Source organism: Pelagicoccus sp. SDUM812003 (assembly GCF_031127815.1).
GTDB lineage: Bacteria > Verrucomicrobiota > Verrucomicrobiia > Opitutales > Opitutaceae > Pelagicoccus.
On record NZ_JARXHY010000006.1, the window covers coordinates 173,014 to 230,684 of the forward strand.

At 56.8% G+C, this 57,671-nt stretch carries 43 protein-coding genes and 1 tRNA gene (2 of these 44 only partly in view); 12 read left to right on the top strand and 32 right to left on the bottom strand.

Annotation, left to right across the window (positions count from 1 at the left end; all coding sequences use genetic code 11):
* On the bottom strand, nucleotides 1-158 hold the start of the coding sequence (gene coaBC, locus QEH54_RS10515) for a bifunctional phosphopantothenoylcysteine decarboxylase/phosphopantothenate--cysteine ligase CoaBC (RefSeq protein ID WP_309018629.1). 1,033 nt of this gene lie to the left of the window's left edge; the window shows 158 of its 1,191 coding nt (coding positions 1-158); the start codon lies at nucleotides 156-158; its stop codon lies beyond the left edge, outside the window.
* A gap of 75 nt (nucleotides 159-233) precedes the next feature.
* Complete coding sequence (gene dinB, locus QEH54_RS10520; protein ID WP_309018630.1) at nucleotides 234-1,283, bottom strand: DNA polymerase IV; 1,050 nt, start codon at nucleotides 1,281-1,283, stop codon at nucleotides 234-236.
* 95 nt (nucleotides 1,284-1,378) lie between these two features.
* On the opposite strand from dinB, the gene QEH54_RS10525 reads away from it, so the two are divergent.
* Together QEH54_RS10525 and QEH54_RS10530 are read left to right on the top strand one after the other, a co-directional pair.
* Nucleotides 1,379-2,176 carry an RNA methyltransferase gene (locus tag QEH54_RS10525; protein WP_309018631.1) on the top strand — a complete coding sequence of 266 codons (798 nt, stop codon included), beginning with the start codon at nucleotides 1,379-1,381 and terminating at the stop codon, nucleotides 2,174-2,176.
* A 170-nt stretch (nucleotides 2,177-2,346) separates the two neighbouring features.
* Nucleotides 2,347-2,715 (top strand): hypothetical protein, encoded by a 369-nt coding sequence (locus QEH54_RS10530; protein WP_309018632.1) that lies wholly within the window; start codon nucleotides 2,347-2,349, stop codon nucleotides 2,713-2,715.
* 140 nt (nucleotides 2,716-2,855) lie between these two features.
* Here QEH54_RS10530 and QEH54_RS10535 read toward each other — a convergent pair whose 3' ends face one another.
* Entirely contained in the window at nucleotides 2,856-4,835 is a 1,980-nt protein-coding gene (locus tag QEH54_RS10535; RefSeq protein WP_309018633.1) for an HDOD domain-containing protein, read from the bottom strand.
* 196 nt (nucleotides 4,836-5,031) lie between these two features.
* Here QEH54_RS10535 and QEH54_RS10540 point away from each other — a divergent pair, with 196 nt between their 5' ends.
* On the top strand, nucleotides 5,032-5,880 hold the full coding sequence (locus QEH54_RS10540) for a class I SAM-dependent methyltransferase (RefSeq protein ID WP_309018634.1): 849 nt from the start codon (nucleotides 5,032-5,034) through the stop codon (nucleotides 5,878-5,880).
* 22 nt (nucleotides 5,881-5,902) lie between these two features.
* On the opposite strand, the gene QEH54_RS10545 is transcribed toward QEH54_RS10540, so the two are convergent.
* From QEH54_RS10545 to QEH54_RS10560, 4 genes are all read right to left on the bottom strand, one after another.
* Nucleotides 5,903-7,363, bottom strand: a complete 1,461-nt coding sequence (locus QEH54_RS10545; RefSeq protein WP_309018635.1) for a glycosyltransferase — start codon at nucleotides 7,361-7,363, stop codon at nucleotides 5,903-5,905.
* Nucleotides 7,363-8,226 (bottom strand): hypothetical protein, encoded by an 864-nt coding sequence (locus tag QEH54_RS10550; protein WP_309018636.1) that lies wholly within the window; start codon nucleotides 8,224-8,226, stop codon nucleotides 7,363-7,365. The genes QEH54_RS10545 and QEH54_RS10550 overlap by 1 nt, the downstream gene beginning before the upstream one ends.
* Complete coding sequence (locus tag QEH54_RS10555) at nucleotides 8,223-10,052, bottom strand: glycosyltransferase family 39 protein (protein ID WP_309018637.1); 1,830 nt, start codon at nucleotides 10,050-10,052, stop codon at nucleotides 8,223-8,225. The genes QEH54_RS10550 and QEH54_RS10555 overlap by 4 nt, the downstream gene beginning before the upstream one ends.
* Nucleotides 10,053-10,212: 160 nt before the next feature.
* Complete coding sequence (locus QEH54_RS10560; protein WP_309018638.1) at nucleotides 10,213-10,593, bottom strand: prepilin-type N-terminal cleavage/methylation domain-containing protein; 381 nt, start codon at nucleotides 10,591-10,593, stop codon at nucleotides 10,213-10,215.
* 266 nt (nucleotides 10,594-10,859) lie between these two features.
* Here QEH54_RS10560 and QEH54_RS10565 point away from each other — a divergent pair, with 266 nt between their 5' ends.
* Nucleotides 10,860-11,819, top strand: coding sequence for a DUF481 domain-containing protein (locus tag QEH54_RS10565; protein WP_309018639.1), 960 nt, complete (start codon nucleotides 10,860-10,862; stop codon nucleotides 11,817-11,819).
* A 58-nt stretch (nucleotides 11,820-11,877) separates the two neighbouring features.
* Here QEH54_RS10565 and rsfS read toward each other — a convergent pair whose 3' ends face one another.
* Genes rsfS through QEH54_RS10580 form a run of 3 tightly spaced genes read right to left on the bottom strand, consistent with a single transcriptional unit; the run spans nucleotide 11,878 to nucleotide 14,004 of the window.
* The gene (gene rsfS / locus QEH54_RS10570) at nucleotides 11,878-12,267 is read right to left on the bottom strand and encodes a ribosome silencing factor (RefSeq protein WP_309018640.1); all 390 of its coding nucleotides are present in this window, start codon (nucleotides 12,265-12,267) and stop codon (nucleotides 11,878-11,880) included.
* Nucleotides 12,264-12,872 carry a nicotinate-nucleotide adenylyltransferase gene (nadD, locus tag QEH54_RS10575; RefSeq protein WP_309018641.1) on the bottom strand — a complete coding sequence of 203 codons (609 nt, stop codon included), beginning with the start codon at nucleotides 12,870-12,872 and terminating at the stop codon, nucleotides 12,264-12,266. The genes rsfS and nadD overlap by 4 nt, the downstream gene beginning before the upstream one ends.
* A 40-nt stretch (nucleotides 12,873-12,912) precedes the next feature.
* Nucleotides 12,913-14,004 (bottom strand): sigma-70 family RNA polymerase sigma factor, encoded by a 1,092-nt coding sequence (locus QEH54_RS10580; protein ID WP_309018642.1) that lies wholly within the window; start codon nucleotides 14,002-14,004, stop codon nucleotides 12,913-12,915.
* Nucleotides 14,005-14,208: 204 nt separating this feature from the next.
* On the opposite strand from QEH54_RS10580, the gene QEH54_RS10585 reads away from it, so the two are divergent.
* Nucleotides 14,209-14,295: transfer RNA gene (locus QEH54_RS10585), tRNA-Leu, on the top strand.
* Nucleotides 14,296-14,539: 244 nt separating this feature from the next.
* Here the strand turns inward: QEH54_RS10585 and QEH54_RS10590 are convergent.
* The 7 genes from QEH54_RS10590 to QEH54_RS10620 form a co-directional block, all read right to left on the bottom strand.
* The gene (locus tag QEH54_RS10590; RefSeq protein ID WP_309018643.1) at nucleotides 14,540-15,904 is read right to left on the bottom strand and encodes a tetratricopeptide repeat protein; all 1,365 of its coding nucleotides are present in this window, start codon (nucleotides 15,902-15,904) and stop codon (nucleotides 14,540-14,542) included.
* Nucleotides 15,901-16,596, bottom strand: a complete 696-nt coding sequence (locus QEH54_RS10595; RefSeq protein WP_309018644.1) for a hypothetical protein — start codon at nucleotides 16,594-16,596, stop codon at nucleotides 15,901-15,903. The genes QEH54_RS10590 and QEH54_RS10595 overlap by 4 nt, the downstream gene beginning before the upstream one ends.
* Nucleotides 16,597-16,607: 11 nt before the next feature.
* On the bottom strand, nucleotides 16,608-17,009 hold the full coding sequence (locus tag QEH54_RS10600; protein WP_309018645.1) for a biopolymer transporter ExbD: 402 nt from the start codon (nucleotides 17,007-17,009) through the stop codon (nucleotides 16,608-16,610).
* Nucleotides 17,006-17,524 carry a MotA/TolQ/ExbB proton channel family protein gene (locus QEH54_RS10605; protein WP_309018646.1) on the bottom strand — a complete coding sequence of 173 codons (519 nt, stop codon included), beginning with the start codon at nucleotides 17,522-17,524 and terminating at the stop codon, nucleotides 17,006-17,008. Before QEH54_RS10605 ends, QEH54_RS10600 begins: the two co-directional genes overlap by 4 nt.
* Entirely contained in the window at nucleotides 17,502-18,929 is a 1,428-nt protein-coding gene (locus tag QEH54_RS10610) for a MotA/TolQ/ExbB proton channel family protein (RefSeq protein WP_309018647.1), read from the bottom strand. The genes QEH54_RS10605 and QEH54_RS10610 overlap by 23 nt, the downstream gene beginning before the upstream one ends.
* Complete coding sequence (locus QEH54_RS10615) at nucleotides 18,926-19,705, bottom strand: DUF3450 family protein (protein ID WP_309018648.1); 780 nt, start codon at nucleotides 19,703-19,705, stop codon at nucleotides 18,926-18,928. The genes QEH54_RS10610 and QEH54_RS10615 overlap by 4 nt, the downstream gene beginning before the upstream one ends.
* 89 nt (nucleotides 19,706-19,794) lie before the next feature.
* Nucleotides 19,795-21,669, bottom strand: coding sequence for a hypothetical protein (locus tag QEH54_RS10620; protein WP_309018649.1), 1,875 nt, complete (start codon nucleotides 21,667-21,669; stop codon nucleotides 19,795-19,797).
* Nucleotides 21,670-22,092: 423 nt separating this feature from the next.
* Here QEH54_RS10620 and QEH54_RS10625 point away from each other — a divergent pair, with 423 nt between their 5' ends.
* The 5 genes from QEH54_RS10625 (at nucleotide 22,093) to QEH54_RS10645 (ending at nucleotide 32,220) form a co-directional block, all read left to right on the top strand.
* Nucleotides 22,093-24,027: a glycoside hydrolase family 97 catalytic domain-containing protein gene (locus QEH54_RS10625; RefSeq protein ID WP_309018650.1), complete on the top strand. Its 1,935-nt coding sequence runs from the start codon at nucleotides 22,093-22,095 to the stop codon at nucleotides 24,025-24,027.
* Between the two features lie 55 nt (nucleotides 24,028-24,082).
* Nucleotides 24,083-25,654 carry a glycoside hydrolase 43 family protein gene (locus QEH54_RS10630; protein ID WP_309018651.1) on the top strand — a complete coding sequence of 524 codons (1,572 nt, stop codon included), beginning with the start codon at nucleotides 24,083-24,085 and terminating at the stop codon, nucleotides 25,652-25,654.
* Between the two features lie 204 nt (nucleotides 25,655-25,858).
* Nucleotides 25,859-28,453, top strand: coding sequence for a xylan 1,4-beta-xylosidase (gene xyl3A, locus QEH54_RS10635; RefSeq protein ID WP_309018652.1), 2,595 nt, complete (start codon nucleotides 25,859-25,861; stop codon nucleotides 28,451-28,453).
* 167 nt (nucleotides 28,454-28,620) lie between these two features.
* Nucleotides 28,621-30,561: a glycoside hydrolase family 97 catalytic domain-containing protein gene (locus QEH54_RS10640; protein ID WP_309018653.1), complete on the top strand. Its 1,941-nt coding sequence runs from the start codon at nucleotides 28,621-28,623 to the stop codon at nucleotides 30,559-30,561.
* Nucleotides 30,562-30,672: 111 nt separating this feature from the next.
* On the top strand, nucleotides 30,673-32,220 hold the full coding sequence (locus tag QEH54_RS10645; protein WP_309018654.1) for an alpha-L-arabinofuranosidase C-terminal domain-containing protein: 1,548 nt from the start codon (nucleotides 30,673-30,675) through the stop codon (nucleotides 32,218-32,220).
* A 289-nt stretch (nucleotides 32,221-32,509) separates the two neighbouring features.
* On the opposite strand, the gene QEH54_RS10650 is transcribed toward QEH54_RS10645, so the two are convergent.
* The 3 genes from QEH54_RS10650 to QEH54_RS10660 all read right to left on the bottom strand — a co-directional run bounded on the left by QEH54_RS10650 (nucleotide 32,510) and on the right by QEH54_RS10660 (nucleotide 36,814).
* Nucleotides 32,510-33,367: a hypothetical protein gene (locus QEH54_RS10650; protein ID WP_309018655.1), complete on the bottom strand. Its 858-nt coding sequence runs from the start codon at nucleotides 33,365-33,367 to the stop codon at nucleotides 32,510-32,512.
* On the bottom strand, nucleotides 33,364-34,248 hold the full coding sequence (locus QEH54_RS10655; RefSeq protein ID WP_309018656.1) for a hypothetical protein: 885 nt from the start codon (nucleotides 34,246-34,248) through the stop codon (nucleotides 33,364-33,366). The genes QEH54_RS10650 and QEH54_RS10655 overlap by 4 nt, the downstream gene beginning before the upstream one ends.
* Nucleotides 34,249-34,414: 166 nt before the next feature.
* Entirely contained in the window at nucleotides 34,415-36,814 is a 2,400-nt protein-coding gene (locus tag QEH54_RS10660; RefSeq protein ID WP_309018657.1) for a TonB-dependent receptor, read from the bottom strand.
* 182 nt (nucleotides 36,815-36,996) lie between these two features.
* On the opposite strand from QEH54_RS10660, the gene QEH54_RS10665 reads away from it, so the two are divergent.
* On the top strand, nucleotides 36,997-37,710 hold the full coding sequence (locus tag QEH54_RS10665) for a response regulator transcription factor (protein WP_309018658.1): 714 nt from the start codon (nucleotides 36,997-36,999) through the stop codon (nucleotides 37,708-37,710).
* The gene (locus QEH54_RS10670) at nucleotides 37,703-39,076 is read left to right on the top strand and encodes a HAMP domain-containing sensor histidine kinase (protein ID WP_309018659.1); all 1,374 of its coding nucleotides are present in this window, start codon (nucleotides 37,703-37,705) and stop codon (nucleotides 39,074-39,076) included. Before QEH54_RS10665 ends, QEH54_RS10670 begins: the two co-directional genes overlap by 8 nt.
* Nucleotides 39,077-39,282: 206 nt before the next feature.
* On the opposite strand, the gene QEH54_RS10675 is transcribed toward QEH54_RS10670, so the two are convergent.
* From QEH54_RS10675 to QEH54_RS10730, 12 genes are all read right to left on the bottom strand, one after another.
* Complete coding sequence (locus QEH54_RS10675) at nucleotides 39,283-41,292, bottom strand: alpha-L-arabinofuranosidase C-terminal domain-containing protein (protein WP_309018660.1); 2,010 nt, start codon at nucleotides 41,290-41,292, stop codon at nucleotides 39,283-39,285.
* Between the two features lie 373 nt (nucleotides 41,293-41,665).
* On the bottom strand, nucleotides 41,666-42,592 hold the full coding sequence (locus tag QEH54_RS10680) for an MBL fold metallo-hydrolase (protein ID WP_309018661.1): 927 nt from the start codon (nucleotides 42,590-42,592) through the stop codon (nucleotides 41,666-41,668).
* 47 nt (nucleotides 42,593-42,639) lie between these two features.
* Nucleotides 42,640-43,860 carry an alpha/beta hydrolase gene (locus tag QEH54_RS10685; protein ID WP_309018662.1) on the bottom strand — a complete coding sequence of 407 codons (1,221 nt, stop codon included), beginning with the start codon at nucleotides 43,858-43,860 and terminating at the stop codon, nucleotides 42,640-42,642.
* A 22-nt stretch (nucleotides 43,861-43,882) separates the two neighbouring features.
* A complete protein-coding gene (locus QEH54_RS10690) occupies nucleotides 43,883-44,911 on the bottom strand; it encodes an alpha/beta hydrolase-fold protein (RefSeq protein ID WP_309018663.1) in 1,029 nt (342 codons plus the stop codon).
* 14 nt (nucleotides 44,912-44,925) lie between these two features.
* Nucleotides 44,926-47,217 carry a glycoside hydrolase family 3 C-terminal domain-containing protein gene (locus tag QEH54_RS10695; RefSeq protein WP_345785652.1) on the bottom strand — a complete coding sequence of 764 codons (2,292 nt, stop codon included), beginning with the start codon at nucleotides 47,215-47,217 and terminating at the stop codon, nucleotides 44,926-44,928.
* A gap of 156 nt (nucleotides 47,218-47,373) precedes the next feature.
* Nucleotides 47,374-47,829 (bottom strand): MarR family transcriptional regulator, encoded by a 456-nt coding sequence (locus tag QEH54_RS10700; protein WP_309018665.1) that lies wholly within the window; start codon nucleotides 47,827-47,829, stop codon nucleotides 47,374-47,376.
* A 110-nt stretch (nucleotides 47,830-47,939) separates the two neighbouring features.
* Entirely contained in the window at nucleotides 47,940-48,464 is a 525-nt protein-coding gene (locus QEH54_RS10705) for a DUF3237 family protein (RefSeq protein ID WP_309018666.1), read from the bottom strand.
* A gap of 27 nt (nucleotides 48,465-48,491) precedes the next feature.
* Nucleotides 48,492-49,604 (bottom strand): alpha/beta hydrolase-fold protein, encoded by a 1,113-nt coding sequence (locus QEH54_RS10710; protein WP_309018667.1) that lies wholly within the window; start codon nucleotides 49,602-49,604, stop codon nucleotides 48,492-48,494.
* A 156-nt stretch (nucleotides 49,605-49,760) separates the two neighbouring features.
* Nucleotides 49,761-50,912, bottom strand: coding sequence for an alpha/beta hydrolase-fold protein (locus QEH54_RS10715; protein WP_309018668.1), 1,152 nt, complete (start codon nucleotides 50,910-50,912; stop codon nucleotides 49,761-49,763).
* 4 nt (nucleotides 50,913-50,916) lie between these two features.
* Nucleotides 50,917-52,107, bottom strand: a complete 1,191-nt coding sequence (locus QEH54_RS10720; RefSeq protein WP_309018669.1) for an alpha/beta hydrolase-fold protein — start codon at nucleotides 52,105-52,107, stop codon at nucleotides 50,917-50,919.
* Nucleotides 52,108-52,123: 16 nt separating this feature from the next.
* Nucleotides 52,124-52,918 carry an alpha/beta fold hydrolase gene (locus QEH54_RS10725; protein ID WP_309018670.1) on the bottom strand — a complete coding sequence of 265 codons (795 nt, stop codon included), beginning with the start codon at nucleotides 52,916-52,918 and terminating at the stop codon, nucleotides 52,124-52,126.
* Between the two features lie 49 nt (nucleotides 52,919-52,967).
* On the bottom strand, nucleotides 52,968-57,671 hold the 3' portion of the coding sequence (locus tag QEH54_RS10730; RefSeq protein ID WP_309018671.1) for a S8 family serine peptidase. It continues 945 nt past the right edge of the window; only the last 4,704 of its 5,649 coding nucleotides appear in the window; the start codon falls outside the window, past its right edge — the gene reads right to left on this strand; it ends in the stop codon at nucleotides 52,968-52,970.

The window sequence follows — 57,671 nt, forward strand, 5'->3', positions numbered from 1 at the left end:
GCTTCGACCGAGAGAGGAGTGATGAAGGCTTCGCCGCCACGGGTCAGAACCGCCTCGACAGTCGCTCCAGCTTTTGTGAGCAAGCGTATGAGCTCCAGTGACTTGTAGGACGCGATGCTGCCGGTGATGATGAGTAGGATGTTTTTTCCAGTGAGCACGATCGATTGGGTTTAGTCATCCCTAGATGGAGAGAGTTGCTCGGGAGCTCAAGCGTGTAAGCGCCCAGGACCGACTCAGCTGAGCTCGAATTCGAGCTGTCGCGGCAGGCGGGCGTTGCCTTCCGGGTCCACGAATCGCACGCCCAGCCCCAGCAGGCGAATGGGATCGGATCGTTTTCGGAAGGATTCGGCTAGCAGGTCTTGAAAGGCGGCCAAGGCGAAGGGCAAGCCGCTGCGCTCGATGGAGCTGCGGGAGAAGTCGGCGTACTTGCACTTGACGAATAGCTTGGCGATGGGGCGGTCGGTTTTGATTCGGGCCAGGTCCGATGAGAGTTCGCGGAAGATCTCCGCTGCGTATTCCATGCGTTCCTCGAGACTTTGGAGATTGCGGGAAAAGGTGCGCTCGCAGCTCATGGATTTGCGTATCCGGTTTGTGACGACAGGTCGATCGTCGATGCCACGGCAAAGCTCGTAGAGCTCGGAGCCGAACTTGCCGAAACGCTGCTGCAGCTCGTACTTCGCAATCTGCTGGAGTTGGCCGCAGGTTTGGATGCCGGTCCGCGCCAGACGCTGAGCGGCTTTTTTCCCAACTCCCCAAATCTTGGATACGGGCAGCTCCTGCATGAAAGCGGCGATGTCGGCTGGCCTGATTTCGAACTGCCCGTTCGGCTTGTTCCAATCGCTGGCGATTTTCGCTAGCATCTTGTTTGGGGCGATGCCAGCTGAGGCGTTCAGTCCTGTGAGGGAGCGGATGCGGCGGCGGATCTCGCTGGCCAGCTCGCTAGCGGGCTCTGGCCGGTGGCTGAGGTCGAGGTAGGCTTCGTCGAGGGAGAGTGGCTCGATCTTGTCCGTGAACTCCCGAAAAATGCCGCGGATGCGACGGCTTTCGTTTCGATAGACCTCGAAGCGTACCGGAAGCACCACCAGATGCGGGCAGCGTTGCACGGCTTGAAAGGTTGGCATGGCGGAGTGGATACCAAAGGTCCGAGCCTCGTAGTTGCAGGTGGTGAGCACTCCGCGATTGGAGCTGCGCCCGCCTACCGCTACCGGCTCTCCGCGCAGCTCTGGTCGATCGCGGACTTCGATAGCGGCGTAGAAGCAATCCATGTCGATGTGGACGATCATTGTGCGAGGGTTTCGATAAAAGGAGACGGAGACGAGGCGGCGAGAGCGTTTTTTTCTGCTTCTTTCTTGGGCGCTTTTTGATCTTACTCCCGGGTATGTCTCAAGCGCTGTCCAAGGCCAAGCTTAGCTCCTTAAGAAAATTTCACCAGAAGAAGACGCGTCAGGCGGAAGGTCGCTTTCTGATCGAAGGGTGGCACCTGCTGGACGAAGCCCTGAAGGCCAAGCGGCGGATCCATGCCCTGATCTACCAGGAAGACCCGCGGCGCGCGTCGGAAGAGGAGGACATCCTAACCCGAGCCGTGGAGGTGTCGAGCGAGGCGTTTGTAGCGACCTCGGTCCAGCTGAGCCAGCTCTCGGACACGAAGTGCGCCCAAGGCGTGGCGGCCTTGATCGATGCGGTGGGGGTGAGCTTCGACGAGCTGGAGCGCGACCTGCCAGCCAGCGGACCGCTTCGGCTGGTCCTGCTGGACGACGTTTCCGACCCGGGCAACTGCGGCAGCATCGTGAGAGCGAGCGATTGGTTCGGGATGGATGGGATCGTTTTGGGGAACGGCTGCGCCGAGCTCGAAAACGGCAAGACCGCCCGCTCGAGCATGGGTGGAATGTTTCACCTGCCAGTGGCCACCGATGTGGACCTTCCTGCGACCATTGCCCGTCTGCAGGCGCTCGGAGTTTCGCTGGTGACTACCGAACTCGAAGCGGCGACCTCGCTGGAAGGCTTCGTCTTTCCCAATCGCTGCGCTTTGGTGATCGGAAACGAGGCCCGCGGCGTCTCCAAAACGGTATCCGAGCAGGCGGACGCCCGGGTGTTCGCTCCACGCTTCGGGGGCGGGGAATCGCTGAACGCAGCCCTGGCGGCAGCTGTTTTCCTCGCTCGCTGGAGGCTTTCGTAGTGGCTTGCGGGGAGGGGCGTTGACGCGAGAGGCGTGGACTGGCTCGGGCGGCAAGCGTTTTTTGCAACGTGGCGAAAAGGAGTTGTCCGATGGCGCCTGATAAATGGCTGGGCGAGGGCGGAATGTCTTTGATTGTTGGCGGGGGTGGATTAGCAATGGGGCCGCTTAATATGAACTGGTTATCCGATATCGAGGAGGCTTTGACCAAACGTGAGTCAGAGGGGAAGCGCTTGCTGATGATTTTCAAGGGGAACGGCGATTGGTGCCCTTGGTGCAACAAGCTGGAGGCCTTGCTGAACGAGAGCGACGCGTTGGACGTTTATCTGCAACAGGAAGGCATCCTTGGGGCCAAGATCGGCATCCCGCGTCGCGACGACGATGTGGAAGGCATTCGCCAGCGCTTCGGCATCACCGGCATTCCGTTTCTGGTATTCTATTCGGAGGACGGCCGCGTGGAGGGGACGACCGAGTTCATCGACGATGGCAACGCGTCGAGCTACGTGGACTGGATCGAGAGCGTCGATTCGAGCGCCTTTTAGGAGCCTTTCGGGCGGCAGCTCGGCGCAGCGCTATCCGTGTCTGAGAGACGAAAACAGTCGCGAACCCCGCATGGGATTCGCGACGTTTGCTATCGTGCGAGGAGCGCTATGGCTCCGAAAGTGGTGGTGGGCGGGCGCCGCTAGTTGAGCTTCAGGGCGCGGACTTCGTTCTGGTAGCGTACGATGACGCGCAGTTTCTCGATGCGTACGATTTCGACCCCGTCGACGACGTCTCCAGCCCGGCGAATGCGTCCGTTGATGCTGGCGAGCGGGTTGGCGGCGTTGTAGAAGATGCCCGCGAGCTGCACGTTCGGGAAAAACTCGTTCGCCTCCGGCAGCTTGGGTTCTGGGGATGCCGCAGGTTGTTGCTCCACGTTTTCGGCGAATTCCTCGACCGGTTCGGCAGCGGCATCGAGAGTGGTGTCCGAGGCCGGCGTCTCCTCGGCATCTGAGGTATCGCTAGAGGCTATGCTGGTTTCGCTTTGCTCGGCCTGGTCCGGGCTTGCCTTCGCGGCTTCGATCTCGGGATCCTGGGAATCGAAGATTTCCTGCAGGGCGTCTTCGGTTTCAGTCACGCCAGCGATGTCCCTGGCTTTTTCGAGCGAGTCGGCGAAGGTGATGTCCGCTTCGTCGCGCGGCGTTTCGATGGTCTGCTGAGGCGCCGGCTTGAGCAGGAAGAAGAGCCCGGCCGCTACGCCGGCGCAGGCCGCGAGGGCGAAGCCGATCGGGGCGAGGGTGCTGCCTTTGGCTTCCGGCGATTCGGAGTTCGAGTCGACTGAGGAGGCGGAGCTTGCCGACGCGCTCTGGGCCTGGGCCGCGGAGGCGCTTTCGGTTTTGGCCTTCGGCTGAGAGGTCGCGGGGCGCTCGCGGGGCGAGTCGCTGGCCGCTTGCTGCTTCTTTAGGGAGAGGGACTTTTTGGGCTGCTCCACTTCGCGACCGCTGACCACCGCCTTCCATGTCTCCCAGCTGCTGACTTTTCCGATCTCGATGAGAAAGGTTTCGTCGGCTGCGGCGTCGGGTTTGGCTTCGCCCGGATGGCGTTCCCAGACCAAAGCGTTGGCGACGTGAACGGCGGCGAGAGTGGAGAAGCGCTTGCCGAAGGAGTTGATCGGCTCGTGATGGAGGGCGACCGCTTCCACCACCGAGGCCGGCATGCCCCAGCGACCCAGAACGTAGGCTCCGATCTCCGCGTGGTTGCAGCCGAGGATCTCGTTTTCCACTTGCCAGAGCGGCAGGTTCTTTTCCTTGGCTTGCTCGCGAGCGGCGAGGAAGCTCTCCGGCTCGGCGTCGAGCAGGATGAGTTTTCCCAGATCGTGCATGAGCCCTGCGGTGTAGGCCTCTTCGCCTTGCTTTTCCTCTTCGGTTTCGAAGAGGGCGATGCGCTTGGAGGCCACGGCCACTGACATGCTATGGTGCCAGAGCTGGTCGGTGATGGCCTTGTGGTCGGGGGAGCGGCCGAAGCTGCTGAAGACTTGGATGGCCAGCACCAGGTTTTTGACGCAGTCCAGGCCGAGGATGCTGACCGCCTGGGTGATATCGGAAATCTTCTCTTCGAAGCCGTAGTAGGAGGAATTGACTGTCTGCAGGACCTTCACGCTGATCGCGAGGTCCCCGGAAATGGCGTTGGCGATGGAGGCGGCGGAGGAATTTCGGGAGTTCAGCTCGTTGACCACCTTCAGGTACATTGGAGGCAAGCTGGGGAACTCTCCCATCTTGGCCACGACTTCCTTGATCCTTGGATTGCCCAGCCAGCTGTCGATGGCTACGCAGCGCTGGATTTCGGTGATGAGGCGATTCGCCGGGCAGGGATTTGGCAGAAACTGGAACGCGTGGCCGAAACTGTCGTCGAGCTTCGGCTTGTCCGCTTCCTTGGCGGCGATGAAACGTTGGGAATTGGGAAGCAGTTTTTCAATTTCGTCGAGCAGCTCCACGCCGTGCTCCTTTTGCACGGAGAACGCCACGATGACGATGTCCGGACTTTGCGCTTTGGCGGACTCGAGCCCGGCCCCGGCCGAGTCGGCGCAGATGAGCTCCCATTGAGCTGATTTCGGAGCGAGGGTTTCCTGATAGGTGGAGAGTTGCTCCTTGTCTTCGTCGATGATGAGGATCCGCGTCTTCATGTGGTGTTTGGGCCGCTAGTGGGTAATGAGAGTCAAGAGAAGTGTGCCTCAGAAACGACCGCCTCGGGAGCAGGCTTGAGGGGAGGGCGCGGTTTTGCATTAGGTTGAACGATCCTACCTATAGAGGAATGTCTCTGAGGCGGGAGAACTACATAAGGAACTTAGGGCACGCTCGCCAGTAGGTATCCGACGAGCGGTGGGGGCGTCGGGAAAGGACATCGCTGGGGGCTTGCCTCAAGGGGAAAAGGTCGAGCATGCTGCGGCGCTTGTGAAAGGAACCTATCAATACAGCGGTCTGGAGGCGAAGTGGTACGACCTGCTCGATGAGCTGAGCGATTTCGAGGACGTGGATTTCTACCGTCTCATCGTTCAGAGCCACCCCGGTCCGGTGCTCGATGTGGGGTGCGGGACCGGCCGTCTGATGCTGCCGCTGCTTCGCGACGAGCGTCAGGTGGAGGGGATCGACTGCTCGGAATCGATGCTGTCCATTTGCGAGAGATCGCTCCGCGACTCCGGTTTCGAGGCGCGTATCGGCCAGGCGGATATGCGCTCGTTCGATCTAGGTGAAAGGCGTTTCGGGTCGATCTTGATTCCCGGCTACAGTATTCAAATGCTGGGTACTCGGGACGAGTGGATTGCGAGCCTGCGTTGCTGTCGCGACCATCTTTTGCCGGGTGGACAGGTAGTGGTCCCGATCTACCTGCCCTGGGACTATGTCTGGGAGGAGGCGGATGAAGGGGGACTGGAGCTGAGGCGGGAGCGCCGAGACGAGGCCACGGGCGAACGCTTGAAGGCGTTTCAGTCGTGGAAACTGGATCGGCAGGCTCAGCGGCTGGAGTTGCGAAACGTTTATCGACGCGAGTCTGGCAGCGGCCGTCTGGAAGAGGAGCAGGAAACGCTCATGCGTCTGATCTGGCGCCTGCCGCACGAGATGATGCAGCTGCTCGAAGAGGCCGGATTCGAGGAGGTCGCCTTGTACGGAGACTACGGCTCGGAGCCTCCGGAAGAGGATTCGGAAACGATCATCTACGTGGCCAAGACGTAGAAGGAGCAGAGGCGGGCGGCGCTTAGCTCTGACCCTTGACTTCCTCTGGTTGGCGCTCTTTCGAGAAACCGGCGAACTTGATCTTTCGCAGGCCAAACCATGCCATCTGCAAGAGGATGAAGCCGTGGCGGAAGCGGGATATGTTGGTATCGCCGTATAAGCGATCTCGATACCGGACCGGAATATCTCGGATTTTCAGGTGGAGCAAGGCGGAGCCGAAGAGAAGATTGAAATCGCCGAAGGGATCGAAGTCGCCGAATGATTCGATGCGCCGCTTGAGCTTCTCGTAGTCCTGCCGCAGCATCATTTTTGTGCCGCAAAGGCTGTCCTTGACGTTCTGGCCGAGAAGAAAGCTGAGCGTGATGGCGAAGAACTTGTTTCCCAACAGGTTAAGAAAGCGCATGGCGCGGGATTCCATCGGATAGACCAGGCGGCTGCCGTTGGCGAATTCGCAGGTCCCGTCCGCGATGGCGTTGAAGAACTTCGGCAGGTCTTCCGGCGGGGCGGTGAGGTCGCCGTCTTGGATGACCAATACGTCGCCTTTGGCCATTTCGAAACCTAGGCGCACCGCGTCCCATTTCCCTTTGCCCGGTTGTCGGGCGGAGCGGATGGTGTGCGGTCCTTGGTAGCGAGACGCTTCGCTTTGGATGGTTTCCCAGGTGTTGTCCTTGCTGTTGCCCTCGATGAATATGACCTCGGTTTCGCTGCCCAGAGAGGGGATGCGCTCGAGGGCGGGGCGGATGTTTCCCGCTTCGTTGCGAGCGGGCACAATGACGCTGCAGGAGAGGTTCCACGGGCGAGCTACGCTGGTCTGCGGTCGAGCCGTGATGAGCAGCGTGGAGCCGAGATGCCGTAGCAAGGGCAGGCGAGCTGCGAAGCGGTTGAGAAGGGGTGAGATGATCGGGATCTGGAACGGCAGCAGGATTTCGCATGATTTGGAGACGACTTCCCATCCGGAGATCTCCAGCAGATTGACGATGTCCTGCGTGGAGAGCCAGTTGCTGGGCGGCTGCTTGCTCACCCAGCCCAGCTTCTGTCCGATGCTCAGCGCCGGTCGCCAGACTGTATTCAAAGATGTGATATGCAGGCGAGTGCGTGGCCCGGCGGATTTGAGCAGGTTTTCCAAGCAGCTTTGGATGTCGTCTATGTAGCCCAGCAAGTAGTCGAGCACGATGTGATCGAAGGCTTCTCCAGGATTGAAATGCGCTGCGTCAGCTACGGAGAAATGGAGGTTCGCGTCCTCGTGCCGCGCTTTCGCTGCGGCGATCATTTCTTCGCTGAAGTCGATGCCGAGTCCGCGAGCTGGCGACAGTTGAGGAAGAAGGTCACCCTTTCCGCAGCCGACTTCGAGAATCGACGAGTCCGACAGAATGCGAAAGCGAAGCAGCTCGGCGATCTGCTGGTGAAAGGTCTTCTGGATACGCCTCGGCTTCGCATCCTTTGATGCGGCCTCGTCGAAATGCGGTTTGAGCGAGGAAGCCATCAGATCTTTTCGATAGTGATTATCATACGCAGGGCGAGGTGGCGTAGGACGCGTTGCGGTATTGATTTCTCAATACACAAGAGCGGCCGCAGCAGGAATGCAGGCAGGAAAGCCCTCCCGGACAGGCCTCCCGTACTGGGATAGGCGAGCAGGTCTCGGTAGCGCACGGTTTTCAAGATTAGGCCCATGTCTCTCAGCTCGCGCGCTATTTTTTGCCTGTCTCTCTCGAACAGGGCCCAACCCATTCCCATATTCGCGAACAGGGCGCTGCCCGATTGCTGTTCGAAAACGTAGGGAGCTCGGATCGATTTCGGCTCGCAAGGTTCGGAGTGAAACGCCTTGTAGAACCCCTTCCCGAAACCGGTGGCGGCGGGCTCGCAAAGAAGAATCCTTCCGCCCCGCCTCAGCCCTTCGCAAGCGCTGCGAAGAAAACGCATGGGTTCGGTGAGGTGGTGGAAGACGTCGAAGGCTACGATGTTGCTCCAGTCTGGGTCGGATCTCGGAATGTCGTAAGCTGAGACAACCAAGTCGGAGAAAGGGGTAGGAGCGACGTCGCTGGTCGTAATGTCGGGATCTACCGATTTGACGAAGCCGCAACCGCTCCCGATTTCCAAGGTCCTGCCCTTTGCTCTGTGGGAAAGCAGTTCGCGAAAGATATGTTGGTAGACGATTCTCAACGCCGGGCTGCGCTTCCATTTGTCTTGCGAGCTTTCCAGCAGGGAAAGGTCGTAGGTCGCCAGGCTCAGGTCGCCGTCGGGATGCGGGCGCTCGTGGTCCGTCCGCGCTCGCTTTTCGTTGGCGTGGCGGGTGGATGCTCGAGACCGGGTTTCCGCCGGAGAAGATTGGCTGTCTGGCGCGTTCATGGCAGGGATCCCTCCCAGTTGGCTAGAGCTTCCTCGCTGACTACCTTATGGGTTTGATAGGCCGTTTTCCCGAAGCGTTCATGGTACGCCTCCAGACCGATTTTCTCAACCTCCTGCAGATCGATCGCTACTAGTCGACTGAGCCGAGTGAGGTTGAAGGGGTAGGTTGACGTTTCGGCGATAGGCTCCAGCTTAAAGGCGGGTCCAAGGTCGTTGCCCGCATTGATCGTCGGCACGATTTCCCCGTTCGCGAATTCGTGGTGCAAGTGTTGAATGACGAAAATGTCATCGTAGGTGCTTAAGCGTAGATGGAGGCTCAGAGGCTCGATGCCGAGCACGGCTCGGCGAATCGGAATCGCGGGGATCTTATGGGCCGACCAGAGCCGAGTCGGACCGCCTACGACGAGATCGTCCTTGCCGATGAGACCGGAGAGTTCTGCTTGCGCCCATTCGAATCGAAGGCTTGGCAAGTTCGTTTTCGTGTATCGAGCCTGACTCGTCACTGGGAAGCTGTAGATGCAGCTAGCGAAGATCGCGCCCGCGACTAGCGCCCGAAGCATTGGGGCTCGATTGCCGCCAGCGTGGTACGCCCAACCGGTCGCCAAAGCGAATACCGTGAGTAAGGGAATGGCGAGCCGGCTGGCTGCGACGTCGTCGAGGTTTCCCCAGAAATAGAGCATGAGAATGCCGAAGTTCCCGATGGTGAACGCGCAAACGATCGCTGCGGGAACCAGCTCGTTGATATGCCTTCGCTGGGATTCGACAAGCTTACGTATCCCTAAATAGGATACGAATAAGAGGGAGAGAAAACCCAGGACGGATGCGAACGGCGAGCTGGCAAGCTGGCCAGCGGGAGAAATGAAGAACCGCCACGCCGCGGAAAGGTTCTGCGTCAAGTAGTCCAGCCCGAAGGTCGGCTCATCGGGATTCTGCAGGTTCCAGAAATCCGGGTTCGCCCGGATGTATTTGTTTTGCCAGGCGATGGGCAGCAGAAGGCATGGAAAGAGAATGGCGTATCGGGTGACGAAATAGGCGCGGCTTCGCCAGAATCGCCAAATGACGATCGCTCCGGCGGCGAACACGAACAGTGCGGATTCGTATCGAGTGTACGCGAGCAAGGCGGATGCGGAGAGCAGCGTGTTGAGGCTTGTCGGCTCTGGAGTCCTTGCGAATCGCATCCCCAGATGAATCAAGAGAGCGATGAGAAGCGCGTTGAGCAGATCGAACCCGCCACCGCTGGAGGAATGGACGAACAGTGGGTGAAACGCGATGAAGGCTGCGGCCATCGCTCCGGCCGCGTTGCTCCCCGTAGTCTTGGCCACGAGCGAGAACGCCGTGAACAGGAGCAGTGCGGTCAGGAAGAGATTCAGGTAGAAAGGATTATGCGGGTGGAACCCGACAACGTCATGAATAGTGGATACAAGGAAAGGGAAGAGAAAAGGACGCTTGTCCAGACTGCTGACGCTTGACGACTCTAGGTCGGCCGACGCTTCCCGCATGAGCGTATCCCGATGCTCGTGCATGCTGATAGCGACATTGGCGAGGTTTGGCTCGTCCATGGTCACCTTGAAGGAAGGCCCTTCCCTCAGAAACATCAGGCCAGCCATCGCCAGGCAGCTGCCTGCGAGAATCGCGGTTCTCCTCGTTGGAAGTCGTAAGCTCGGTTTTTCGCTCTGCCAAAAGTGGAAAGTGAAAATGCCGACGCAGGCCAGAGTGAACCAGTAGCCCGTCTCGGATAGCAGCAGCTCGCAGCGATCGGGACTGAAGAGAAGGAACCCGATCGTAGCGGCGAGAGCGGAACTGAGAGCGAGTGACGTGAGTCTCATTTCGGTGGTACCTGCGAGCTTAGGAGAAGGCGCTTATTCAGATGAGCGCATCTACTCGCTATCGGCTACGAGACACGTTGGTTGAGGCGAAAGCGGAAAACAAAAAAGCCACGCCTCGCGGCGTGGCTTTGTCGAAAGTTGTTACGATCGAAGGAGTTGACTACTGCTTCTGGCCTTCAGCCGTGTAGGTGCGGGTTCCACCAAGGTTGTGAGTGATCGAGAAGGTGGCTGTGTCGTCGAGAGTGTTGTCGTCGAAGGTGTAGTTCTTGCCGATCTGCTTGACGTAGTCATCAAGAGGAGCACCAACCACGCCTGTGCCTGGAGCGTAGGACAGGGTGACCGAGGTGTTTCCGGACTCGAGCATGTATTGCTGAGCGGCAGCTCCGATCTGACGTGCGTCATTGTCCATGGCGGAGTGGCGAGAGTCTTCACGGACCTTCTTGAACGCTGGGATAGCCATCGCAGCCAGGAGGCCGATGATGACGACGACGATCATGATTTCAACGAGAGTAAAACCCTTCTTAGATGTGTTCTTATGCATTATGATATGTTTCCTAGTTTTTGATGTTCTTTGGATTGGATATGGATACGAACATCCTGAGCTACGGCGCATTTCCACGGGCTCTTTAGCGCTTTGTACTAGGCCGCAGAAATTTTGGGTAAATGCTTGGCCCTTTACGCCGTTTTTAAAAGAAACTGTTTGAACAACTCACGCTTTCCAAATCGAGTAGAGTAATCGCACTAATGATCATGGGTAGGGTAATTGTATTCATTTTCTCGATTCACTCACTGCTATGGGTTCCGCCCGTGGCGGCTGAGCTTGTGACGGTGTATCTCGACAATGGCGACACCTTGTCTGGAGAGCTATTGCAGGCGAATGAAGAGTCCGTTTCGCTAGAGGTGGACTATCTCGGCGAGGTCTCGCTACCAGCGAATCGTCTGGTCAATCTTGAGGACTTGCTGATGGCCTCCGATTCGGAGACGGCAGCGGTCGCCGCTAGCGATGCCGGCGTTTCTCCCGCGACGGTGGAAGGGGATGGCATCGATGTGACGGACGAGTCGCTTTCGCTCGGGGACACTGGCCTGTGGAGCTGGACGCGCTTCTATTGGCAGGACTTTCTGGAGCGTTGGGAGAATCGCCTGCAGATCGGCTTAAACTCCGCCTCTGGGCGCAAGAATCAATCGAACTTCAACTATCGCTTGGACATGTTGCTGGATCGGGAATCCGACCAGTTGCGTTTCAATGCCGAGTACTACTATGGCAAGGCGAACGATTCGGTCATCAAAAACAACTTCGCTTCGAAGCTGCGGTGGCGAAAGGACATCGGGCCCGGCGTCTTCTACGAATCGCAGTCGATCTATTCGGCGGACGCGATCAAGCTGATCGATTCGAATCTCGAGCAGAAGCTCGGCTTGGGGACGCGTTTCATCGATCGCGACGATTCGACCTTGTCAGCGGGTTTCGGGGCTAGCGGTCGTTGGCGCGAATTTGAGAACAGTGAAGAGGAGGTGATCTACCTGGTGGACATTTTCCAGGACTGGGACTATCGGCTTTCCGAGCGCATACGTTTCACCCAGGATCTCCGATTCGCCATGCCCTTGGAGGAAGAGGACAACTACGAGTTCGGCTTCTCGGCCGCCGTGACCAGCGCCGTGACCAATTCGATAAACCTCTCGCTTCGTTACGAAATGGGCTACGACAATTCCCTGGACGAGGAGCTCAAGGAAGACCGCCGCTTTGTCAGTTCGCTTGGCTACGCCTTTTAGCGCTCCCCGCGTCTTGTGAGGGAGTCGCGATCGCGTCGAGGGAGTTGGAGGACGGTCTCTAGAGCGAAAACTGCTGCTTGAGCGCCTCGACGTCCAGTTCCTCAGCGTCTTTCCAGAGCGCTTCGAGCTTGTAGGTATCTCGGGTCTCTGGGGCGAAAAGATGGATCATGACGTCGAAAGCGTCCACTACCGACCAGCCGGACTCCGGCCCTTCGTCCACGCCGAGGATGCGTACCTTCTTTTCCTTCAGCGCCTTGTCGAGATCTCGTTTCATCGCTCGCAGGTGTGGTTCGGCGAGAGCCGACGCGAGTACCAGATAGTTGGTGATCGAGCTTTGCTCGCGCACGTCTAGGGCGACGATGTTTTCCGCCTTGGTGTCTTCCAAGGTCTTGCAGCAGAGGGCGAGGGTTTCGAGGCCGTCTTCAGGCAGTGACTTTTCGGTACTCATTCGGTGTTGTCTCTCTGGCGATAGAGATTTCGGGTCTTGATGTAATCAAATACGGGAGCTGGCAAGAAGTACTTCGTCTCCAGGCCGGTTTTGAGTCGGCGTCTGATCTCGCTCGAGCTAATGTCAATCGCCCGGGCTTTCGCTCGCAGGATCTCTGTGTGTGGCGGCAGATCGTTATTTGCCCCTGCCGTCGAGCCGGGGCGTTCGAAGGCGATGAACGAAACCAGTTCGGCGAGGCGGCCGATGTCCCTCCAATGGTGGAGCTGGGCGAGTTGGTCGGCGCCGAGAATCCAGAAAAGCGCATCCGAAGGGCGTTCGTGTTTCAGGGCTTCAGCGGTCGCGACGGAGTAGCTGATTGCGCCGAGCTTGAATTCGATATCTGAAACCTCGAAGCGCGAATCCTCGCGGGTCGCCGCCTGCGTCATGGCCAGCCGTTGCTCCGGAGTCGCGCAGGAGTCGGCCGCCTTGAGCGGAGCTTGACGGGCAGGGATGAACAGCACGCGGTCGAGGTCGAACTGCTCGCAGGCATCCTGGGCGATGATCATGTGCCCGATGTGAATGGGATCGAAACTGCCCCCTATTATTCCGATGCGTTTGGCCACCATGAGAAGCTCTTGCTGGAGCGGGCTGGCTGTCAATCTTCCTCTAGTCAGCGAGCGATCGGACGGACGAGGTAGGTTGGCTCTCCGCCCGCGCTGCCCGGAGAATCTGGGCGAGGGTCTGCAGGGCGCGTTGCTCGCGACGATGCACCTGTTGGCGCGTGATCCCTGTCTCGCGTGAGACGTGCGCGAGCGAATGGTCTGCTCCCTGGCGTTCGACGCCGTAGCGAAGCTGGATAACCTGTCGCTGTTTCTCCGTTAGCTGGGCGAGCGCCGAGCAAACCAGCTCTCGTTCGTCGTTCGCCTCGGCTAACGCGGCCGGGCAAGGTCCAGCTTCCACCATCGCTTCGGCCTCGTTTTGCGGAAAGTCGAGCTGCAGTACGCCCGCTCGCAGCGCCTCTCTCAGCTCGCTGTGCGCGTCAATGCGCCGAGTCGAGTCTTCCGGATCGCCTCTGAGGGCTTGAGAGATGAGATTGATCGGGGCTTTTACCGGAAGACGCTGCCGCATGGCAAAGTTCGTCATGGCGCGCTTGATCCAGTGTCGGGCGTAGCTGGCGAAGCATCGATTCGGGTCCGCATGATCGATGGCTCGCAGTAGAGCGAGCCGCCCTTCCTGCATGGCGTCCTCGGCTCCCGAGCTTTTCCAGCGACCGCGTGGGAGGCATGTGGCGACCAGCGGCTCGAAGCGTCCGTACAGGACGCTTTGGTCCTCCTTGTAGCCTTGATACTTGGCGGCAATTCGAAGCCTGGTCAGCGAGCGCAGCGACTGCCAATGGCTCGCGGAGGGAGCGGCGAAGTCTGTCCGAGCGACGTAGCTTGTGACGGCCCAATGTCGAGCCAGGCGCTTCGATTCCGCGTGAGTGGGCTTGGTTAGCTCGCCTTCGCCCATCGCCTGCAGGATGACTTCGAACTTCTGCTGAAGCGGCAAGCTAAGCAGGGCCTTGCGGAGCGAGATGCCACGTCGCTGTCCTTTGAATCCCAGCTGCGACGCCGCGAGAGCGATCTCCCCCTCCCATTCCGCTTTGGTTATCATCCAATCCAAGGCGGAGCGAACGCGAGCGATCCGCAAAAACGCGGGGCGATTCGCGGGGTCGTTCGCAGGGAGCTCCGCAGATTGGTCTCGTGAAATCGTGGGCATCTTAGGCTGGCGGCGCTGCTAGATTCGCAAGGAAGCAGGAGTCGCGCAAGACCCTTTGCTGGGTTGGACTGGGACTGTACCGGGTCTAACCATGCCGCTCATGTCGAAGGCGTCGCCGAGCGAAGCGAGCAACGCCTTGGAAAAGTGTGAATCAGGGGCTTGTTTTTGAAACGGAATTCTGCTGGTTTTCACGCTCCATCCAATGCCCTGGTGGCGGAATCGGTAGACGCAGCGGACTTAAAATCCGCTGTCCGCAAGGACGTGTGGGTTCGAGTCCCACCCTGGGCACCATTGTTAAGTCGCTTTTGATAGGCGACTTATGGGCTTGGTGGTCGTCTCGTTTCCCAGTTGGGTTTCAGAGTCGTTTGGAATCTATCCGGTTTCTGTTCAGATTCTATCCAATGCTTACGTCTGGGCGCTGATCTGTGAGATATAGAAGGCTGGTCGACTATCGAGCGCCTTTGGGCGTCTAGTTGGAATTCTGGCGATCTATTGCACGGCAAAAGAGAGGCTTCGGTTTTCTCGTTTGTCCCGTTTAGTCCCTGTTGCGCACGGCATCTTCTACTTGTTGGTAGAGGACCTGAATGGAATCGCTTGACTGAAGCTTGAGGGCCCGTGCGACGTAGGGTTGGGATTCCGAGAATCGCTTTTCTTCGATGAGCAGCTTTGCTCGGGTCAAGACGGCAGGGTATTCAGCTTCCGGATCTCTTTCCGCCCTGTCGAGAAGGAGGTAGGCTTTGTCGCGTTTATCGGCTTCGATGTAGCGTCGAGCGAGCTTGACCAAAGCCTTCCCGTTGGTGGGGTCGAACTGAGTCGCTTCTTCGAGGCGCTCGATAGAAGCGTAAAGATCGCCTTCATGGTAGGCGATTTCGGCTGCGATCGAGTAATAGCTAAATCGGGTGTCAGAGTCCGTTGGATACGAGGTTATTTCGATCTTGGAGAAAAGGTCTTTGGCGAGCTCGATTTGCTCGTTTCGGATCAAAACGTTGGTCGCCGCGATCAGGAAACTGATGTCGCTCGATTCCGCGAGGGGAGCCGCGTCGAGGTAGGCATCGCTGGCTGGTCCGAATAGTCCCAGATTTGAGTACAGGTTTCCTAGCTGGTACAAGGACTGGAAGTTGGCTTTTCCGATCGATCTTACGATTTCGAGATTTCGTGCAGCTTGTCGCAAGTTTTCGATAGCGAGGTAAGCGTTGGCTTGGGCTAGCCAGTAGTCAGTATCGTTGGGACGTCGGGCGATGAGTTCATCCTGGGTGTGGATAGCCTCGGCGAAACGGTCCGCTTCGAGGTAGACCTGGGCTTTGCCCTCGAGCCAGTCGAGGTTGTTCGGCTCGCTTAGCATGGCTCGGTCGTAGGCCACTTCCGCGGAGATGAAATTTCCCTGGCGGAAATGACAGTATCCCAGCATGCCGAAGGTGCTGGGTTTGGTGTCTCCGAGCTCGACGGCTTTCAGGAAGGAAACGAGAGCGTTTCGCGTATCGTCGCTGCGCAGCTTTAGGACGCCGAGATTTGTCCACGCTCTTTGAAAGTCGGGAAATTTTTCGATAGCGGTCTTGTATTGCTCTTCGGCGAGGAAGTACTCGTCGTTTTCGAAATAGACGTTTCCCAGCAGATAGTTGAAAGTGGCGCTCCTCGGGGCGTCGCCGACGGTCATGCTCTCGAGCAAGGTCTGGGCGTATTCACGATTCACGCGCATCATGGGTGCGAGCTTCTCGAGGATCTGCACTTCGAGTTCATCGATAGGGGGCTCCTTCTCCGAGAGCACGCCGTAGCTGGCGGTGAAACGTTTTTCGAATTCGTCTCCTTCGAGATCGGGGCGTCCCCAGTCCTTGGATACTATCGTAGTGGTTGCGGCGAGGCAAAGAAGTAGGGTGATGAAGGCTTTGATGGGTTGGCTCATGGCGAAAAGGGATCTCGAGTGTTGGCGCCGAAGGTGAACTTGTGCTGTACCCAGCTGTTTACGGGTTTGCCGTCTTTCTTGGCGGGTTCCAAGTACCAGCCTTCGATGTATCGTTCGATAAAGGGGACTATTTCCGGGATAGGACAGTCGAGCACGTGTATATTGGCTGTCCTGCCTTCGGCGGTCACGGTGTAGAGAACCATGAAGGTTATGGGCTTGTTCCTGTGACCTCTGAGATACCGAGCGGGGATGTCGAGGTTCTTGTGATAGGTACGCTTCGGCTTTTCCGTAACCTCGTTTTGCGAATAGATTTTTAGGGTGTCTAATCCGTCTGTCTTGTAGTTGCCGATGCTGTCATCGATGTCGAATTCGGTTTGCGTGAGCTCCTGTGGTTTTAATCCGAAATCGACGTCTAGAAAGCCAAGCGGAATGCTGGAGGGGCCATCGACTACTGGAAGATCGAAGCTGATAGAGACTGTGTTTTGCTCGGGCGGAGGTTCTTTTTGGGGAGGGGGTGGTGGTGGGGGGAGATGGAATTCGGATATCGGCTCCGTCTCGGGTTGTCGCTCGACCCGTATGTTGGATTGCATCACGCCTATGCTGAGGAAAACCGCGACCGCGGTGGCGAGCGCGCCCAAGTAGGGCGCGAAACCGCGCGCGCTGTGTTTTAGGTCCTGTTCGAGACTGAGCATTCCGCTTGCTTCTACTGTTTGGTGGCGAAGTGGATGTTCTTGGCTCCGGCTGCCTTGGCCTCTCCGTACACGCGGGCGAACGCTCCGTGACTCGTGCCGGAATCCGCTTGTATGATGACGCCGCTCTCTTCCGTAGTGAGTATTCTTTGGATACGTGGACGGACTCCAGATACGCCGATTTCCTCGCCGCCGTAGTAGACTCGGTCGTCTGCGGAGATGGCGATAAGAATGGAATTCTTGTCGAGCGCTTGGGTGGAGGCAGCCTGAGGTTTGTTCACTTCGATTCCCGACTCCTCCACAAAGACGGTAGTTACGATGAAGAAGATAAGCAGGATGAAGATGCAATCGATCATAGGGGATAGATTGATATCCACCTTTTCATCCGAATCGTACTTTTCTCGGGCTCTGCTCATCGATGAATCGTCTGTCTCATGGTTTGCAGCTCGAACGCGGCGAGCTTCTGCTCGATACCGCGAGCGATGCGCGAAACGAGCTGGGTGTAGAAGATGCCAACGATGGAAATCATGAGACCGGTTTGGGTGGTGATGAGAGCGACTTTTACGCCATCGGCTACCGCTTGCGTGGTGTCGACTCCTGCTTCAGCGCCGATGCCCTTGAAGGTCTCCAGCATTCCGATCACCGTTCCCAAAAGGCCTAGCAGCGGAGCGGCTACGATGAGTACGTTGGCGTACTTGAGTTGGCGGGCGATTAGGTGGGTGAACCTTTCGCGAAAAGCGATGATGGCGTCTCTCGGTTCCGAGGTGGCGTATTTCTCAATCGCTTCCTGTATCTTGATCTTTGATACGAAGCGCAGCAGTCCGATGGCGTTCCGATAGAGAAGGAGGGAGAGGATGGCGAGCGGTATCATGATCGGGCCGCCACTGAGAACCGTGTCCCAAAGTCTGCTAAACTCGAGTTCGTTGATCATCTGCTGAAAGCGCTTTCTCCTTGGACAGTTGACGACCAAAAACATCTGCAACGTCTTCCATCGCCGCGATGCGACTGCGCATCATGCGACTGAATACACCATGAAGAACGAGGGCGGGTATGGCGACGATCAGGCCGAGCTCCGTAGTGATGAGAGCTTCGGAAATGCCGGAGGAAAGCGACTTTGCATCGCCGGTACCGAATACTTCAATCAAGGTGAAGGTCTTGATCATGCCGACAACGGTCCCTAGCAGGCCCATGAGTGGAGCGACTGCAGCGGTGGTGGCGAGGAAGGGGAGAAATCGCTGCAGGCGTGGGCGCTGCTGCACGATGACCGTTTCCATAGCCTCCAGGGCTAGCTCGGGTCCGGCTTTTGCGAATTCGATTCCTGTCGAAAGCACCTTTCGCACAGGACCTTTGACGTCAGAGATCGAGTCTTCGGCGACATGGCTATCATCCTGTATTGACGATTTCGCTACAGAACGAGGGTCTGCTGTCAGGTCGATGGTGGTGGCGCGCAGATCGAACATTTTTAGAATGGCGACAAGCAGAGACAGGCCCCCAAGAGCGAGAATAGCGTAGCCGACCCAGCCGCCTTTGGCGAGGTGCTGGAGAGCAGAGCCTTTCGCTTCTTTCAACAAGTTGGCTTTCCCTTGAGATGCGTCGACGATCAGAGAGCCTTTTCCGGTGGAAAACAGTTGAGAGACCTCTTCGTTGAAATCCGATGGAAATGGCTTCAGTCGAGGTTCGATGGTGCCTGGGTTGAACTCCAGGAAGCCGGTATGCGAACCGCCGGCCGAGTGAAAATAGGCCGTCGGTCCGAGGACAAGGATCGTGCCATCCTTGACGCCTCCGGTAGGTGTGATCGCCCTGCCTTCGAATGGAAGCCCGCCTAGCAGAGCCTCTTGTCGCTCGATGCCGGCGTCAATGGCTTGGAAGAATATCGGTATGCGATTCTCTGGCAGGTCGTCTACAGAATCGAGTTCAGTGCGGATTTTGAAGAGAGGCTCTCGGTGCCGTTGGTCCTCGGCGATATGAAGTCGGCTTTCGAAGTTGTTCAAGTATTCGGATAGAACGCCACTGTTGTACTGCAGCTGTGTATCCATTTCGCTGATGCGTTGGTTGATGCGCTCGAGATCGATTTGCAGCGTTTCCGCGGAGCGTTGAGCCTTGGTCCGCTCGTCTCGTCGTTTGACCAAAAGGTTTTCGAGTCGATTTATTTCCGAGACGAGCTCGAGCCTTTCGTCGCCGATCTCGCTGAGGAAGGCTTGATAGTCTTGGAGGGCTTCCTCGATGCGCTGATCTCGGTCGGCGAGCAGTTTCTCGTAGTTTGCCGACTGCGAGTGAGCGATTGGGAGCAGCGCGAGCGAGGCGAGCGTGAGGACGACAGAGGTGGGGTGACTCATTTCTGACGTTCTCCAAGATCAATTTGGAAGGGCACGCTGACTGCTATCGGGTCCTCGAGCTTGTCGTAGACGTGGAAGATGCGCTTAATCGCGGGGCTGCTTTCATCGAAGTCGATCCATTGCCATCCATCCAGATCAGGCTTGAGCAGCCAGGCTCGTTCCCCGGTCAGGTCAGTCGCGAATCCGTGGGAGAGTCCCCAGTAGAGAGCTCTCACTTCGATCGTATTTCCATCGTCGACTGAGCGGATGGAGTGGGAGAGAGTGAGGCTTTGATTGAATTCGTCGATGGTGGTCATGATGGCGACCACGTTTTGCAGGCGGTTTGGCAGGGGAACGTTTTGCTCGGACTCGCCTGGGATTTTTGCGAGCAGGCTTCGCAGCTTATCCTTCAGGGGGTCGGGCAATCGCTCGCTCAAGGCTTGGAGTCGCTGCTCGTAGCCGTCGATGCGCTGGGCGATTTGCTGGCCGAGCTCGCTATGGGCGCTTTCCTTGAGCCGAGCGGCCGAGGTCCGCTCTTCGAGCTCTTCGATCGAGTGTCGGTAGTACGCAAGGCTCTCCTCGGCGGAGCTGAGGCTGGACTGCAGGGTTTCGATAGAGGTTTTCAGCACCTCCTTGTCGGTCCTCCAAGCAGCCTTTTCTTCAGCAAGTCTGGTGCGGAGATCGATCCATTTGTCGGTCTTTTGCTTGAGTTGGTCGAGCTCGGTAGCTGGGAGCAGGGCAGGCGCGAGAATTGCGAGAGCGAGCAGGAGGCTACTCGCGGATTTGAGAATGGGCATAGGGATGGGAATCGCGATTGGAGGCTAGGAGGCCAGTTGCCGGGGGCTGCAACGGGCTGAGAAGCGGGTCGACGTTCGAAGCTATCAGACTAGAGTCGAATCATCTCGATGGCCTTTTGTTGGAGCTCAGGCGAATCTTTGAGGGCGCTCGCAGCCACGCTTGCCAAGAGCTCCTTCCGAAGCGTTTCTGGGCTGATGGAAGGATCTGTGGCCGCTTCTTTCAGATGAAGGCGTTCCGTTTCCGAAAGTTCGAATTCGCTGAAGCTCGCTTTGAGGGAGAGAGCAAGGATAAGCGTCTGCAAGTCACCTGTCTGTGCAGCTCTTTCAAGATAATGATCCCCAGCCGACTGCATGAGCGTCTCCAGTTTGTTGGCGCAGGCGGAAGCGAATTCGAGATAGAACAGATCCTCGCTCGATTTTACGGCTTCTTCCGAATAGTCGCCTGAGTCGACGCTCGGGTCTCGGCGGTCGTAGTTGAGATTGCGAGTCCACTCGCGTTCGCGTTGGAGTTGCACTGAGTCGCTCTGAGAGGGTCCACCTGCTGCGGTTTCCAAGGAGAGGGTGGCGTCGCTTTGAAAGGTAGTGACGACATGCTGCTTCAAGTAATCGTACTCGGTCGGCTCTTCTTCGCTGATGAGCGTACTTGGGGTCTGGTAGACCAGAGCAAGGGTGTCTAGGTGGATTGGCATCGGCGGTTGAGGGGCGTTGGGGTTGGTTGGTTTGCCGCCCTCTATATGTTTTTGAGCCAAAATCATAGACTGTCGTTCCGCATAGGAACCGCCGATTCCGTTCGGATTCTCCTCTGCGGCCTTCGCTAAATAATCGTCGTGAGAGGTGTCTTCGAGCGTATTTACTCCAAGAGGGCCGCTGGCCCTGTCGCCTCCATCGTAGTCGTCGATCCAATTCTGGTGGTCGATTTCCCATTGGGCATAGAGCTTCTGGTATCGCTTGGCCTGTTTTTCGTACTTCGCCAGCAGGCCGACAAATTCAGGGTTTTCAGTTTCTTCGATCCCGCCGGGAATGGTGGAGGAGACCGTTTTCTCTTCAATGGTTTCGCTCCGGTCGAACTGATCGATTTTCACATTGAGTGAAAGATCCGCTTCCTGAGTCGACGTCGCGGCGACGATGCGATCCCCAGCCTTGCGGGCCAAACTGTCGCGGATGGCTTTGTCGAGTCGGGGATCTTGGTGATCCTCGACCTGGATGGACAGCCCGAGGTGGGCATCGGGCTGACGGAGGGCTCTCTTCACCAGAAAGGCTTCGCCTCTGAGAGGTGACGCTCCGGCGACAGCTGCCTTCCATTTGTCGATGATGAGAGTATCGCTCGCGGCGTAAACGGCCTGTTCAACAGCATCGCCGATGGAGGGGGTGAGTCCGGACGAATCAATCGCCTCGCGAATGGAATCGATCTTAGCTTGGTTGTGAGCGTCGACTGCCTTGGTGATCTCCTCTTGGAGTCTCGGAATGATGGAGCTTTCGCGGAGCCTTTGATTGAGAGCGAGATCGCGGTTCAGATATTGGCTGAAGGCTGACAGTGAGCGCAGGTTTTCGCTAACACGCTCGGATTGTGAAACGCCAGCCAGCGCTTGCATGATCTCACTCTCGAGCGCTTGGAGCTTCTGTAGTTCGGCTTTCAGGTCCTGGGCTTTCTCGGGCAACAGACCGACCGCTCGCCTAGAGAGCTCGATGCGTTTGGTGAGATTCGATTCAGGGGTGCGTCGGTACTCCTTCAGAATGGCAAAGTAGGCCTTTTCGGGGGATTGCTGGGGCTGAAAAACGGCTTTGCTGCCTTCGACTTGCGACTCGTCGGACTGCTGTTCGCGCAGGGCGTTGTCAAACCAGGCGTCGTCGTGCGTCTCTTGGGTATTCTGGCCGAGCAGTCCGTGGATGGGAGCGGCGAGCAGGCACAGCGCAAGTGAGAAGGGCGTGATAGGGGTGCGGCAGTTTTCTTTGTTGCGTTTCATAGGTTGGATCCTTTTTGACATACAGCGCTGAAGGCGTCGGTTGCGGGTTCTATCGAAGAGACCGTTTCGTGATCTGTCTCATGGGGTAGGGTAAACAGTGGGTTCGCTTGCTTGAGCTTAGCTCCCAGCATCGCTCGTAGTATTCTTTATAGGTCGCGTCTCTTGTAAACTCCGAGGCGGTATATATTTAGATATATCAATTCTATTTCCCCTTATAGAATTGGGAAGGGTCGCGGAGGTTTTCGGCTCATGTTGAGGGTGGGCTGAAATTGTACAGACGCTTTCTTTTGGGGTTCTCTGCGCCAGCGAATAGGGCTGTTATGACCTAGGTTATATTCACAATATCCTAAATGAAAACCTGACTTTCGCTCGAACAGCTCGATGCTGGTCTTTTTGATCCCCCTCAACGGAGAGATTCAGATTATGAGACGACTGCCCCTTTATTTTCTTTTGGCATTTTCTTCGCTCGTCATGGCGCAGGAAGAAACCAGCCCGGATGGCTCGATACGCGTCGAGATCGACCTGGATGACCACGGACGACCGAGCTACCAGATCGAGTTGAACGGCGTTCAGGTTTTGGAGCCTTCGCCGCTGGGGCTGGAGACGAGCATCGGGAGCTTCTCCTTGGGCTTGATCGCCAAAGGGGTGGAGCGTCGGGAAGTTTCAGAGAGCTACTCGTTGCCGCATGGAAAGGTGCGGGAGGTCGACTATCTCGCCAACGAGATGGTCGCTCGCTTCGAGAATGCCGAGGGCGCTCAGATGGAAGTGTTGGTTCGAGTGAGCGATTCCGATGTGGCCTTCGCTTATCGAATCAGTGGAGACGAGAGCCAGACTCGGGTGACCGTCCTTGAGGAAGCGACTGGTTTCGATTTCCCTGATTCCGCTCGGGCGTACGTGACCTGGCAATCGCCAGCGAATGAGGGATGGATGGGCACCAAGCCCAGCTACGAGGAAGGGTATTTGATCGATGTTCCGGTCGATCGCGAATCGCCGCGAGGTCTGGGTTTTACCTTCCCCGCTTTGTTTCGCTTGGGAGATAACGGCTGGGCGCTCGTATCTGAGACGGGGACCAGCAGTCGCTACGCGGGAACGAGATTGTCCGACCCGACTTCTGAAGGGCTTTACACGATCGCGTTTCCGGAGCCGGACGAAAATGGAGGCATCGGCGAAACGACAGTCAGCGCCCCGCTTCCGTTGCTTACACCCTGGCGCACCATCACCCTAGGATCCACTTTGGCGCCGATCGTCGAGTCGACCGTTTCCACCGATGTAGTCGAGCCGTTGTACGAGGCGTCGATCGACTACCAACCGGGCCGTTCCACTTGGAGCTGGCTTATCTGGCAGGACCCCAGCATGAACTTGGAAGACCAGAGGACCTTTATCGATCTGGCGGCAGAGATGGGGTACGAGTACATCCTGATCGACGCCCTCTGGGATGCCAACATCGGCCGAGAGCGCATGGAGTCGCTGGTGAAGGAAGCCAATTCGAAAGGAGTCGACGTGCTGCTCTGGTACAATTCGAACGGGAACTGGAACGATGCTCCGCAAACGCCTCGCAACATCATGGACAACGCTCCGGCTCGCCGAAACGAAATGGAGTGGCTGCAGTCCATCGGCGTGAAGGGTCTGAAGGTCGATTTCTTCGGCGGCGACAAGCAGGTGACCTTGAAGCTCTACGAGGATATCCTCACCGACGCCAACGACTACGGACTGCACCTCAACTTTCATGGAGCGACGCTGCCCAGAGGTTGGGAGCGCATGTATCCAAATTTCATGACAGCGGAAGCGGCCACCGCTTCGGAGAATCTCGTCTTCTCGCAAGGATTCCTCGATAGCGAGGCCCACCGCAGCACGATTTTCCCGTTTGTGCGGAATCCTGTCGCTGCCTTCGACTACGGGCCGATGGTGTTGAACGATCGCCTCTCGCGCGACCAGGATTCCGGCACTATTCGGAAGACCACGGACGCGTTTCAGCTGGCGACTACGGTGCTGTTTCAATCGCCGGTGCAGCATTTCGGTCTGACGCCGAACAACTTGGACGAGCAGCCCAAGCACGTCATTGATTTCTTGAGACAAGTTCCGGTGATCTGGGACGAAACGCGCTACATCGCGGGCGCTCCTGGCGACTTCGCGGTTCTGGCCCGCCGCCATGGTGACGACTGGTATGTCGCGGCGACCAACGGCAAGGATGAAACGCGTCGTCTGGAGCTGTCCGCCCCGTTTTTGGCGGGCGAGTCCTTCTCCTACCTTCATGAAGGAGAGGACGGAGAAACGGAGCTCTCTCAGCTGAAGATCGATGAAAAGGGAGGCTTTTCGATCGAACTCCAGGCCAACGATGGAGCAGTCCTGTATCAATAGTTCGATGCACGCCACGTCTTAGCGTCTTAGAAATACACTATTCCCGACTCGAATCATGACCCCTGCAAAACGACTTAACCTGTTGCTCCTCGCCATCTGTAGCGTGTTCGCAACAATCTCTCTCAACGCCGAAAAGGCCACCAATCCTTTCATCTGGGCCGACGTGCCGGACGTGGCGGTGATCCGCGTGGACGACACCTACTACATGAGCAGCACCACCATGCACATGGCTCCCGGCGTCCCGATCATGAGGTCGAAGGACTTGGTCAATTGGAAGTTGCTTGGCTATGCCTACGACACGTTGGCGGATAACGAGGCCCTGCGTTTGGAGACGGAGCGTTCCGCGTATGGACGCGGCTCGTGGGCGAGCAGTTTGCGCTACCACGATGGTATCTTTTACGTATCCACGTTTTCCGCTACAAGCGGGCGTACCCATATTTACAAGACGGATGATATCGAAGCCTGCGAGTGGGAGGAAATCTCCTTCGAACCGTCCATGCATGACCATTCGCTGGTGTTCGACGACGACGGCAAGGTGTACTTTCTCTTCGGGGGCGGAAACCTTCGTTTGACCGAGCTGGAGCCCGACCTTTCAGGAATCAAGGAAGGCGGTTTCGACGAAGTGGTGATCGAGCACGCTGAAAAGGTGGCTACGGACAACGCCATGCTGCACGCCGAGGGTACGCAAGTGCTCAAGAAGGATGGCATGTACTATGTCATGAACATCTGCTGGCCACAGGGCGGCATGCGCACGCAGATCGTGCACCGCTCGAAATCGATCAAAGGACCGTACGAGGGCCGCATGGTCTTACAGGACAAAGGCGTGGCTCAGGGCTGCCTGATCGATACGCCGGAGGGCGACTGGTATGCTGTTCTCTTTCAGGACAACGGCGCCGTAGGTCGTAGCCCGTGGCTGGTCCCGGTGAAGTGGGAAGACGGCTGGCCGGTGCTAGGCGAAGACGGCAAGGCTCCCATTGTCTTGGATATCGAGGACACGGAGGACGGGCTTTCCAACATTGTGGCTTCGGACGAGTTTGATCGCAAGCCGGGAGCGGAACTGCCGCTTGCTTGGCAGTGGAATCACAATCCAGTGAACGACAAGTGGTCCATCGGCGAGCGCAAGGGGCATCTGCGATTGGAAACCCTTCGCGTGGACGACGATGTGCTGCATGCCAGAAACATGCTGACGCAGCGGACCTTCGGACCGATCAGTTCGGCGGAGACCAAGCTCGACGTTTCGAAAATGAAAGACGGCGACACTGCGGGCCTCATCGCCCTGCAACGTCATTTTGGATACGTGGGCGTAAAGCAGGAGGACGGCGAGCGTTCCATTGTGATGGTGCGGGCTCAGGAAGACGAGCCAGAGGTCCTGGCAACCATCCCGCTGAAAAAGAAGTCGGTTTTCTTCAAAATCGAATGCGACTTCCGCGACCGGGCGGACAAGGCTTACTTTTTCTACAGTCTTGACGGCAAGTCCTGGAATCGCATCGGCGAGCCGCTGCAGATGCGCTACACGCTTCCGCACTTCATGGGCTATCGATTTGGCTTGTTCAACTGGGCGAGCGAGCAAGTCGGCGGTCAGGTAGACTTCGATTTCTACCGCATCGGTGACCGTCTCAGCAAGTAGGGCGGAGGCTTTTCTTGTGGCGCAAACGAGGGGCGGTCGCCCCTCTTGTAAAATTTGGCGGGTTCCGAAGCCCGTTTTCGTTAAGCCTGCTTGAAGGACTGTCGCTGCGGTCCTTCCAAGCAATTCGGTTTACCTATCTTTGATTCAAGCCGGGTAGGGGCTTCGCGTCGCTATCCAGACAGTTTTTATACCCCATAGGCTATCATGACGAAACTAGTTTCTCTTCTCGCATTCGCGTTCGCTGCAGCGAGCGCTTTTGCCCAGCAATATCCGTTTCAGGATCCGAACCTCAGCTTCGAGGAGCGGGCGGCGGACTTGATCTCCCGTCTGACGCTCGAGGAAAAGGCTGCCCTGATGTGCGACCAGTCCGAGCCCATCCCGCGCCTCGGCATCAAGCGCTTCAACTGGTGGAGCGAGGCCCTGCACGGCTACGCCAACAACGACAACGTCACCGTCTTCCCGGAACCTGTCGGCATGGCGGCCTCCTTCAACGACGAGCTGTTGTACGAAATCTTCGACGCGGTGTCGACCGAAGGCCGAGCCAAGTACCACGAGTGGATCAATGCCGGAAACGAAAACAAGCGCTTCCTCAGCCTCTCGGTTTGGACCCCAAACGTGAACATCTTTCGCGATCCGCGTTGGGGCCGCGGCCAGGAGACCTACGGCGAAGATCCTTATCTGACCTCCCGCATGGGCGTGCAGGTGGTGAAGGGCTTGCAAGGGCCGGAGGATGCCAAGTATCGCAAGCTGCTCGCTTGCGCCAAGCACTACGCGGTGCACTCCGGACCGGAATGGAGTCGCCACGAGCTCAACCTCAACAACGTGAGCCCGCGCCTGCTTTACGAAACCTATTTGCCCGCCTTCAAGGCCTTGGTGCAGGAAGCAGACGTTCGCCAAGTCATGTGCGCCTACCAGCGACTTGATGACGAGCCCTGCTGCGGAAACCGTCGCTTGCTGCAGCGCATCCTTCGCGAGGAATGGGGCTATGAGCACATCGTGGTAGCGGACTGCGGAGCGATCGCTGATTTCTTCACCACGCACAATGTATCCTCGGATCCAGTACACGCCGCTTCCAAGGCTGTGCTAGCGGGCACAGATTTGGAATGCATCTGGGAAAACTATCCCTTTGCTACGCTGCCCGAAGCGGTGGAGCGCAAGCTGCTGGACGAGGCGGACATCGACAAGAGCCTCATGCGCACTCTGATCGGCCGTTTCGAGTTGGGCGATATGGATGACGACTCCATCGTGCCGTGGGCCCAGATCACGCCGGATGTTTTGAACAACGAAAAGCACCGTCAGCTAGCCCTGGACATGGCGCGCCAGACCTTGACCCTGCTGCGAAACGAGAACGATATCCTGCCCTTGTCCAAGTCTGCCGACAAGATCGCCGTCATCGGCCCGAACGCCGACGACGAGCCGATGCTCTGGGGCAACTACAATGGCACTCCGGTACGCACCATCACCATCCTCGACGGTATCAAGACCAAGCTCGAAGCCGACCAGATCTTCTACGACAAGGGTTGTGACCTGGTGGAAGACAAGGTGACCGAAACCTACTTCGCCCAAGCCTCATTCGAAGGAAAGCCAGGCTTCAAGGCGACCTATTGGAACAACCCGGATCGCAGCGGCGAGCCAGTAGCGGTCGACCAGATCGTCAATCCGCTCAAGAAGACCACCGCTGGCCAGCATCAGTTCGCTTCCGGTGTTAGGCTGGAAGGATTCTCCGCTCTGTATGAAACCGAATTCGTGCCCTCGGTTTCCGAGGAAATCGTCTTCAAGGGCGGAGCCACTGGATTCTTCGAGCTGGTGGTGAACGGCGAGAGCATTCAGACCTATCGCAACTGGCGCACTTTGCCCTCGCGCATTCCCTTCCAGGTCGAAGCGGGCGAAACGTACAAGATCGAGATCCGCTACGCCCAGCTCGAGAACTGGCAGGCCAACATCGAATTCAATTTCGGCAGGGAGGTGGATGTCGACTACACCGAGCTCCTTCGAAAGCTGGAGGGCATCGAAACGGTGGTCTTCGTGGGCGGCCTTTCCGGCCAGCTGGAAGGCGAGGAAATGCCGGTGTCGTATCCAGGATTCAAGGGCGGCGACCGCACCAATATCGATCTTCCCTCCGTGCAGCGAAACTGCCTGAAAGCGCTCAAGGAGGCGGGCAAGAAGGTTGTCTTCGTCAACTGCTCCGGATCCGCTATGGCGTTCACTCCGGAAACCGAAACCTGCGACGCTATCCTGCAGGCTTGGTACGCTGGCGAGTCGGGTGGACAGGCCATCGCCGATGTATTGTTCGGCGACTACAATCCATCCGGCAAGTTGCCCGTCACCTTCTACAAGAGCTCTGACCAGTTGAAGGACTTCGAAGACTATACCATGGAAGGGCGAACCTACCGCTACATGGAAGACGCGCTCTATCCATTTGGATACGGACTGAGCTATACTGATTTCGAAATCGGTACCGCCAAGTTGAGTAAGAAGAAACTAACTACCAGCGACTCCGTGACGCTCACCATTCCGGTTCGCAATGTCGGCGAACGCGACGGTCTGGAGATCGTGCAGGTGTACGTACGCAAGATCGATGACGTCGATGGTCCTATCAAAACCCTGAAAGGTTTCGCCCGCGTGGAAGTGGCCGCTGGCAAAAGCAGCAAGGCCACCATCGAGCTGCCACCATCGTCCTTCGAATTCTACAGTTGGGAGCAGCGCGGCATGGCGATCACGCCGGGCGAGTACGAGATTTTCTACGGCTCGAGCTCCGACGCCAAAGACCTCAAAACGACCAAAGTGACCTTGCTCTAGCATGGTGAGATAAGATTCTAACCTATTCCAAATGAACGAGCCCGGAGGTCGCGTTCCACCAGAACCAAAGGTGGCGCGTACCGAGCAGAGCGACACTCGACGTGCGAAGCGAGGAGAAAACCTCCGGGCACGCTCAGTCCCATCACCCTTCAACAACGCCCCAGCCTATGACCCTCAAAGCGATCTTCTCTCGCTCTGCTCTTTGCAGTCTCTCTCTTCTCTTTTTCGTCACCGCTCACGCCCAAGCGAATCGGGTGATCTCGCCTAACGAGAAAATCGAAGCCACGTTGCTCAGCGACGCCTCTGGCGAAGCGAGTAGCTGGTATTTGGAAATAGCCTACATGCAGGATGGCGAGCGAACAATCGCCATTCCGCGGGTCGACCTCGGCTTGGTTCGCGAGGACCAGAGTTTCGTCGAGAGGCTCACGCTGAAAGCGGCCGGCGAGCCGCAGTTTATCGAAGAGAGCTACACCGCCATACACGGCAAGCGCTCCGAGTGTAGCAACGTCGCCAACGAGCGAACCTTCACTCTCGAAAACGCTGACGGCTCTCCCATGGAGCTGGTGGTAAGAGCCTACGATGACGGGGTGACGTTTCGGTATTCATTTCCTGAGGACGATGGCGAGTACGTGGTTCTGGAAGAACGCACCGCCTACACCATCGATGCGGAGGCCAAGCGTTGGCTGCAGAAGTGGAACCCGGCGAACGAAGGCCTGTATCTGGAGCAGAGCGCCACTGAACAGCAGGAGTGGTGCTATCCCGCTCTCTTCCAGACTAGCGAAGAAGGCCCCTGGTTTCTTTTGCACGAGTCGGATGTGCTGCGTAGCTATTGCGGCACCAAGCTGAGCAATCTAGAGGACGCGTCGCGCTACGATCTGGTTTTCCCAAACCCCGGCGATGCTCGCGGAGTGGGGGAATCGCAGCCCACAATCGAGTTGCCCTGGAAGTCGCCCTGGCGCGTGATCATTTTGGGCGAGTTGGGCGATTTGGTGGAGTCCACTTTGATCGATGATGTGGCGACTCCCAACGCCCTTGCGGATACCGATTGGATCGAGCCGGGAGCGGCGTCATGGAACTATTGGTCCGACAACCATGGAACCAAGGACTTTCAGGTGGTTTGCGATTTTGCCGACCTAGCCGCTAGCATGGGCTGGCCCTACACCTTGCTCGATTGGGAGTGGGACGCCATGGGCAATGGGGGCGACTTGTATGACGCGGTCGAATACATCAAATCGATCGGAGTGAAGCCGCTCATTTGGTACAACTCTGGGGGCGATCATACATGGGTGCCTGCTACGCCAAAGGATCGCATGCTCACCCACGAGAACCGGGTAGAGGAGTTCACCAAGCTCAATGAAATGGGTATCGTCGGGGTGAAGGTTGATTTCTTCGAAAGCGAAAAGCAGCACATGATCGACTACTATCTCGATATCGTGGAGGACGCGGCGGCATTCGAGATGCTAGTTTATTTTCACGGATGCCTAGTGCCGCGCGGTTGGGCTCGCACCTATCCCAACCTCATGACCTATGAAGGCGTTCGCGGGGCGGAGTGGTACAACAACACGCCGGAGCTCACGACCACCGCGCCTCAGCACAATGCCACGCTGCCATTCACCCGCAACGTGATCGGGGCTATGGACTACACGCCAACTACTTTCACCAACTCGCAACATCCGCACCTGACTTCCTACGGCCACGAGCTCGCTCTTAGCGTGGTATTCGAATCGGCCATACAGCACTTTGCCGATCGTCCAGAGGGGTACTATGAGCTTCCCGATGCTCCGCGTTCGTTTCTGAAGCGCGTGCCGGTCGCCTGGGACGATACCAAGTTCATTGCCGGCTACCCAGGCAAGGACGCGATCATCGCTCGTCGCAAGGGCGAGGAGTGGTACGTCGGCGGCATCAACGGCGAATGGGAGCCAAAGTCGATCTCGCTTCCGTTTGATTTCCTGCCGGAGGGAGAGTCGTACCGACTGACCCTCATCGCTGACGGAAAGCACGACAAAGCCTTTGCGACGACTTACCATGTGGTGACGAGCGAAAGCGAACTCGACCTGGACCTGTTGCGCCGAGGCGGTTTCGCAGCTGTTCTCGAACCGAATCGCTAGCGGTCGATGTTGTCGAATTATCTCCAATCAATGTAGGGCGGGGCGCTGACCCGCCATCTCGTTGAGCAAGCCGGGTCAGCGCCCCGGCCTACAGACAGTTAACCCCAAAAAATGAATACCCCAGTGAAATTGCTAAAACCAACTCTATCCCTTTTTCTTCTGTCGAGTTTGACAGCGGGAACGCTGCTCGTTGCCGAGCCTGCAAAAATCAAAATCGACCTCGATCGTACCGTCGACGAAATCGACCCCAAGATTTACGGAAGCTTCCTTGAGCCGCTCGGTCGCTTCCCGGTGGTCTACGGAACGCTCTACGATCCGGACTCTCCCAACTCCGACGAAAATGGGTTCCGCAAGGAATACATCGAGCAAGTGCGGGATCTGCAAGTGCCTGTCATTCGCTGGCCGGGCGGCAACTTCGTGTCTGGCTACAACTGGGAGGACGGCATCGGTCCCAAGGACCAGCGTCCGACAAAGCTCGACCGCTCGCGCACCCGACCGGAAAGCAATCAGATGGGAACGGACGAATACGTCGCGTTCAGCAAGCTGGTAGGAGCTGAGGATTTCATTTGCATCAACGCAGGCTCGGGTACCATCGACGACGCCAGCAACTGGGTCGAGTATTGTAATGCTCCCGTGGGTACGTACTACGCAGACCTGCGAGCGGAGTATGGCCACCCCGAACCGTTTGACGTGAAGTATTGGGGACTTGGGAATGAGGCGGATGGTCCCTGGCAGATCGGCTACAAGACCAAGGAGGAGTATGTGCGCTTCGCCACGGAAGCCGCCAAGGTGATGAAAATGGTGGACGAGGACATCAAACTTATCGCCTCCGGTTCGTCTCTCTATCCACTGGTGACCACTACTTACGATCCCGATGATGGCTGGATCGATTGGAATGATTACATTCTCGATCAGATGTATGAGGATATCGACTACATCTCCTTGCACCGCTACGCCACGCAGGCCCTCCGCGCTCTGGAGGAGCCCACCTTCGCCGACACCATGTCGTTGGGATTGGATATCGAAGAAAAGATCGTCATCACCAAAGGGCTAATCGAGAAGGCCAAGTCGAAGGCAGAGAGCGATCACGAGGTTTATATTTCCTTCGACGAGTATGGGGCCCGCGGCAATACGCTGGCTGGCCCGCTGCTCCTTTCGCAGCACCTGAATGCCTTTATTCGAAATGCCGACATCGTGAAAATGGCCAACCTGACCTTCCTCACCAGTCTGACCGGCATCACGGAAGACGGCAGCTACAAGACTTCTCTCTACTATCCGTTCTCCCTTTACTCCAACAACTGTCGCGGCGTTTCGCTGGATGTTTATACGAAGGGCGAAACCTACAGCAACGAGCTCTTCGAGGAGATTCCTTATCTCGATGTGACAGCAGTGCTCAACGAAGAGAAGGGCGCCGTATTTCTCAATGTGGTAAATCGCAGCGACACGGACGCCATGGAAGCTGACATCGAACTGCAGTCAGGCGACTACACCGGCAAGGCCATCGCTCGTACCGTCACTGGAGACAGTATCGACGCTACCAATACAGCGGAGGAAGAGGCGGTCACGATCCGCGAAGAAAATGTATCGGTTAAGAAGAACGCGATCCGCTACAGCTTCCCGGCCCATTCGCTGACGCAGATTGAAATCGCGCTGAAGTAGGGACCTGATCGGTTTAGTTCAGTGCTCTCCCGTCTGTCGGCGAGAGAGTGTTTTATCTACTTGTTGCCTACGAGGATTCCGACGGTGCCCATTGAATTGTTTCCGATTTCCAAGGTTACGATAACTGTGGTCCGGACATTGCCTCAAAGCATTACTCTTGCTGGTGCTAGCCAATAGTGTGAATGCCGCCATCGGCGAAGGCGGTCTTCGGCCTGGCCTTTGATTAGGATAGATCAGTAAGCACGTGATCCCATTAGTTCGCCCATCCTCGACTGCGGTTGAGTTGTGACTATCTCTGAGCGAACTTTCGGATTGCGAAAAGGAGAATGGCAGCTGCGATGATGACGAATGCGGCAATTGACCAATATCCCGCTCCTTTGTTGGATCCCGCAGGTTGGGGCTCTGATTGCGGTGATGCTTCGGGGGTGTCGGTACGAAGTGGTTGGGAGTGCTCTGCGGGCTGGTCATCGGGGGGGGGAGGTGTCGAGGTTGGAGTTTCCTGCTCCATTGAACTCTCCCCGCTCAAAGCGGTTAATGCGACGTTCTTGGCTTCATCTTCACTGAGTTCCGACCACGTTATGGTCGACGATCCCAACTGGATTCGGCTGGTGTCGGTCTGGCCGTTGGGCAGTTTTGCGAACTGAAATGTTTTTGGAAGGTCGAGTGTAGTACCCAAATCCACCTTTTTACGGGAGTCCCATCGAGTACCCTGAGATTCCTCTATTCGCTCAAACGTTTCGACAAATATTTCTGTCCCCTTCACGGCGGCTACATATAGGTTCTCACCGTCGTAGGCAGTGTCAAATGCTTGGAACAAGATCGAGTTTCTAGCAAGGCCCGGGTTGTTGTAGAAATCCCACTCGGCTACAATTTCGGATTCACCTCTATTATGGGAGAGACTGAGTGTATACGCAATTCTTATTACCTCTTGCGGTGGAAGGTCGCGGTAACTTCTTTCGATTTCTCCGGACGGACCTTCGGATATATCCATTGCTTTGCGCTTCTGTGTCACAGTGGAAGACGATATTTGGACTATGATATCCGCCTCGAATGGTGTTTGATTACGAAAAACGATTTCTCCGTGCAGGAACTCCATGAATGAGAGCGATAGTACAAAAATTAAAAGTGTGGGCAGTAGGGGGTTCATGGATAGGTTACGGTGTCGTACTGGGCTTGTTGAACTGAAGAAGCATTTGTGGCAGTCACTTGGGTTCCGCTCGAATTTAGGTAAGTAAACCCTGCGAAAGCCGCGTTCTCATGGGCATTTTCAGAGCCAAAACTCCGACCGTAGGAGGGATCGTAGAGGGTCGTTCCGATTTTCACAATCGCGTGATTGTCGAAAGAGGCTGGAGAATCGGTATTACTTTGGGCTGGAATCCTGTCCAGCGCTTGCCACGAAGGATTAGAGGTCCAGTTTCTTATCAGCAGGAATTGACCGTTCAAATCTGGGTTGGTTACGTTCTTAGGGGTGATGACAGCCAATTTGGGCGAAGTTGTACCTTGTGCTCGTAGAATTTCGATGAAGAGTTGTGCCCAAGCCTCACATGTTCCGTCCTCTTCGGATATAAGGTAGTCGAAGTTTGTACATTGCTCCAATGCTTTCCCGTCAGGACCTAAGGGAATGTCACCCCAGTACGTCATTCCAGAAGAGCCGCCTCTTTTTCGAACATCCCAATCAGTGAATTCATTCCATATCTCTGAGATCATTCCCGCTTCCGTGGTCTGTCCGTCAGCATTTTTGCATCCGAGGTAAAATAGGGACTCTTGCCTGCCGGAGGCTTTCGGTTGAGCCCTGGTGAGATAAACCGTATGCTTGGTAGTCTTTGCGTTGAACCAGTCGGAATCGCCGATTTTTATCTGCCATTCGATTTCGAATTCACTCCCGCTCGCGGTGTGATCATAGAATTTTACTGAATCGGCCAAATTGCCGGACGTAGGAGTATACGGGATGGTCACTGAGGTATCTAAAACCGAAGCGGTTATCTCAGGTATTGCAATGGTTCCCGGACCAAATGCCCGAACCTTCACAGGCAGCGATCCAACAGGGCCACCGAGTTCTAGGTGGGCACGGATCCTTGGTTTTGTCTGGTACCCCGTCGCTAACGACGAGCTGATTCTTGTGACCGCTGCTACATTTTCACATATACCGTTGCTTGTGGCGGTGGGGGGAAGAAACCTGTACGGTTCTTTCTGTTTACCAAGCGTAGTCTAGCCGCAGACCGATGATCGGCTCGGCTTCGCTTTCGTCTTCCACTTGGACGCCGCGGCGGTAGTCGAACTCAGTATCGTCGCTCGACGATGCTGCGGTCAGGTTGATGACATCGAGAAAGGTGGTTACATCGATGGGGCCGAATGAGCGGCGATAGTCGATGCGAAGGTTCAATAAGCCGTATCCACTGTTGCGACCGACGTTGCGCTCGGTGATCTCCTTGGAGAAGCGCAGCGGTTCTCCAGCGCCGAGAACATCTGAGTGGATAATAAAGTCGTCGTACGGCCGACCGGAAAGGTACTTGTAGCGAGCCCCGATCTTCCAGCGATCGTTGATTTCCCAAGTCATGCCGAGGGTAGCGACATGCTCTCGGCTAAAGTCGGCAACGACGTCGCCACGGCCATCCTTCTCGTCGATCACGGAATCGTTGTAGGAGTAGGTCGCGGTGGCGTAGAGGCCTTGACGGATGGTACCGTTGACTACGATATCAAGACCGTAGGATGTTCCGTCACCAATATTAGAATACGTTCCGTCTACGCGGTCGAGGTCGACTACAAGATTGTCGAGATTTTGATAGTAGGCTTCGGTCAGCACGGACCAGTTTTCGTTTGGATAAAATTGGACGCCGACGCTACCATGGGTGATCTCCTCATTCTCAAGCTTGTTCGAGGTGTCAGCGGCGAGGTCTAGATACCGTGGCGACTGGTGAAAGAGCCCTGCGGTTGCGAAGTACCGAACCGTATTGCTCGGCCGCCAATTGACGCTGAACCGTGGCGACGCGAAGCTTTCATCGGCAAAGCCATCTCGTTCGAAACGCAGACCAGTGCGAAAATCCCACTCGCCGCGCTCGAATACCTGGTCGATGTAGGCTGCGTAGTTCGTTTCTTTCTGATTGAGCGATGAGTTGGTGTCGGCAGGGGTCAGCGTGATATAGCGCTGATCGGGATTGGGTCTGAAGTCGTCCTGGTCGTAGACAAAGCGGATCCAGTCGCCGTCCAAGACTGTGCTGTAGTCCAGCTCTACTTGTGTTGTTTGTAAGCCTGCGCTGAATACGCCCCATTGATTTGGGGTGGTGAAGTCGCTCCGCCAGCCGAGCTCCTTCTCGCCTTCGCTGATGGTGATGATGTCTTCTCGTATCGGATAACTGGATGCTGGCGATCCGGGCGGTGCGAGGTCGGGAAAGGCTTCACCCTCCGAGCTGGTCTTGTCGCTTTTGCGGTAGTACACCTTGTTGGTCCAAACCGCGTCCGCACCGAGCAATGACCGCAGGGTGAAACCGTACAAATCGCTATCCTGCGTGAAATCCAGCAGGGCCACGTCTTCGAAGTTAGGCGATGCCTCAACATGAGTCACATCCCGGATATAATCCTCCTGCGTATCGATGAGCAGAAGCTCGAAGGTATGCCTCAGATTGATGGGTATGACTGACTTTACGATGATATCACTTAGGGTAGGGTCCCCGATGTCTAGCTCTTCGATGTCTTCGAAAAAGTCGCCGAAATCCAGTTCTCGGGCGGAAACCAGCAAAGTGGAACCGTCCGTAATCCCGGCAGGACCGTCGTATCCGAATTCGTTGCCGGCGATGTCGATGCGCAGGCTTGCGGAAGGGCTTGGATTGCCGCCGGCGACTTCCAATTTGAGCAACGATGCGGCCCGGCCGCCATAAGCCGGACCCCATCCGCCGGGCGAGAATTCTGCTCCGCTGATGGTATTTGGGGCGAAAATGGAAAAACGACCGCCTCCGCCGACATCCTCTTCTTCTCCCAGAGTCGCATCGAAGTGTACCGCTTTGTCGAAGGGAAACTCGTCTACGAAGATCAAATTATCCCGCGGGCCGCGACCGCGTACGCTGAAGTTTGCGAATTCATTGGTGGATACCAAGCCAGGCAGGCCATCCAAGGAAAGCAGCGGATCTGCGCCGCCTCCCACCGAGCTTCGCAATTCTTCTCGATTGCGATAGGCGCTGGAAGCCGACGCGAATACATCCGCTTGTCGTGCTCGTACTTCCACTCCCTCAAGCGTCACCGCTTCTCCGAGAGGCTCGAATAGTTCGAATTCGACCAATATGTCTTTGCGCGTTATGACGCGGATACTGGGCTCATAGGACGAAGCGAAACCGTTTTTGGCTACGTTTACCGAGTAGAGGCCCGGGTCGAGCTGTTCGATGACCACCCGACCTTGCCCGTCGGTTTCGAGCGATTGCGTGGAATTGGTTTCCCGTTCCGTGATGGTGATCTGGGCGTTTGCGAGCGGCCGGTCTGTGATTTGATCTTTCACCACAATCGTCATGCCGCCGGGTGCCTCAGCGGCGTGGACAACTAGCGGAAAGCCAAAAAGCGCCACCGACAAAGCGAACCATAAAACCTGTCTCGAAGTCTTGCTCATATAGACTCGAGAGTCTACGCGAGGGCCCGTGAACGCATCGTGAGACGAACGTTAAGGAAACGCAAAATCGTCCTCCCGACTCCGCCTTGCAGGACAAACAGGTTGAAATGGATACGGGTTTCGGCCAGCAAGTTGGAACCCTCGCGGACGGCAGTCCTGTTTGACCAGCTCCGCTTTTGAAAATGAACGATGCTCCCAACGCACCCGTTCTCCTGGTGGAGGACAATTTCGATCTGGCTGGCAATATCCAGGATTACCTCGAGCAACGGGGTTGGAGTGTCGACTATGTGCCCAATGGAGCCCTCGCGTTGCACCGCGTGAGCGAGCAGACGCACGCAGCGGTGATTTTGGATCTTCGCCTCCCGGTTATCGACGGGCTCGAAGTGTGCCGTCGTTTGCGCAGCAGCATCGCGCCGCGCATTCCGGTGCTCATGCTGACCGCTGCGGACTTGCTCGACGACCGGCTTACGGGGTTCGCGGCCGGCGCGGACGATTATATGGTAAAGCCCTTCGCTTTGCCGGAATTGCTGGCTAGATTGCACGCCATCGTGAGGCGCAGTTCAGCTCAGTCTCCGAGCTCGGTATTGCGTTTGCACGACCTGGAGTTGAATTCCTCCACTCGGGAGGTGCGGAGGGGCGATCGAAGGTTGGTCCTTACCCGCATGGACTATTCCATCCTTGAATACCTGTTGGCGCGATCCCCGGCAGTCGTCCCCCGTCAGGAGCTGGAGCGTCACCTCTGGGCGGATGACCCGCCCGGCAGCGACGCGCTGCGCACGCATATCGCGACCTTGCGGGCCGAAGTAGATCGAGCGGAATCCACCGCTTTGCTGCACACGCACCGCGGAGTTGGTTATCAGATGGCCGTGGTCGAGCCCGAGAGCCGAAATGAGTGAACGAAAGAAACGTTCGCCCAGCCGCTTAGCTTCGCGGATTCGTCGGCTGCTTGTGGGCCTCGCTGTTTCGCTGACCGCCGTGTTCGCGATGATTGGATGGATGCTGTTGCTCACAGCCGAAGAGCTCATCCGGAACAAGTACTATGAGCACCTGCTTGAACATGTGGCTCAGTCCGGGGCTGAGGCTCCGCTGCCGCCTGGTGTGACCCGCTATACTTCCAGCGAATCGATCAGCGAAGCGCTCGGACTTGCGGATCCGCCCATGGAGCGTGGACTGTATTCAGCATTTCGCGACAGCTCGCAGCATCGGACGAAAGTGATGTATAGTTATTTCGACTACATGAAGCTGCCCGAGTGGTCGGGCTGGGAAGAAGAACTTGTGATTTGGGTCGACTCGCCAGGACAGGGGGAGACGGCGACCTGGCTTGTCAGTTCGGCGGACGAGTATACCGACGCGATTGTCGGTTGGCTTCAAATCGCGCTCCTGATTGCAGCGCTCGTCGTCATTGTGGTGGCGCTTTCCGCGAGTAGGTTGATTGCCCAGTGGGCGTTGAAGCCGGTCGTCGCTCTCGCGGAGCGTGTGCAGAAACGAAATCCAGATACAAAGGCCGACTCGCTTTCACCGGGACGATCTGAGCGCGTTGACCACGACGAAGTGGGTTTTCTTGAGGGCGCGTTGGATGCCTACGAAGGGCGTCTGCGCGAGTCCCTCGCACGTGAGCGCGACTTCTTGGCGGATTGCAGCCACGAGTTGCGCACGCCAGTCGCCACCTTGAAAGGAGCGGTCGCCTTGCTTCAGTCCAGCGCGGATGATTCTGCGAAAGATCGTTATTTTGGTCGCATCGAACGTTCGGTTCATCGCATGGAACGTTTGATCGAGATTTTTTTGATGGTCGCCCGGGAAGGCCATCATCGGATGCCGACGCAATCGGTTGACGCGGTAGAAGTCGTCTCTGAAGTGGTCGATGAAATTCGCGCTCTCTATCCGACGCACCCGCTGCGGATTCGATTGTTTTTGGACCAGACGGTGACGATCGTCTGTCACCGCGAAGTACTAGCAGTGTTGTGTCACAATCTTATCGGAAACGCCTTCACGCATCTCGCGGATGGCGAGCTGTGCGTGCGCTTGGATTCGGTGGAGGGCGAGGCCCGTTTGCGAGTCGAGGACGACGGTCCGGGGTTGCCTGAATTCAAGGGTGTTGGCGAGGAGTCTGCTTCGGTGCCGGAGCCAGGGCACGGGTATGGCTTGACGCTCGTCGAACGGCTTTGCCGTACCTGTGGTTGGCGGCTAATCAAGGCGCCGAGAGATCAGGGAGGCACGCGTATCGAAGTGAATTTTCCGGGTGCGCGAGCGGATAAGGCGTGAAAGCGACATTCGATAGGTAGGCGTTTTCTTGATACGGCTGGATTAGGCGTGGCGCGGCGGCCACGCCCTACCTCGGGTTGAAGAGAGCGCGAGGCTGGGTCCACTCGGTGAGCGCCACCGTTGGATACAAAAAGAGCGTCCGGTTGGCGGACGCTCTTTGCGGAAGTTTCAGCGAGCGGGCTGGGCTCGCGTTGCAGAGGCTCTGTCTATTTCAGCGGTAGGACGTAGATCGAAGCGCTGAGGGCGGGGGAGCTGAGGCCCTCGGCGGCATTGGCGATCTCGGTTTCCACGATTTCGATCACACGCTCCTTGCCGGGGGTGTTGTGGGCGAATTCGTCCGGACCGCTGAAGTGATAGCGGGTGCCGGCATCGCTCAGATCGAATCCACTGAGATCCAAGCCGACGGTGATTTCCGATTCGGTGGGATTGACCACGGAGAGGGTGAGGGCCTTGCCGTCCTCGGTGAGGGCGGCGGAGACATCCAGCATATCGTGTTCGAACTCGACCTTCACCGGCTGTGTGCCGAAGTGATGGCGATACATCATGAGGGCGAGGCCGGTGGTTTCCATTTCCGCAGCGATGCGGGTGGTTTTGATGGCTCCGATAACGTTAACAGTCTGAGCGTACAAGGCCATGTCGATGATGTCGGTGTGGCGGAAAAACTCATGCAGACCTGCGGCGATACCCAGTCCGTCCGCTACGTCGTAGACGCAGCCCAGCTCGCCGTACTTGTAGGTGCGGTGCCAGTAGTTCCACTCGGTCATGGCGATGGGCATCTGTTTTCCGTCTAGCTCCTCGAGCGTCGGCTGGAGCTTGCGGTGACCTTCGGCCTTGTTGCGAATGGCTCGGCGCATGTTTTCCAAGTGAGTCGCAATGTCGACGCGTCCTTGATCGGACCAAGGTACGCGGCCGACGTAGAAGTGCTCGGAAATGTAGTCCATGTACTCATGGCTAGCCATGAGCATGCCTTCGGTCCAAGTGACGCCGCGGCGAGCCATCACCGGGTCGGTTTCGGTATTGATGCGTTCCAGGTCGCCTGAAGCGATGAGGATGAGATCGGAGTCCGCTTCCAGCATCTTTTCGGCCACGCGGTTGTGCTTGAGGGTGTAGTGGTGGAGCTGCATGTGGCCTAGCTGCCAGTTGCCCCACATTTCGTTGCCCACGCACCAGTACTTCACGTCGTAAGGCTTCTTGTGACCATTTTCGGCTCTCCAGCTGCCGCCGATGGTGGAGGTGTCGCCATTGGCGTACTCGACCCATTGCTTGGCGGAGTAGGCGTCGCCGAATCCGGTGTTGGCGGCGATCATGGGCTCGGTTTCGAGCAGACGGCAGAAGGCGAGGAATTCGTCGGTGCCGAAGTCGTTGTGCTCCACGCCGGTCCACGCTGGATTGACGCGTGGGGGACGTCGATCGCGGTCGCCGATGCCGTCACGCCAATCGTAGCCACTGACGAAGTTTCCACCCGGCCAGCGGTAGAGCGGGGAGTCGAGTTCCTTGAGCAGCTCGATGGTATCACTCCGCATGCCGTCGATGTTGTCGCCTGGCATGAGGGAGAGGGTGCCCAGTTGGACGGTGCCGCGCAGGACCCGCACGCTGAGAGAGGCGCCTTGCGAGGTGGTTTTGTCCGGGGTGAAGGAAAAGGACTTCTTAGCGTACTTCTTGCCGGAGAAGCTGAGTTTTTGGGCGCTGGATTCACCTTCGCCATCGCCCCAGCTTAGGCGAACATCCACTTCGGCAGTACCGCCGATGGGCTTGACCCAGAGATAGCCCGGGTAGTCGAGACCTTCCTTGACGCCGAGGTCATTCTGGCGAACGCCGCTGCCGCTGGCGATCCGAGGGGTATGTTTTCCCACGAAACTGTCTTCAGTGACCATCGTCACGCCCGCAGGCTCGCCGACAATCTCCCAAGGCGAGGCGGACACTACGGGAAACTCGGTAGCGTCGATGACGCCGGGAAAGTCTGGGTCGGCCAGGGTCTGGTCGCCGTAGGGGTTGTAGTCCTCGGTGATGGGATGGTAGAACTTTCGGTCTTCGAGCATCTCGGCCCAGATGCCTCCGTAGATGCAGCGGCCCATGTGTTCGATGAACTGGCCGTAGATCATGGGATTGATGGCCTCGGAGCGTTCTTCGGCGTCGATACGGACGGTTAGGTCCGCGTTGGGTTGGGCTGACAACGCGACTGGCAGGGCGCTCAGTAGTAGTAATCGTTTTTTCACGTTAAGGTAGGTTGGGTGTTTGTTTTTTCAGCTCGCTCGATTTGACGATCAGAATGGGTTTCCTTCCCCATCAAGCTTTCGCGGGCGATTGAGCGGGAGTTACGCTCGGTAGAGTGAATGACTAGTGTGAACTTAAAAGTTTAAGTCAGGGAGACGTTCGGCTGGTAGATCCTATTGCCTCCCTTTCAAAGTCTGAAATGATGCCCGAACTGTAAAGCCCTCTAGCGTTTCAGAGACCTTTTTTCACCCGAAAAATCGCTTTTCGTCACCCATGTCGTTTCTCCGGATATCTGACAGCGGTCGCTGGGGAGAAACTCTAAGCCAAAACCCGAAAGCCTTGCCTTTTGTGGACGGGATTCTCGCCGTCGCGAGGCTACTCATTCTGAAAGCTCTCGGAGTCGGCCTTGTTCCAGGTGATGGTCGCTTCTCCGTAGCTAAAGTTCGTATCCAGATAAGGACTGAAGCTGACGCTTTCTTCTTTGGCGCTGCCCGCTTTTATTTCACCGATCAAGGACTTCATATCGAGAATGTACTGCATGGTGAGCAGGTCCTTTTCGCCTTTTTGCCAGTAGTGGCCGCCGTATATCTGGAGATCCTCCGCGGCGATCCCATGGGCTGGATTTTGGATGAACTCTATGAGCTGATCGACGCTCTTTCGGTAGCGAGCGAAACCCTCGGCGGAGAAGATCCAAACGCCGCCGCCCGATCCGATCGCGTCCCCGCTGAAAAGCAGGTTCTCTCCGCGCAGGAAATAGACGGTCGAATGGCTGGTATGACCCGGCAATTCCAGGGTATCCACAATGACACCACCGCCTAGATCGAGCGAAGGGTGGCTGGATATAGGGGTGGTACGCTCGACTGGGAACAAGTCCTTTCCTGCGAACTCTTCCGTTTGTATCCAGAAAGTGACGTTCTCGTCGTCTCTGAATGCAGGCAGCATTCCAGTGTGGTCTCCGTGAACGTGAGTGATCGCGATCACTAGTTCTCGCGCCCCGATTTCCTCTTTAACCAAGGTCTGTAGCGAGCCGACCGCATCGTCGTGCCAAGTGATGAAGTTGGACAAATCGATCAGGAGGGCCCGCTCGCCTCCGACCACGAGGTACATGTCGGAACAGTTGTTGAAACCGTTGATTTCGCCGTTTTCATCGTAGTGGAGGCCGGGGGGATTCGTATGATTGGCGTCTTCGACCCGTATGACTCCTGGGGCGATCGGATGAAGCGTATAGGGGCCAACTTCGCGGCTCTGGGCGAACACTCCAGAGACTACGAAGAGAACGGTGGCGATGATGATTGTTTTCATAGTCGTGAAGCGCGTCTTGGGCTCGTCGGGAGGAGCAACCAGAGAGGTTAATAAAGGATCGATTCGAAAAACGCTCTCATTTCCGCTGCGTAGTAGCGGCCGTATTGATCAAACACGGACTTGGTTTGAGCGTCTGGCTTCCAGTCGAAGAAGGCGTGGCCAGCTCCCCCGATTTGCACGTATTGGACACGCTGGCCTTTGGCGACGAGCGCATCCATAAACTGAGTACACATTTCATCTGAGATGAGCGGGTCTTCAGTACCGAGCGTCAAATACTGGGGAATCGCCCGATCGGATGCGTTGGGGATGGCGTGCAGCGGTTGGATGGCTCGGTCCCACTCGGCGGTAGCTTCGGGATTTTCCGCGTCAGCCTTCAGCCATTCGCCCGCGAAGACTCCGTAGCTGGGGGCGGCCGCGCGGATGGCGGCAAGCATTTCTTCGCGGACTTGATCAGCGGTTTTTCCCTTCGGCAGGTAGGTGGGCTCGAACTCGAAGACGCCGTCTTGCTCGCCGAATCCGCCATCGCCGATGCGTTCGATCATAAGAGAAATGGAGGCCGAGAGGTGGCCGCCAGCGCTGTCACCAGTGACGCCGATGCGGGTGGGATCGCCGCCGTAGTCGGCCGCGTGCTCCATGATGTGAGCGATGGCTCCATAGCAGTCCTCGATAATGCTGTACATCGTCGTTAGAGTGGCGTCTCCATCCGCTTTGCCCGCCCAGCGGTAGTCGATGCTGGCTACCACAAACTTGCTGTCGCGCGTCAGCTCGCGAGCGAGTCCGCGCATGACATCCTCATTGTTGGTGGTCCAACCGCCACCGTGAATAATGACGATGACGGGAAGGTTCTTGGCCTTTTTCGGAGAAAAGACGTCGTAGTTTAGCGGCTTCTTCCCGGGCTGGGCGTAGGTGATGTTGTGAGTGACGTCGATGTGGTCGACTTCGCTCTTTTTGATGAAAGACGCGCCGATGTTTTTCTCCTGATCCACGACGACTTCGAAGGTTGGCGTCATGGATTCATAATACATGGCGCCCCAGCGTCCGGGGACCGAGTAGTAGCCTGCGTCGAGCGTGTAGCCTTTGTCAGGTTTCGTGGATACTGTGATAACGGTGCCGGCCGGTACCATTCCATCCGCCGGCAATTCCGGGTCGATGGAGAAGCTGCCATTGGTCGCTTCGTCCAGCCCGACCTTGAAGGAGTCTTGGGCGAGGGCAGTGGAAGCTGCTGCGATCGCGAGAGAAGCGAAAAGGGAAGTAGTTGCGCGTTTCATGGGGCTATATCAGTTTCTGTTGTTAAAAGTCTAAGTAGTAGTCGAAGAATGGCAGCATCTGCTGAGGAATGCGGCCTTCGGGGGTATAGATATTGTTGACATGGGTGCCGATGTATTCCTCGGCGAAGTGGGGGACGCCCGCGTTTTCCAAGCGCTGGCTGAACATGGAGCACTGGATGGTGAAGCGTTCGCCGGCGTTGCGTCCCCAATCGAGCTTGATGGCCCGGAGCTCAAGAAGGTTCTCCCTGTAGTGATCGATCAAGTACATGGGCATGTTGTCGTACCACTTCTGCAGCGCCTCTTCATTCACTTCCAGCTGGCCGCTACTATAGTCGAATGGCAGGTCCGTGTAGAAAGGAGGCTTGTCCGCATTGGGCGACCACGAACGACCGAAGGCGACTACCACTTTCCCAAAGTATGTTTTAGCAAGGTCTTCTTCTGTTTCCATCGTGGCGAACTCCTTGAAGGTTTCGCTGTTGGGTCCGTATTCGCGGACGATGGCCAAAGCTCCCGGACTCAGAGCATAGACCGACCCGAATACATCCGGGTATTTCATGGCTAGCAATAGAGCTCCGTAGCCGCCCATACTGTGACCAGTGATACCGCGACTATTGCGATCGGGGATAGTCCGGTAGTGGTCATCCACATACGCGACCAGATCTTGAACCGTGAAATCCTCCCAATTGCCGAAAACTCCGGAATTGCTGTAGAAGCTCCCGTCGTAGGTGGTTTTCTGGTCGGAGATGACCATGATGAAGGGGCGAATTCGATTGGTGGCGATGGCTAAATCGAGCAAGCCAGCCATGGGTTCCAGCATGGTGTTGTCGCCCGTGAAGTCGTGCAGAAAGTGGATCACGGGGTAACGTTGTTCGGATTCGTGGTAACCCGGCGGCAAGTAAACTGAAACTGCGCGTTCGGGATTTTCGCCCATGTCGTTTTCAAGGTGAGCGGAGTGTAGTTTGGAAGTCACTACCGTTCCACTTGGGTAATTCGTTTGGGCGGAGGCGAGGGCGCTGACAAGGAGCGCGGCGAGTAGAAGCAAGCGTTTCATGTGTCTTCTTCGGGTTAGTCGGAGAACGAATCGCTTTCCGCGCTGTTGATTGCCTGAATGATGCCTTGCATCGCTTCTTCCGTGAAGGCGCCTTGCGATAGCATGACGAGCTTTTGCAGCGGAATTTCGCGCAGGAAGACGAGCATGGTCTCGCGAGCTTTCTTGGCAGCTGCGTAGTCGTCGGGCGAAAGGTTCAAGTCTTCCAATTTAGGTTGGTCGCCTTGCATCTGGGCGATGAAGTTGTCGTAGATCGGCTTGCCGGTCGGGTGACGTTCTACTTCGGCGAAGGTCGACATAGGGGTGAGCGGCGGCAGCGGCAGCTTTCCTCCGTCTACGCTCACCGTGCTCTCTAGCGGGAGATCGCGTGACGAGCGGCCAACCGAAATGGTGTATTCGCCAGAGCGTACGATCCATTCTTCTCGTTCAGCGTCGTACTGTTCGAAGGCGTCTCGGTAGAGCTGCAGGGAAACGGTTTGGGATTCGCCGGGTTTAAGGAAGACTTTCTTGAAGGCCTTTAGCTCGCGTACGGGACGCGGGGCCTCTGGATCGTTTTCTCCAACATAAACTTGAACGACTTCCGCTCCTTCGCGGGAGCCAGTGTTCTTCACCGTGACTTTGAGTTCGAGACCTGCGTCGGCTTCGATGTCTTTCCCGCTGAGCTCAAGCTCGGACAGCTCGAAAGTCGTGTAGCTCAAGCCATGGCCAAAGGGGAACAGCGGTTCGAGGCGCTTGGCATCGTAGTGTCGGTAGCCTATGAATACGCCTTCGCCGTAGAGTACGGTACGATCGCGTCCAGGAAAATTTGGATACGTCGGAGTTTCTTCGATGCGTTGAGGAAAGGTTTCGGCGAGTTTTCCGGACGGATTGACAGCGCCTGTCAGGATGTCGGCGATAGCGCCTCCGCCAGCTTGACCGCCTAGGTAGGCTTCTACGATGGCGTCGACCTGATCAATCCACGGCATGGCTACCGGCGAACCATTCATCAGCAACACCGTAGTGCGCTTGGATACGGCAGCGACGCTTTCCACGAGCTGATTGTGCCCTTCCGGAAGCTCGAGGCTGGCGCGGTCGAATCCCTCGGATTCGTAGCTGTCCGGAAGACCGATGAAGACGATCGCATGGTCCGCGACGCGAGCGACTTGCTCAGCTTCGTGGAGCTGCTCCGGCGTTGTCGCGCCTTCCCAATCGTAGCCTTGAGCGAAGGTGAGCGAGAGGTCGCTACCGAGCATATCAGTGAGCTCCGCGAAGGCGTTGTCGAGTTGGGTCGGATTGACCTGCGAACTGCCCGCTCCTTGGTAGCGAGGGCGCTTGGCGAATTCACCGATGATGGCGATGCTGCGGTCACGCTTTTCGCTGAGGGGCAGGGTTGCGTTTTCGTTTTTAAGCAAAACAGCTCCTTCGGCTGCGACGCGTCGGGCGAGGGCATGATGGGCAGCCTCGTCGAACGTCGCGTCTTTTGGGATACCAGCGTGAGCTTGCAGCGTGATGGCGACCATGTCGGTGACTATTTGGTCGAGGATTGACTCTTCTAGCTCGCCAGCTTGCACGGCTGCGACGATTTTCCGGTCGTTGTAGCCGCCGGAGCTCGGCATCTCTAGATTCAGCCCCGCCTCGACGCCTTTGACTCGGTCGTCGACGGCGCCCCAGTCAGAGAGCACGATTCCCTCGTATCCCCAGTCGTCGCGTAGGATGTCGGTGAGCAAGGTCTTGTTTTGCGAGGCGAATTCGCCGTTCACCTTGTTGTAGGCGCACATGATGGTCCAAGGCGAAGCGAGGCGTACCGGAATTTCAAATGAGCGAAGGTAGATCTCGTGTAGCGCTGTTGGCCCTACGATGGAGTCGCCTGCCATGCGCTCCCATTCCTGGTTGTTGGCAGCGAAATGCTTCAGGGAGGCGCCGACTCCCTTGCTTTGCACGCCTTTGATCCACGCTGCAGCCAAGGAGCCGGAGAGAAGCGGGTCTTCGGAATAGTATTCGAAATTTCGTCCGCCGAGGGGGGAGCGTTTCAGGTTGGCCCCTGGACCGAGTAGGATCTGCACGCCATGGGTTTGCGATTCTTGACCGAGGGCTTCTCCCACTTCTCGGATCAGGTCGAGATTCCAAGTTGCGGCCAGAGCCGGGGCAGTCGGGAAACAGGTGGCGGGAAGGCTGGCGTTGAGCCCGTTCAAGCCGGAGTTCGGGTCAGCCATTCGCACGCCGTGAGGACCATCGGTCAGCGTGATGGATGGTAAGCCGAGCCGATCGATTGGTTTAGTAGTCCACATGGTGCCGCCCGAGCAGAGGCTAGCCTTTTCCTCCAAAGTCATTTGCGAGACGAGTTCCCTCGCTCGTTTCTGATAGTTGGAAGCCGCTAGAGTGGCGGAGGTTGGAGTAATGAGCAGAGCGCTGGTTGCGAGCGAGCTTATGAGGAAGCGGGGTGTTTTCGTATTCATAGGGGTAAGGGAGTTGTAGTTGGGGAGTGACTACTGAACGGAGTAGGGCTTCAGCTTCCCTTTGCGGCGAAGGACGTCCGCAAAGCACTGCAAGCCCTTTTCGATGGTTTCGCGTTCCTCGGTCGATATGGACTCGAGCAGTTTTTCGAAGGCGTTTTGGGCGTTGCTGGTGAGGAGTTCGCGGGCAGGCTTGGCGACTTCTGGTTTTATTTTAACCGTGGTGGTGCGCCGGTCGTCGGGATTGGTCGATATCTCGACCCAACCGCGTTTCTGCAGGGTCTGCACCACGGTAGAGGCCCGACTTTGGGCAAGTTGACAGTGGTCGACGATGTCTCGCACGCGAACGGGTTCGTTTTGGTCGATCAGGAAGTCGGTCACCCGCAGCTCGCCAGGGCTGATGCGTGGATCCAAGTCTGGAGGGACGATCCACTCCAACGCTGCAGAACGCAGCGAGTTTGAAACGAGAAGCATGTCCGCGAAATTCATCTGTGGAGATGTATCTCAAGAGATGTTTAAGAAAGTCAAGAATCTTGGGGGGAGGGATTGAAGACGGGAGGCTGTGGTTTTGCCAGGTTGAGAGGGTTTCGCCGATACGATCACAGAACGCGGAAAACGCGGATGATGACCGTTCCGGGGCGAGGCCCGCCTGCGATGGAGCTAACGAATTGATATTTGTTGAGCCACTCGTGCGGACCCTCGGGGGCTTCGAAGCGAAGGGCGGTTTTCATGTATCCGCCTTGCTCGGAAATAAGACCAGTGTTTCGCACGATGACCACCGTGCCGTCGTCCATGCGGATGGCGTAGAGGGCGTCTACTTCGGTGGCCCCATTTGGATGGGAGAGTTGCCAGTCGGCTCCGCCGGGAATGACGTCGCCCTTGAGCTTTGGACCTTCGAAGGTGCCGCCGGTGATGGGAATGAAACGTCGCTGGCCCAGCGGTGTTTTCCCGACTTCGACCGGAGCTTCGATTTCCACGATCGCTTCATAGACGAACTCGGTCTCGATGGGGGCAGGGCTCGATGACTCGGCGATAAGGAGGCCGGACCAGGTTTGCAGGACCGACACTGCTATGAGGAGTAGGAACGCGGGCGTTCGAAGGTGGCGGGCTGGGAATGCGCTCACGGGTGATTCAGAATGAAGGATGAGCTTCTACTGGAAGAAGCGTTGGGCGGTTTCGTAGAGGTAATGGCGAGCGTTCATCCAAGTATGCCCGCCTTCGGTGATGAGCGTTTCTCGCTCGATCCCCTTCGCTTCCAGGTAGTCCATGAAGTCGACCGCAGGTTTGTATAGAAAATCGGATTCGCCAACGCCGAGCCAGAGAGTCTCCAGGCGTTGGCTGGTTTTTTGGGGATCGCTGAGGAGCGGGCCGAAGTAGGTTTCGAAGACTTCCGGGGTGAGGTAGGCGCTGTAGGAGCCGATGTGAGCAAAGTCATCGATGTATTTGAAACCGGTGAAAAGCGATTGCCCCCCGCCGCGCGAGAAGCCGGCGATGGCTCGGCTGGATCGTTCGTTTATGGTGCGGTAGTTGCTCTCTACATACGGGACGATCTCCTGCATGAGCACTTCGGCGAAGCGGTCGTACATCAGGGCCGCTTCGGGCGTATGAGGGCGAGGCGTGCCCACGCGCATGTTGCCGTAGGGCATCACGATGATCATGGGCTTTGCCTTCCCCACGGCGATCAGGTTGTCGAGAATGAAGTTCGCTTTCCCCACCTTGAAAAAGGTTTCCTCCGTATCAGTGGTGCCGCTGACGAGGTAGAAGACTGGGTAGCTCTCATCGCTTCGCTCGTATCCAGGTGGCGTGTACACGATGAAGGAACGGTTTTCCTGCACGATTTCCGAATCGTAGAAGTGGTAGCTTACCTTGCCGTGCGGGACGTCCTTCTGAGCGTAGATGGAACCCTCGTCGCTCGGCACGTCCAGCAAGCTCGCTTTGAAGCCCTCGTTGGGGAAGAGGTGCTGGTTATTGGGATCATTCATGGCGATCCCGTCGACCTCGAAGTGGTACGGGTAGAGGTCGGGTTTTATCGGTCCGAGAGTGACGGTCCAAATGCCATCCTCGCGCTGCTGCATTTGCCGGTTCACGTTTTGGAACTGGCCGCTGAGTTCTACCGACTCCGCATTGGGAGCCCGCAGTCGAAAGGTGACCCGTTTATCAGGGTGGACCTCAGGTGAAATGATCGGGTTGAGCCGGAAGGACTGCCCTGAGCAAAGGGAGCAGATAGCGAAGATAGAGAAAATGGGAAACAGCTTAAGCGTCATCGTTCTGACTTTCGGAGTTTGGTGGGTGGAAAAACGTGAATTCAAATGTTCAGGGTGCTTCTTTTGCTTCGTATTCGATTAGGATGTTTGGTTGGAAAAGGCCATTGGTCTCAGTCGGTTGAAAGCCGCGGTCCTTGGGCGCTAAGTGTTTTTCAGCTAAGGTTTGAAAAGGCGTTGGGCCATGTCGTGCAGCGACTTTCGCCACACTTGCCATTCGTGGCCGCCAGGGAAGGAGTTGAACTCGACCTCGAGTCCGTGTGAGCGAAAGTCGGATACGACCTGTTTGGTGAACTGGATACGTTCGTCCTGCTCGCCGCAGGAGAGATAAAAGAGGTCGAGCTTCTCGTTGAAGCGTTCAACATCAGCCATAAGACCGGGAACGAACTCCTCCGCGTCGAAAGGGTCTTTGCTGCGAATGCCACCGAAAAGGCCGGTGCTAAAGGCGCCAATGGAGCCGAAGGTGTCCGTGTTGGCCAGACCGACTATGAAGGATTGGCCTCCGCCCATGGAGAGTCCGGCAAGGGCTCGGTGGCTGGCGTCGGGCTGGGTGCGGTAGTTTTGATCGATGAAAGGAACGATGTTTTCCAGCATCTCATTTGCGAAGGGAACCATGCCTTCGCGGCTGTAGCCGAAGGGGATGCCCTCTGGACGAGGGAGCGTGCCGTTAGCGATGACGACCAGCATGGGAACGGCTTTCCCTTCGGCTATGAGGTTATCGAGGATGAGGTCGGTCTTACCCTGGTTGGCCCAGCCGGTTTCGTCTTCCCCACCCCCGTGTTGTAGGTAGAGAACGGGGTAGCGTGTGTCGGGAGATTTGTCGTAGCCTGGTGGCGTGTAGACGAAGAGTCGTCGCCAAGAATCGGTGACAGAGGAGTAGTAGCGCTCAGAGCGAAGGTTGCCGTGGGGGACATTCTTGACTTCGTAGAAATCGACTCCTGGCTCCGGCACATCGATACCGCTACCGTGGCGGCTGGCGCCGAAGAAAGCTTGGCTTCCTGGGTCGAAGACCATGGTCCCGTCGATGCTAAATGCATAGTAGTGGAAGCCGGGCTCGATCGGTGGCGTAGTGACGCTCCAAATACCATCGCTATCCCTTTTTAGGTCATATTGCCCTTGGGGGAGATTGACTTGAACCTGTTCGGCTTCCGGGGCCTTGACCTGAAAGTACCCGCGTCCTTCGGCGTCGAGTCTCGGGTAATCTGCGCCGGGGACGTTTGAGGGAGCGGGCATGGTTTCGGGTGGAAGCTCCGCGTAGACTAGAGCAGCGAAGAAAAGGACGGCAGACGAGGTCAGGAGACGAGTATTCATGGGGCTACTTGAAAAGGCGCTTGGCGAGTTCTCGCAGGTTGCGACGTTCGGTGAGCCACTCGTGGCCGGTTCCTTCGGACTTGAAGTAGACGTGGTCGATGCCGACGCGAGTAAGGTTGGCGTGGAAGGCGTTGAAGCCATCCATCATGCGCTCGGGCTCGTGGGTGCCGTGACCGAAAAACATGAGGTCCATTTTCTCGTTGAAGGCGTCGGGATCAGCGAAGACACCGCCGTAGTAGGTTTCTGGATCGATGTCAGCCGTGCCGAAGTGGCCGGTTCCGCTAAGGCCGCCGATGGACGCGAAGGTATCCAAGTTTTGGAGCCCGATCATGTAGGCCTGAAATCCGCCCATTGAAAATCCGGCGATGGCTCGGTGATGGCGGTCTGGGATGGTGCGGTATTTAGCGTCGATGAGAGGGATGACATCCTCCAGAATAACCGCTTCGAACGAGGCGAATCGCTTCAGCATTTGGCGATTGAGTTCCTCCATCGAAACGTCCGGTCCCATGCGGAATGGAATGGGTTCTTCGCCGGGGCGAAGGGCGTATCCACGTTCCATGACAAACAGCATCGGCTCGGCTTCGCCTGCGGCGATGAGATTGTCCATGATATTCGCAACGCGACCTTGGATCGGCCAGGCGCGCTCGTCCTCGCCGCCGCCGTGCTGCAGGAAGAGAACCGGGTAGCGGGTGTCGGGAGATTGATCGTAGCCTGGAGGAGTGTAGAGGAAGAAGCGACGTGGCCCTTCGGTGACGGAGGAGTGGTACCAGCGTTCCCGGATTTCGCCGTGCGGTACGTTTTGCGTTTGGTAGTAGGCTCCAGCGTCTCCGGATTCGGGGACTTCTATTCCGCTCGTTTGCTTGCCGGTACCGTAGAAGGTTTCGCTCGCGGGGTCGTTTACCCGTACGTCGTCGATGACCAGCCAGTAGTAGTGGAAGCCAGGGACTTGCGGGTCGGTGGTCGCTGTCCATATGCCCTTGTCGTCCTTGCTCGCCGGATACGTCTTATCCGTGTGGAAGGCGATGGTCTGGGCATTGGGGGCCTCGATTTGAAATAGGATTCGATTGTCGGAGAGAATCCGCGGGTAGTCCGCCCCCGGGGCGTTGGTGCTGGCAGGGGTGCCGGGCAACGCTTCGGCGAACGACAGGTGGGCGGCTGCGAGAGCCAGCAGGATTGGGAAATAGCGCTTCTTCATGGTAGGTGGTGGGCTGTTACTCCGCCTTCGTATTCACGTCGTGGACACTTTCCGCCATGAGGGAAGCCACGCCGCGCGGGTCTTCTTGCTGGGCCACGTGGCCGCCGGGGAAGGTGCGGATGGTCCAGCCGCGTTCCTTGGCGCGTTGCCAGGCCTTGCTCTTGGAGCGTTCTTCTACGCTTTGATCTTCTGGAATGAAGGCCACGAAGGTGACGTTCAAGGCTTTGGCGGCGGGGTTGTCGTAGGAAACGGCTTGGCTGAAGGTTTTGATCGATTGGGGCGCGCTGTGTGGCGGCTTGGTGTCTTCGTTGACCCAAGGGGTGAGCATCATGCCGTCGGCGAAACGAGATTCGTCGACTGGTCCTCTGCTGCCAAACATGTCCCAAAGCGACTCGCCGTGATCAGGCACTGCGGCGTCGAGGTAGATGACGTGTTTGATGCGATCAGGGATTCTGTTGATCACGCCAGTGATGACCATGCCGCCGTAGCTGTGTCCGGAGAGCACCACATCGTGCAAGTCTTCGAAAAGGATGAGGTTTACCACGTCGTTGATATGGGTCTCGAGGTCGATGTCGGGGGTAGATAGGTGAAGGCGCTCGCCGAGTCCGGTGAGAGTGGCCCGGTAGACCTCGTGACCGTCTTCTTGCAAGAAGTTGCCGGTCTGTTTCCACTCCCAGCCACCGGCGGTGGCTCCGTGCACGATGACGAAGGTTTCTTTTTCGAAGTCCTCACTAGCGTTTGCAGAAACGAATGGAGCTGCGAGAGCGAGAATCAGGAAGGGGCGTAGGATTAGGGGTATCAGTTTTTTCATGACGGTTGTTTTTTTTGGTCAGTCGAGTGATTGATAAAGGTGAGCAGTCTCACTTCTCTGTGGTAGAATAGAGCGGAGCTACAGGAGAGTTGGCTGTTTGGGTGCCGTAGATAGACCATCGCCAGAATTGTGGAGCTTCGTTCGTTGTATTGAGCTCGAAACGTGCGCGAATGGAGTTGTATGGGGAGTTTGAAGACGGAGTGCTTTCGATGGTAGCAGCAACAGGATACCATTCCTGCATGTCGTCGCTCACTTCTATGGCGATATGATAGTCCGGATGGGTGATTGCTTCGTATTCGATTTCACCCACAAGCGTTTCATCTAGCCAACTCGTCTGTATGGTTGGTGGAGAGCTCGCTCGATAGGGGTCAAGATTTAGAGCGAATTCGAACAAGTTGATCAAGCCGTCGCCGTCTGTGTCTGCTTGAGGGTCGGAGATGGGAGATAGTTCAGTCGAAACAGTCCGCGAAGCTTCCAGGTTCACGACCCAATCGCGATAGCTTGTCATCGGCAAAGGCTGAACGCTTATTTGATCGACCCATGTCTTCACTAGAGCACTCTGATACTGATCGATACGCAATGGGATTTCTACCTTGTATTCAATATATGGATTTTCGAGATCGGTATAAAACCGACCGCTTTGCCATGAGTTGTAGGGATCGTCCCCTGAGAATTGATAATAACTAAACGCGTGTCCCATGGCTACTCCGTCGAAATAGAAGCGGATGCCACTTGATTCTCCATCTCCAATATCACCTGATACGAGAGAGTGCGTGTCGTCGTAGGACATCGCTCGATCGACGTGCCAAAAAGCGTCGCCCCAAGTGGCGATTTTTATGCCCGGTTGATTCACGGCGAATCCCATAGGCTCCGCTAGACTCAGCTCTGCGGCTTCGCTCTGGAGGCTTGCTCCATCGAGAGTCGCTCTGACCGTGTAGGATCCAAGGTCTTCGAAGGAAACGCTATCCAGTTCTATTTGCGAGGCGTTTGCTCCTGCGATAGGGGTGCCGTTGCGGTACCATTGAATTTCCACGCCTTCCTGAGGATAGACATCGACGCTGAACCACGCTGGCCCCCCGATGAAGCTCGCGAAGTTCTTTGGTTGCTTGGCGATGAGCAGTTTTTCGTACGGTTTTATGTTGTCTGCCCAGAGGGATGCTTCGGTTCCTTGCGGGTTTTCAATCTCGAAGGCGTAATTCCAGGGGCTACGGCTGTCCACCAGCATCACGACTTCTGTCCAATCGGCTCCCACTGCGAGCTTTCGGCGAGAGCCCAGTAGGTCGGTCGAGTATATCTCGAGGTGAGGGCTATTTGATTTTAGAAAGACGCTGTAGGGTTTGGGATCTGGGGAGTAAGGAGGCGAAATTTGCAGGGTGGCCTTTTCTGTCGCTGGAGTGATCGGCACGCGAATCGAGTAGTCGCCGGCCTGTTTCTGTTCGTTATCGTATGAGATCGAAACTCCCTCAAACGAGTAGTCGGAGTCTGCGAGATCGAGAAGCTCTAGGCCTGTGAGGCGCGGCCGGTAGTGGATGTCTTCCGAGCGGGTGATGTTTCCGTAGCTGTCTTCAATTTCGCAATACACCGTGCCCTCGACGAGCGAAGGGTCGAATTCGGGGCGCGATATGAAATAGTTGGACAGTTCTTCGGAGAACAAAAGCTGATCCTCTCGATACCAGCGTACGGTGGAGTTTGGCGTGGAGAGGAATCGGAGCTCCTGTTCTGATGAGTTGCCTTGCGTGAGATAGTCTAGGTCGGGCGAGCGGGCTATAAAGGGAGCGTCAGTGTTTACGAAATCTGAAATTTCGAGATCCTCGTCGTACTGATCGTCTGGATTTTCGAATACAATTTTGAAATCGCCAGCGGCCGGGATGTGTACAGCAAGGGGAAAGTCGGATTGAGGGGATGAGGGCTTCAATACCTCGAGTTCGTTTCCATCCAAAAAGGCCTTTATGACCAGATTTTGAACGAAGTATCCTTTCAAGCCGAGGGTGGAGGCTTGCGAGGTGGTAAAGCTCAGGGTCGCGGCCTGCTGTGGAGGTAGCGTTAGCTTGAGAGCCCGAAAATCGCCTGAGGCGCCAGGTTCTCTGTCTTGCTTAATTCCCCAAGAACTCTCGGCATCAATCTCTAGGTCAGGAGGTGCCAATGCATAGAGTTTTGAAGGATGGACGAGAGCTATTTTCTCAGTAGCTATGGTTCCAAACTCGGAAGAAACTTCGGCGTGGTAGCGGTCGTTCTCGTTGATTTTAGATGAATCCAGAACCAGGCTCGCGGCGGTTTCACCAGGTAGGTTGGCTCCGTTTTTAAACCACTGATAGCTGAACGTTCCAGAGCCCTTGGCTTCTGCGTATAGAGTTGTGGTCGGCTGCGATACGAGTGTCAGCGGTTTGGATACGTGTGAAAAGGCGGGTTTGTCGGTCAAAGCGATCGTATCGAGCCAAGCTTGCTGATCAGCATGCGTAGCCTGGTGAACCCAATTGAGGGTGTGAGAACCAGCGGGTACATGTACGATGAGTTGCTCCCATTCGCCGCTGGCCTCAGCGTAGGCGATTATCTCGGAATCCAGCTTCACCCATAGATCGCTGGTGGAGCCGATTGATTGTTTCCAACGAAAGGATAGATTGACGGGTCCGGTTAGGGTTGTCTTGAGCCCGCTTCCGCCCATCCAACTCGAGTAGCTTGGAGCTGGCCATTGAAGGAAGTGCGCGTCTATCAGTCTAACTGCATCTTCTCCGTCGAAGGCCTCATCGGGGTCCGTGGTAAGGAGAGCCGATTGGCTGATGAATTCGAGCTCACTGTTGTCGAGAGCCTCGTTGTAGACTCCTGTCACGAAGACTTGTATACGATGGCTTTGTGAAACGCCGACACTGTTTCTCGCTTCCAGATAGTAGACCCCAGCGTCTTCTAGGGAGACCGAGTCCAAGCCCAGTTCCAATTCGTTTGCTCCCTCGATTGGAAGGCCATCCTTAAACCATTGGTAATCGAAGTCGCCAACGCCAGGGCTGCCGACGCCGATTTGGAGTTCTTCGCCGACGCTAAAAACAGTGGTTTCCAAGCGATCGATGGATCCATCGAATTTTGGTGGGAATGGTTTGGAGGGATGAACAGTGAGCCACAGCTCTGGGCTCAGAATTCCGTTGGGATTGAGGCTATTGGAGATGCGGAGCCGGTACTCGCCTCCATGGGCCATGCGGGCCGGGGCGAGAGTGAGGGTGCGTTGCGTCGCTCCGGGGATGGCGTTGTCGTACTTGTACCACTGATACAGCATCGGCTCAGCCCCCGTGATGGGAAAGGAAAGGGTAGTGGAATCGCCCTCGTTGGCGTCTACTCGGATATCATTGGGGTTATCGAATTCGGGATAGTCGGCGGTATCGATGAACTGGACACGAGCGGTTTCGCTTTGCTCTGATCCGTAGGGACTTGATGCGATCACGTAGTAGTCGCCTGCTTTGCTTGAATCCAAGTATCCAAGATTAAGTTGCGGCTCCGTGGCGTCGGGAACGGGCTCTCCGTTCTGGTACCACTGATAGCTGATGTCGTTTCCGATCGCCTCGACCGCAAGCGTGTGCCAATGGTCGTCTGTTCCTCTCGTTCCGGTGGGTTGCTTTAGAATCAGTGGAGGCGTCTGTTGGAACGGATACGCGTTTACATCATCGATTTTGCCCAGAATCGGTCGAGGCCATGCGTACCGACTTTCAGGTTTGATCGCCCAGTCGATCTTATACTCTTTCGCTTCTGGGAAATCGACCTCCATGTAGTGCCATTCGTCGTATAGGCGGGGAGAGCGGGATGTCGTCTCAGCGTTTAACCAGAAGTTGTAGAAGCTCTGATCGACGAACCACTTAAAGCGCAAGGTGGCGGGACCTTGAAAACTCAGAAACAATTGCGAGTAGGCATTGGTACGGTTTGAAGGAAATCCGATAGCGGTGCCCCCTTTGCTTTCGGGGTCCTCGATGACCTGCCATGGAGTCTCGTTTGTGGTGAGGATATCGATATTTGCCGAAGCGTCGGCGGCAGCTTCCAGCTCTGCATCGACCTCGAGTATATCTAGAAAGAAGGCGATTTCCGAAGCTCCTTCTTCGTTGGTGGCTATGAGGGTGTATTCGCCTTCATCTTGGATGGTCAGGTCGTTTAGCGAGAGTATGGGAGTGGTTTGCCCGGCAATTTCAACTCGATCCAAGAGCCATTGATAGCTGACCTCTGTATCACTATCTGCCTCTACTTCGAAGCTAGTAGACTCTCCAGCGAAGCGGACTGAGGTCGCGTCGGTAGACGAATAGAGAATCGGTCCGCGCGGAAGCTCTCTGGTCGCGAGGCAGGCGTAGAGGTCGGGTATTCCGCTGAACTTCGCGGCGAGCGCGAGGTTTCTATTGCGATGGGCAGTCAGACAGATCCGGTCGATGAGCTCGCTGGGGCTAGCCGTAGGATATTCTGCTGCAGCGAGGGCGATCATGCCGGATACGTATGGTGCGGCCATGGAGGTGCCGCTATTGCTTGTGTAGGCATTGCTTGCTGTGTGCCAGGTGGACACGATTCCGAAGCCAGGGGCTGCAATATCGACCACAGCTCGTCCCCAGTTCGATTGGAACGTTTGACCTCCCGTTTTGCTGGAAGCGGCTACCGTGATGATGTTGTCTAGGTCGAAGCAGGCTGGGTAGACGCGGTTTCCGACTTCGCTGATATCGACCCCGTCGTTTCCGGCTGCTGCCACTAGGACGATCCCTTTGCTGCGAAGGCGTTGAATGGCTTGCTCGAG

Coding starts and splice junctions, on each gene's coding strand:
- dinB (WP_309018630.1), bottom strand. CDS start 1,283: ATGATCGTCCACATCGACATGGATTGCTTCTACGCCGCTATCGAAGTC.
- QEH54_RS10525 (WP_309018631.1), top strand. CDS start 1,379: ATGTCTCAAGCGCTGTCCAAGGCCAAGCTTAGCTCCTTAAGAAAATTT.
- QEH54_RS10530 (WP_309018632.1), top strand. CDS start 2,347: ATGAACTGGTTATCCGATATCGAGGAGGCTTTGACCAAACGTGAGTCA.
- QEH54_RS10535 (WP_309018633.1), bottom strand. CDS start 4,835: ATGAAGACGCGGATCCTCATCATCGACGAAGACAAGGAGCAACTCTCC.
- QEH54_RS10545 (WP_309018635.1), bottom strand. CDS start 7,363: ATGGCTTCCTCGCTCAAACCGCATTTCGACGAGGCCGCATCAAAGGAT.
- QEH54_RS10550 (WP_309018636.1), bottom strand. CDS start 8,226: ATGAACGCGCCAGACAGCCAATCTTCTCCGGCGGAAACCCGGTCTCGA.
- QEH54_RS10555 (WP_309018637.1), bottom strand. CDS start 10,052: ATGAGACTCACGTCACTCGCTCTCAGTTCCGCTCTCGCCGCTACGATC.
- QEH54_RS10560 (WP_309018638.1), bottom strand. CDS start 10,593: ATGCATAAGAACACATCTAAGAAGGGTTTTACTCTCGTTGAAATCATG.
- rsfS (WP_309018640.1), bottom strand. CDS start 12,267: ATGAGTACCGAAAAGTCACTGCCTGAAGACGGCCTCGAAACCCTCGCC.
- nadD (WP_309018641.1), bottom strand. CDS start 12,872: ATGGTGGCCAAACGCATCGGAATAATAGGGGGCAGTTTCGATCCCATT.
- QEH54_RS10580 (WP_309018642.1), bottom strand. CDS start 14,004: ATGCCCACGATTTCACGAGACCAATCTGCGGAGCTCCCTGCGAACGAC.
- QEH54_RS10590 (WP_309018643.1), bottom strand. CDS start 15,904: ATGAGCCAACCCATCAAAGCCTTCATCACCCTACTTCTTTGCCTCGCC.
- QEH54_RS10595 (WP_309018644.1), bottom strand. CDS start 16,596: ATGCTCAGTCTCGAACAGGACCTAAAACACAGCGCGCGCGGTTTCGCG.
- QEH54_RS10600 (WP_309018645.1), bottom strand. CDS start 17,009: ATGAGCAGAGCCCGAGAAAAGTACGATTCGGATGAAAAGGTGGATATC.
- QEH54_RS10605 (WP_309018646.1), bottom strand. CDS start 17,524: ATGATCAACGAACTCGAGTTTAGCAGACTTTGGGACACGGTTCTCAGT.
- QEH54_RS10610 (WP_309018647.1), bottom strand. CDS start 18,929: ATGAGTCACCCCACCTCTGTCGTCCTCACGCTCGCCTCGCTCGCGCTG.
- QEH54_RS10615 (WP_309018648.1), bottom strand. CDS start 19,705: ATGCCCATTCTCAAATCCGCGAGTAGCCTCCTGCTCGCTCTCGCAATT.
- QEH54_RS10620 (WP_309018649.1), bottom strand. CDS start 21,669: ATGAAACGCAACAAAGAAAACTGCCGCACCCCTATCACGCCCTTCTCA.
- QEH54_RS10625 (WP_309018650.1), top strand. CDS start 22,093: ATGAGACGACTGCCCCTTTATTTTCTTTTGGCATTTTCTTCGCTCGTC.
- QEH54_RS10630 (WP_309018651.1), top strand. CDS start 24,083: ATGACCCCTGCAAAACGACTTAACCTGTTGCTCCTCGCCATCTGTAGC.
- xyl3A (WP_309018652.1), top strand. CDS start 25,859: ATGACGAAACTAGTTTCTCTTCTCGCATTCGCGTTCGCTGCAGCGAGC.
- QEH54_RS10640 (WP_309018653.1), top strand. CDS start 28,621: ATGACCCTCAAAGCGATCTTCTCTCGCTCTGCTCTTTGCAGTCTCTCT.
- QEH54_RS10645 (WP_309018654.1), top strand. CDS start 30,673: ATGAATACCCCAGTGAAATTGCTAAAACCAACTCTATCCCTTTTTCTT.
- QEH54_RS10650 (WP_309018655.1), bottom strand. CDS start 33,367: ATGAACCCCCTACTGCCCACACTTTTAATTTTTGTACTATCGCTCTCA.
- QEH54_RS10660 (WP_309018657.1), bottom strand. CDS start 36,814: ATGAGCAAGACTTCGAGACAGGTTTTATGGTTCGCTTTGTCGGTGGCG.
- QEH54_RS10665 (WP_309018658.1), top strand. CDS start 36,997: ATGAACGATGCTCCCAACGCACCCGTTCTCCTGGTGGAGGACAATTTC.
- QEH54_RS10670 (WP_309018659.1), top strand. CDS start 37,703: ATGAGTGAACGAAAGAAACGTTCGCCCAGCCGCTTAGCTTCGCGGATT.
- QEH54_RS10680 (WP_309018661.1), bottom strand. CDS start 42,592: ATGAAAACAATCATCATCGCCACCGTTCTCTTCGTAGTCTCTGGAGTG.
- QEH54_RS10685 (WP_309018662.1), bottom strand. CDS start 43,860: ATGAAACGCGCAACTACTTCCCTTTTCGCTTCTCTCGCGATCGCAGCA.
- QEH54_RS10690 (WP_309018663.1), bottom strand. CDS start 44,911: ATGAAACGCTTGCTTCTACTCGCCGCGCTCCTTGTCAGCGCCCTCGCC.
- QEH54_RS10695 (WP_345785652.1), bottom strand. CDS start 47,217: ATGACTTTGGAGGAAAAGGCTAGCCTCTGCTCGGGCGGCACCATGTGG.
- QEH54_RS10700 (WP_309018665.1), bottom strand. CDS start 47,829: ATGAATTTCGCGGACATGCTTCTCGTTTCAAACTCGCTGCGTTCTGCA.
- QEH54_RS10710 (WP_309018667.1), bottom strand. CDS start 49,604: ATGACGCTTAAGCTGTTTCCCATTTTCTCTATCTTCGCTATCTGCTCC.
- QEH54_RS10715 (WP_309018668.1), bottom strand. CDS start 50,912: ATGAATACTCGTCTCCTGACCTCGTCTGCCGTCCTTTTCTTCGCTGCT.
- QEH54_RS10720 (WP_309018669.1), bottom strand. CDS start 52,107: ATGAAGAAGCGCTATTTCCCAATCCTGCTGGCTCTCGCAGCCGCCCAC.
- QEH54_RS10725 (WP_309018670.1), bottom strand. CDS start 52,918: ATGAAAAAACTGATACCCCTAATCCTACGCCCCTTCCTGATTCTCGCT.